The 57,671-nt window shown below is 52.3% G+C and carries 54 protein-coding genes and 1 pseudogene (2 of these 55 cut by a window edge); 23 read left to right on the top strand and 32 right to left on the bottom strand.

Annotation, left to right across the window (positions count from 1 at the left end; translation table 11 throughout):
- Positions 1–54, top strand: the 3' portion of a protein-coding gene (locus OGV89_RS13115; RefSeq protein WP_286558780.1) for a PIN domain-containing protein. 561 nt of this gene lie to the left of the window's left edge; the window shows 54 of its 615 coding nt (coding positions 562–615); its start codon lies off the left edge, out of view; its stop codon occupies positions 52–54.
- Positions 55–108: 54 nt separating this feature from the next.
- Here the strand turns inward: OGV89_RS13115 and OGV89_RS13120 are convergent.
- The 9 genes and pseudogenes from OGV89_RS13120 to OGV89_RS13160 form a co-directional block, all read right to left on the bottom strand.
- Positions 109–336, bottom strand: a pseudogene (locus OGV89_RS13120) (tail assembly protein); the annotation flags it as partial.
- Positions 337–381: 45 nt separating this feature from the next.
- A complete protein-coding gene (locus OGV89_RS13125; protein ID WP_286558782.1) occupies positions 382–2,043 on the bottom strand; it encodes a terminase large subunit in 1,662 nt (553 codons plus the stop codon).
- Positions 2,027–2,383: a phage terminase small subunit P27 family gene (locus tag OGV89_RS13130; RefSeq protein ID WP_286558785.1), complete on the bottom strand. Its 357-nt coding sequence runs from the start codon at positions 2,381–2,383 to the stop codon at positions 2,027–2,029. Before OGV89_RS13130 ends, OGV89_RS13125 begins: the two co-directional genes overlap by 17 nt.
- Before the next feature lie 139 nt (positions 2,384–2,522).
- Complete coding sequence (locus tag OGV89_RS13135) at positions 2,523–2,966, bottom strand: HNH endonuclease signature motif containing protein (RefSeq protein ID WP_286558787.1); 444 nt, start codon at positions 2,964–2,966, stop codon at positions 2,523–2,525.
- Positions 2,967–3,257 (bottom strand): head-tail connector protein, encoded by a 291-nt coding sequence (locus OGV89_RS13140; protein ID WP_180888853.1) that lies wholly within the window; start codon positions 3,255–3,257, stop codon positions 2,967–2,969. It lies immediately after the preceding gene.
- On the bottom strand, positions 3,250–3,588 hold the full coding sequence (locus OGV89_RS13145) for a phage head closure protein (RefSeq protein ID WP_286558790.1): 339 nt from the start codon (positions 3,586–3,588) through the stop codon (positions 3,250–3,252). The genes OGV89_RS13140 and OGV89_RS13145 overlap by 8 nt, the downstream gene beginning before the upstream one ends.
- Positions 3,585–4,814 (bottom strand): phage portal protein, encoded by a 1,230-nt coding sequence (locus OGV89_RS13150; RefSeq protein WP_286558792.1) that lies wholly within the window; start codon positions 4,812–4,814, stop codon positions 3,585–3,587. The genes OGV89_RS13145 and OGV89_RS13150 overlap by 4 nt, the downstream gene beginning before the upstream one ends.
- Position 4,815: 1 nt before the next feature.
- Positions 4,816–5,376 (bottom strand): HK97 family phage prohead protease, encoded by a 561-nt coding sequence (locus OGV89_RS13155; protein WP_286558796.1) that lies wholly within the window; start codon positions 5,374–5,376, stop codon positions 4,816–4,818.
- Positions 5,377–5,420: 44 nt separating this feature from the next.
- Positions 5,421–6,575: a phage major capsid protein gene (locus tag OGV89_RS13160; RefSeq protein ID WP_286558798.1), complete on the bottom strand. Its 1,155-nt coding sequence runs from the start codon at positions 6,573–6,575 to the stop codon at positions 5,421–5,423.
- Between the two features lie 277 nt (positions 6,576–6,852).
- Between OGV89_RS13160 and OGV89_RS13165 the strand changes: the two genes are divergently transcribed.
- The gene (locus tag OGV89_RS13165; RefSeq protein ID WP_079779205.1) at positions 6,853–7,323 is read left to right on the top strand and encodes a hypothetical protein; all 471 of its coding nucleotides are present in this window, start codon (positions 6,853–6,855) and stop codon (positions 7,321–7,323) included.
- 28 nt (positions 7,324–7,351) lie between these two features.
- Here the strand turns inward: OGV89_RS13165 and OGV89_RS13170 are convergent, their stop codons facing one another.
- The 5 genes from OGV89_RS13170 to OGV89_RS13190 all read right to left on the bottom strand — a co-directional run bounded on the left by OGV89_RS13170 (position 7,352) and on the right by OGV89_RS13190 (position 10,506).
- On the bottom strand, positions 7,352–7,615 hold the full coding sequence (locus OGV89_RS13170) for a beta/alpha barrel domain-containing protein (protein ID WP_286558802.1): 264 nt from the start codon (positions 7,613–7,615) through the stop codon (positions 7,352–7,354).
- A gap of 280 nt (positions 7,616–7,895) precedes the next feature.
- The gene (locus tag OGV89_RS13175) at positions 7,896–9,695 is read right to left on the bottom strand and encodes a DNA primase family protein (protein ID WP_286558804.1); all 1,800 of its coding nucleotides are present in this window, start codon (positions 9,693–9,695) and stop codon (positions 7,896–7,898) included.
- On the bottom strand, positions 9,692–9,991 hold the full coding sequence (locus OGV89_RS13180; protein WP_286558806.1) for a DUF4222 domain-containing protein: 300 nt from the start codon (positions 9,989–9,991) through the stop codon (positions 9,692–9,694). The genes OGV89_RS13175 and OGV89_RS13180 overlap by 4 nt, the downstream gene beginning before the upstream one ends.
- A 4-nt stretch (positions 9,992–9,995) precedes the next feature.
- Entirely contained in the window at positions 9,996–10,196 is a 201-nt protein-coding gene (locus tag OGV89_RS13185; RefSeq protein ID WP_286558807.1) for a hypothetical protein, read from the bottom strand.
- Positions 10,189–10,506: a host cell division inhibitor Icd-like protein gene (locus tag OGV89_RS13190; protein WP_353655506.1), complete on the bottom strand. Its 318-nt coding sequence runs from the start codon at positions 10,504–10,506 to the stop codon at positions 10,189–10,191. The genes OGV89_RS13185 and OGV89_RS13190 overlap by 8 nt, the downstream gene beginning before the upstream one ends.
- A 64-nt stretch (positions 10,507–10,570) precedes the next feature.
- Here OGV89_RS13190 and OGV89_RS13195 point away from each other — a divergent pair, with 64 nt between their 5' ends.
- On the top strand, positions 10,571–10,753 hold the full coding sequence (locus tag OGV89_RS13195; RefSeq protein WP_096940676.1) for a YlcI/YnfO family protein: 183 nt from the start codon (positions 10,571–10,573) through the stop codon (positions 10,751–10,753).
- Between the two features lie 108 nt (positions 10,754–10,861).
- On the opposite strand, the gene OGV89_RS13200 is transcribed toward OGV89_RS13195, so the two are convergent.
- The 8 genes from OGV89_RS13200 to OGV89_RS13235 all read right to left on the bottom strand — a co-directional run bounded on the left by OGV89_RS13200 (position 10,862) and on the right by OGV89_RS13235 (position 18,638).
- Entirely contained in the window at positions 10,862–11,068 is a 207-nt protein-coding gene (locus OGV89_RS13200) for a helix-turn-helix domain-containing protein (protein ID WP_137380651.1), read from the bottom strand.
- 110 nt (positions 11,069–11,178) lie between these two features.
- Positions 11,179–11,820, bottom strand: coding sequence for a hypothetical protein (locus OGV89_RS13205; RefSeq protein WP_213758819.1), 642 nt, complete (start codon positions 11,818–11,820; stop codon positions 11,179–11,181).
- Entirely contained in the window at positions 11,813–13,240 is a 1,428-nt protein-coding gene (locus OGV89_RS13210; protein ID WP_286558812.1) for a site-specific integrase, read from the bottom strand. The genes OGV89_RS13205 and OGV89_RS13210 overlap by 8 nt, the downstream gene beginning before the upstream one ends.
- A gap of 445 nt (positions 13,241–13,685) precedes the next feature.
- Positions 13,686–14,009, bottom strand: coding sequence for a DUF1889 family protein (locus tag OGV89_RS13215; RefSeq protein ID WP_001573898.1), 324 nt, complete (start codon positions 14,007–14,009; stop codon positions 13,686–13,688).
- Positions 14,010–14,118: 109 nt separating this feature from the next.
- Positions 14,119–15,933 (bottom strand): diol dehydratase reactivase subunit alpha, encoded by a 1,815-nt coding sequence (locus tag OGV89_RS13220; protein ID WP_032937339.1) that lies wholly within the window; start codon positions 15,931–15,933, stop codon positions 14,119–14,121.
- Positions 15,934–15,943: 10 nt separating this feature from the next.
- Entirely contained in the window at positions 15,944–16,372 is a 429-nt protein-coding gene (locus tag OGV89_RS13225) for a diol dehydratase small subunit (RefSeq protein ID WP_003024721.1), read from the bottom strand.
- A 2-nt stretch (positions 16,373–16,374) separates the two neighbouring features.
- The gene (locus OGV89_RS13230) at positions 16,375–16,959 is read right to left on the bottom strand and encodes a propanediol/glycerol family dehydratase medium subunit (protein ID WP_286558814.1); all 585 of its coding nucleotides are present in this window, start codon (positions 16,957–16,959) and stop codon (positions 16,375–16,377) included.
- Positions 16,960–16,970: 11 nt separating this feature from the next.
- Positions 16,971–18,638: a propanediol/glycerol family dehydratase large subunit gene (locus tag OGV89_RS13235; RefSeq protein ID WP_003841447.1), complete on the bottom strand. Its 1,668-nt coding sequence runs from the start codon at positions 18,636–18,638 to the stop codon at positions 16,971–16,973.
- Positions 18,639–19,030: 392 nt separating this feature from the next.
- Here OGV89_RS13235 and OGV89_RS13240 point away from each other — a divergent pair, with 392 nt between their 5' ends.
- From OGV89_RS13240 to OGV89_RS13255, 4 genes are read left to right on the top strand one after another with little or no spacing between them, the layout of a single operon-like run.
- Positions 19,031–19,459, top strand: a complete 429-nt coding sequence (locus OGV89_RS13240; protein WP_003846242.1) for a GlcG/HbpS family heme-binding protein — start codon at positions 19,031–19,033, stop codon at positions 19,457–19,459.
- A 22-nt stretch (positions 19,460–19,481) separates the two neighbouring features.
- Positions 19,482–20,645: a 1,3-propanediol dehydrogenase gene (gene dhaT / locus OGV89_RS13245; RefSeq protein ID WP_003024734.1), complete on the top strand. Its 1,164-nt coding sequence runs from the start codon at positions 19,482–19,484 to the stop codon at positions 20,643–20,645.
- Positions 20,646–20,661: 16 nt separating this feature from the next.
- The gene (locus OGV89_RS13250; protein WP_032937335.1) at positions 20,662–21,015 is read left to right on the top strand and encodes a glycerol dehydratase reactivase beta/small subunit family protein; all 354 of its coding nucleotides are present in this window, start codon (positions 20,662–20,664) and stop codon (positions 21,013–21,015) included.
- The gene (locus OGV89_RS13255) at positions 21,016–21,546 is read left to right on the top strand and encodes a cob(I)yrinic acid a,c-diamide adenosyltransferase (protein WP_086550506.1); all 531 of its coding nucleotides are present in this window, start codon (positions 21,016–21,018) and stop codon (positions 21,544–21,546) included.
- Here the strand turns inward: OGV89_RS13255 and dhaR are convergent.
- Both dhaR and OGV89_RS13265 read right to left on the bottom strand, forming a co-directional pair.
- On the bottom strand, positions 21,524–23,449 hold the full coding sequence (gene dhaR / locus OGV89_RS13260; protein WP_193863309.1) for a dihydroxyacetone kinase operon transcriptional regulator DhaR: 1,926 nt from the start codon (positions 23,447–23,449) through the stop codon (positions 21,524–21,526). The genes OGV89_RS13255 and dhaR overlap by 23 nt on opposite strands.
- Positions 23,450–23,540: 91 nt before the next feature.
- Positions 23,541–24,638 (bottom strand): glycerol dehydrogenase, encoded by a 1,098-nt coding sequence (locus tag OGV89_RS13265; protein ID WP_003024745.1) that lies wholly within the window; start codon positions 24,636–24,638, stop codon positions 23,541–23,543.
- A 561-nt stretch (positions 24,639–25,199) separates the two neighbouring features.
- On the opposite strand from OGV89_RS13265, the gene OGV89_RS13270 reads away from it, so the two are divergent.
- Entirely contained in the window at positions 25,200–26,858 is a 1,659-nt protein-coding gene (locus OGV89_RS13270) for a glycerone kinase (protein ID WP_286558816.1), read from the top strand.
- Positions 26,859–26,948: 90 nt separating this feature from the next.
- On the opposite strand, the gene cfa is transcribed toward OGV89_RS13270, so the two are convergent.
- Complete coding sequence (gene cfa / locus OGV89_RS13275) at positions 26,949–28,103, bottom strand: cyclopropane fatty acyl phospholipid synthase (protein ID WP_003846231.1); 1,155 nt, start codon at positions 28,101–28,103, stop codon at positions 26,949–26,951.
- Between the two features lie 67 nt (positions 28,104–28,170).
- Here cfa and OGV89_RS13280 point away from each other — a divergent pair, with 67 nt between their 5' ends.
- Positions 28,171–29,019, top strand: a complete 849-nt coding sequence (locus tag OGV89_RS13280) for a helix-turn-helix domain-containing protein (RefSeq protein WP_286558818.1) — start codon at positions 28,171–28,173, stop codon at positions 29,017–29,019.
- Here the strand turns inward: OGV89_RS13280 and OGV89_RS13285 are convergent.
- On the bottom strand, positions 29,016–29,798 hold the full coding sequence (locus OGV89_RS13285) for a siderophore-interacting protein (RefSeq protein WP_016151014.1): 783 nt from the start codon (positions 29,796–29,798) through the stop codon (positions 29,016–29,018). The two genes, OGV89_RS13280 and OGV89_RS13285, sit on opposite strands and share 4 nt — an antisense overlap.
- Before the next feature lie 236 nt (positions 29,799–30,034).
- Between OGV89_RS13285 and OGV89_RS13290 the strand changes: the two genes are divergently transcribed.
- Complete coding sequence (locus OGV89_RS13290; protein ID WP_161958345.1) at positions 30,035–30,712, top strand: PadR family transcriptional regulator; 678 nt, start codon at positions 30,035–30,037, stop codon at positions 30,710–30,712.
- A 53-nt stretch (positions 30,713–30,765) separates the two neighbouring features.
- On the opposite strand, the gene OGV89_RS13295 is transcribed toward OGV89_RS13290, so the two are convergent.
- Entirely contained in the window at positions 30,766–32,286 is a 1,521-nt protein-coding gene (locus OGV89_RS13295; protein ID WP_003841468.1) for a methyl-accepting chemotaxis protein, read from the bottom strand.
- A 430-nt stretch (positions 32,287–32,716) separates the two neighbouring features.
- Here OGV89_RS13295 and ygjG point away from each other — a divergent pair, with 430 nt between their 5' ends.
- Positions 32,717–34,096 (top strand): putrescine aminotransferase, encoded by a 1,380-nt coding sequence (gene ygjG, locus OGV89_RS13300; RefSeq protein ID WP_168150126.1) that lies wholly within the window; start codon positions 32,717–32,719, stop codon positions 34,094–34,096.
- A gap of 73 nt (positions 34,097–34,169) precedes the next feature.
- Here ygjG and OGV89_RS13305 read toward each other — a convergent pair whose 3' ends face one another.
- Positions 34,170–34,502: a tRNA-binding protein gene (locus OGV89_RS13305; RefSeq protein ID WP_003024768.1), complete on the bottom strand. Its 333-nt coding sequence runs from the start codon at positions 34,500–34,502 to the stop codon at positions 34,170–34,172.
- 209 nt (positions 34,503–34,711) lie between these two features.
- On the opposite strand from OGV89_RS13305, the gene ebgR reads away from it, so the two are divergent.
- The 7 genes from ebgR (at position 34,712) to OGV89_RS13340 (ending at position 46,824) form a co-directional block, all read left to right on the top strand.
- Positions 34,712–35,695, top strand: a complete 984-nt coding sequence (gene ebgR, locus OGV89_RS13310) for a transcriptional regulator EbgR (RefSeq protein WP_003024771.1) — start codon at positions 34,712–34,714, stop codon at positions 35,693–35,695.
- A gap of 207 nt (positions 35,696–35,902) precedes the next feature.
- Positions 35,903–38,995, top strand: coding sequence for a beta-galactosidase subunit alpha (ebgA, locus tag OGV89_RS13315; protein WP_286558821.1), 3,093 nt, complete (start codon positions 35,903–35,905; stop codon positions 38,993–38,995).
- A complete protein-coding gene (locus tag OGV89_RS13320; protein WP_003024776.1) occupies positions 38,992–39,441 on the top strand; it encodes a beta-galactosidase subunit beta in 450 nt (149 codons plus the stop codon). Before ebgA ends, OGV89_RS13320 begins: the two co-directional genes overlap by 4 nt.
- 66 nt (positions 39,442–39,507) lie before the next feature.
- Positions 39,508–40,941: an amino acid permease gene (locus OGV89_RS13325; protein WP_003846220.1), complete on the top strand. Its 1,434-nt coding sequence runs from the start codon at positions 39,508–39,510 to the stop codon at positions 40,939–40,941.
- Between the two features lie 207 nt (positions 40,942–41,148).
- Positions 41,149–42,210 (top strand): protein YgjJ, encoded by a 1,062-nt coding sequence (gene ygjJ / locus OGV89_RS13330; RefSeq protein WP_048232835.1) that lies wholly within the window; start codon positions 41,149–41,151, stop codon positions 42,208–42,210.
- A 15-nt stretch (positions 42,211–42,225) separates the two neighbouring features.
- A complete protein-coding gene (ygjK, locus tag OGV89_RS13335) occupies positions 42,226–44,577 on the top strand; it encodes an alpha-glucosidase (RefSeq protein ID WP_286558823.1) in 2,352 nt (783 codons plus the stop codon).
- Between the two features lie 228 nt (positions 44,578–44,805).
- The gene (locus tag OGV89_RS13340; protein WP_286558825.1) at positions 44,806–46,824 is read left to right on the top strand and encodes an oxidoreductase; all 2,019 of its coding nucleotides are present in this window, start codon (positions 44,806–44,808) and stop codon (positions 46,822–46,824) included.
- 128 nt (positions 46,825–46,952) lie between these two features.
- Here the strand turns inward: OGV89_RS13340 and rlmG are convergent, their stop codons facing one another.
- Positions 46,953–48,089: a 23S rRNA (guanine(1835)-N(2))-methyltransferase RlmG gene (gene rlmG, locus OGV89_RS13345; RefSeq protein WP_003024789.1), complete on the bottom strand. Its 1,137-nt coding sequence runs from the start codon at positions 48,087–48,089 to the stop codon at positions 46,953–46,955.
- An 84-nt stretch (positions 48,090–48,173) separates the two neighbouring features.
- Between rlmG and OGV89_RS13350 the strand changes: the two genes are divergently transcribed.
- The 4 genes from OGV89_RS13350 to sstT all read left to right on the top strand — a co-directional run bounded on the left by OGV89_RS13350 (position 48,174) and on the right by sstT (position 52,473).
- Positions 48,174–48,674: a M48 metallopeptidase family protein gene (locus tag OGV89_RS13350; RefSeq protein WP_200002691.1), complete on the top strand. Its 501-nt coding sequence runs from the start codon at positions 48,174–48,176 to the stop codon at positions 48,672–48,674.
- A 72-nt stretch (positions 48,675–48,746) separates the two neighbouring features.
- A complete protein-coding gene (locus tag OGV89_RS13355) occupies positions 48,747–49,745 on the top strand; it encodes a Gfo/Idh/MocA family protein (protein WP_286558828.1) in 999 nt (332 codons plus the stop codon).
- 271 nt (positions 49,746–50,016) lie between these two features.
- Positions 50,017–50,985, top strand: coding sequence for a TerC family protein (locus OGV89_RS13360; protein ID WP_121540790.1), 969 nt, complete (start codon positions 50,017–50,019; stop codon positions 50,983–50,985).
- 243 nt (positions 50,986–51,228) lie between these two features.
- On the top strand, positions 51,229–52,473 hold the full coding sequence (gene sstT / locus OGV89_RS13365; RefSeq protein WP_003841490.1) for a serine/threonine transporter SstT: 1,245 nt from the start codon (positions 51,229–51,231) through the stop codon (positions 52,471–52,473).
- A gap of 16 nt (positions 52,474–52,489) precedes the next feature.
- Here sstT and OGV89_RS13370 read toward each other — a convergent pair whose 3' ends face one another.
- The 3 genes from OGV89_RS13370 to uxaC all read right to left on the bottom strand — a co-directional run bounded on the left by OGV89_RS13370 (position 52,490) and on the right by uxaC (position 56,167).
- Positions 52,490–53,044: a YgjV family protein gene (locus OGV89_RS13370; RefSeq protein WP_032937316.1), complete on the bottom strand. Its 555-nt coding sequence runs from the start codon at positions 53,042–53,044 to the stop codon at positions 52,490–52,492.
- A gap of 207 nt (positions 53,045–53,251) precedes the next feature.
- The gene (locus OGV89_RS13375; protein ID WP_032937315.1) at positions 53,252–54,739 is read right to left on the bottom strand and encodes a UxaA family hydrolase; all 1,488 of its coding nucleotides are present in this window, start codon (positions 54,737–54,739) and stop codon (positions 53,252–53,254) included.
- 15 nt (positions 54,740–54,754) lie between these two features.
- Positions 54,755–56,167: a glucuronate isomerase gene (gene uxaC, locus OGV89_RS13380; RefSeq protein WP_032937314.1), complete on the bottom strand. Its 1,413-nt coding sequence runs from the start codon at positions 56,165–56,167 to the stop codon at positions 54,755–54,757.
- Positions 56,168–56,638: 471 nt separating this feature from the next.
- Between uxaC and OGV89_RS13385 the strand changes: the two genes are divergently transcribed.
- Positions 56,639–57,671, top strand: the 5' portion of a protein-coding gene (locus tag OGV89_RS13385) for an MFS transporter (RefSeq protein ID WP_003024814.1). Its footprint extends 269 nt past the window's final position; the window shows 1,033 of its 1,302 coding nt (coding positions 1–1,033); its start codon is at positions 56,639–56,641; its stop codon lies off the right edge, out of view.

The following is a 57,671-nucleotide window of genomic DNA, read 5'->3' on the forward strand; positions in this document are numbered from 1 at the left end:
AACCGTAACTTATTACAACTTGCAACACAACAATCAAAAATCAAAATACGTTAACCCCCTCCCCTTTGGTCAACCATATAAATAGAGTTAGCAAAGGGGAGTTTTGTATTAATTTACTTCGTAACATTGTTTATCTTTCACATAAATTCCTGCAGATATAATTGCACCTCCGATACGGCGCTTACCACTAACCCGCGCGGCAGTATTAGTTATGCCACCAAACACGTATAAGGCTCTATTCTCAGCGCATTGATTGCTTACCAGCCCCGTAGGCTGGAGGAAATGCATTTGAACAACATATCTCAAGGCCATCGCGGCACCAAATTTATATAAAAATGATCTCATTATTTCATGGTTAGTTGTATTCATCATCTACTCCTCTCAGATACCGTTAAATTTCGCCAGTCGCTCTTTGTATCTATCACTCATATCAAAAGCAAAATCTTCATGCTCTGCCTGGAAGGTGCCAAATGCCATCAGCGCTGCGACCGCAGGATCTATCTTGTTGCCGGATTTCTTTTTGTTAGGCTTTATGTTGGCGTTAGCGTCGGACTCCATCACCACGTTACCCATCGCCCAGGTCAGAACCGGATCGCCACGATGGCGTAATACCTTACGGTTAACGAACACCTCAAAAGATTTAGCAACCGGGCTGAACCGCAGATAGGTTTGCTGGAAAGGCTCCACATCGAGCCCCGCCCCCTGTAGCTGGGTACGCAGATGCGTCGCGTTCCACGTATCGAAGCCCACCAGCCGGATATTGAAGGTTTCAGCGTCGCGCAGGATATCATCACGGATGCGGTCATAGTCGATACAGTCGCCGGGCGTGGTGCGTATCCAGCCCGCTTTCACCCACTGGCGGTAGATGGCGCGGTTTTTGTTAGCGACGTTAAGCAGCTGCGCTTCCGGCAGATAATGACGGGTAAGAAGTCGGATCTCCCTCTCGAACGGGAAAACGTAACTTACACTGGTGATATCGCTGGTTGAGGACAGATCAAACCCGGCGTAACACTCCATTCCGGCCAGGTCTTCTTCAGAATATTCAAGTGCGCAGGCATCCCATGCACCGACACCCATCCACGGCGTAGAGCCCTGACACCAGATATTGAAACGTTTGGTCAGCATTTCCACCCACTGCGACGGAATACCCCGCGCTTTCTGAACGGTGGATTCCAGTTTCGCCGCGTCAACGGATATATGCAGATTAGGGTTGGCCTTGATCCACATGTCCGGCAGCTCAACCTCGCTTTCGTCGTCCAGCTCATAGATCAGGGCAAACAGCGAATCGTTGCTCTCCTCCCCTGCCAGAATCTGGCAGCAGTAGTCATAATGCTGTTTACAGGCAGAGACAACGTTACTCCCGGCGGTAGTGATGGCGAACAAAATCGCCTCAGGACGTGCGCCCATGCCCAGCTCAAGCGCAGAATAAACACCGTTATCCGGGTGAAGGTGGTACTCATCAACAATCGCCAGGCTGGGATTAGTCCCCTCGATGGTGGCCGCTTTTGCCGCCAGCGGTCTTAACAGGCTGTTGCTCTTAGGGAAAATGATCTTGTGCGCCTGAATATTGACGCGCTTTTTCAGCGGTTTTGACAGCAGACACATCTGGCGGGCATCGTCGAACACGATACGGGCCTGATCCCGGCTCACCGCCGCCGTGTAAATATCCTGCTGGCCCTTCTCCATGACCAGGAACCAGTTAGCCAGCATGGCGGCCACAGTGGATTTGGCATTCTTGCGCGGCACTTCGATAAAGGCGCTGCTGTACTTCCGGCGACCTGTCTCCCTGACCTTAAAGCCCAGCAGATTAGCGAAGGCGAATTGCTGCCATGGTTCCAGCGCGACAGGCTGGCCGCGCAACGGGCCTTTGACGTGAGGGCAAAGTCGCGAGAAGGCAATAAACCGTTCTACTGTCGCCGTATCAAACTCATAACGGGGGTCATTCAGGTCTGAAAAGTACCGGTTTACGGCCTGTTTCAGTCGTTTACAGGCCGGGATCTCACCCGATTTTACAGAGTTTGCGTACTCATCCCAGACGGTCAAGCTCGTCCTCCTCTTCCGTTGCAACCGGATTACGGCGACGGCTTACCGGATCAAAACCCAACAGCGACGACATTTTAATGATAATTTTCTCAGCATCAGATTTGGCTTTCAGCGCCGGATTACTGGTTGTGGCCCCGCGGGATCCTTCAACTGAAAACCCGCGCAGGGCAATATCTGCAACGGCTTTCCGGTACATGGAATAATTGACGCAATACAGCTCAAGGTTGTTCCAGTCCGCAGGGGTTAAATCCCCGCGCTCAGCCATCTGCTTTGCTTTTGTCTTCCACTGCTGTCCCGCGATTTCATCAAGATAGGCGGGTGGTTTGGGTGGTCTTGCCATAACTTATTCTTTCCTTAACTTACTGCTGTCAAAAAAATTACCGCGCATAAAAATTTGAGGGAGCGGGTGGTTCCTCGCCGGGAGGGGGTTGTCTTTGAAACCTCCCCCACCCCGTTCACGCTGACTCATGAGTTCCTGTTCACTCATGAGTAACCTCATAGACCCAGTCATTGCGGCGCTGCGCTGCTTCTTCCTGTTCCCGGAACAACCCGGCTTTACGCTGCTGCTTAGTTAGCGGATCCGTAGTGGCTGTCTTGCGACCATGACAGGCAGCACATAACGGCTGGTGGTTACTGGCGGGCCAGAACAACACATCACCTTCGCCCTCAATAGGTATGATGTGATCGACGATAGTTGCCTGCTTATAGACGCCAGCATTATGGCAGTGCGCGCATAGTGGATTAGCCTTCAGAAAGAGGAGCCGGTATTCTCCCCATCGATTGGAGTAACCGCGTTCTGTGCGTGTGCCTCGTCGGCTATCACTCTGCCGTTGTGCATTCCGTTTGTGTTCATCACATTTGCCGGACTTTACCCGTTTATTACATCCGGGCTCTGTACAGCGTCGTAAGGGTTGCCATGGCATTTAATACACTCCTGGTTCCCGGTAGTAGTTCCACAATGACGAAGTGGTAAAGGGAAGCTCGGACGTTTTTTCCGCCGCTATCTCCCGGTGCTCATACCAGTGACCGACCAGTAGCAGACACCCGACCTTCAGCGCAGGATTAAACTCGAGCCCGTCATCAAAACGCCTGCCGATATGTTTCTGGCAAATCTCCAGCGCGGCGACGATATACCCGTTTATCAGGGCGTTCTCATCATCCCCGTCGATGCGGCAATGCAGTTTTACTTCTTCCAGAGTTATTAATTCAGCCATTGGCCACGCCTCCTTTACAAAGGAGCTCAAGACTGGTGCGGTTGTTATCCGGGAGGGCCGCCTCTATACCGTAAATGTCACCAGTGACTGCGGGTGACAGATATTTCACCCTGTGTCCCTGCTTAACATCACTGCGATAGCGTATCCATATTCTGACTGTGGCCTCAGAGGACAACGAGCCGGTAGCCAGAAGCTCCCGGCCAGAGATACCTTTTATCTCAGCCCAGACCTTGGCGTAGTCCACCCAGCGTTTTATCGGTTCTCCCAATGGCCCCTGACTTTGTTCATAGCGCTGCAGCGTTATACGATGTTTTAATCCTCCGGCTCTCATTCGCTACCCTCCTTACTTTTATTGTTATTTACTTCGATCTGCTGCTTCCATGCCTGGCTGAATTCGTCCCCACCTTCGCGTGGCGACATGCCCTCACGTTCGCGGGCTTCATTCGGATTCATAATTCCGTTTTTAATACCGCGTTCGTAAGTGGCGTAGCGTTCGGTTGGTGTGGCGCGGAGAAGGTCAGCAGAATCGAACTCAACCTGATAACGGGTACCGGATGCAGGACGGGCCACCAGCAATGTGGATTTGATTTGTTGTTCGAAATTAGCCAGCCAGGGACGCATGGTCATTGTGAGAAATGCGCGGCTCGCTTCGCTGAAGTTGCTGTAGGTACTGTTGCTGTATTCCTGAAGAAAGATCGGAGAAACATTAAACATACGGGCAATGTCTTCAATGGAAAAGCGCCGGGAAGCCAGCCATTCAGCATCCTGATTACTCATGCCCAATTTTTCGTAATCCATTCCTCCTTCAAGAATGGGCGTTTTCCCTGCATTACGTGCACCCTTGTACCGCTCCAGTGCATCCAGTGCTTTTTTACCGTTCACGCCGTCAAGCCAGTCTTTTGCTTTGACAATGCCCGCCGCCATCATGCCCTCTTTCATTATGTTAGCGCCGTGGCGCTGCTGGGCCAGTCCAAGGCCCAGCGCTTCCCGGCAGATGGTTATCGGTGAGCGCCCCAGAAAACCATCGTCCGTGGCATAACGCAGATGCAGAATCTCTTCCTGAAGATAAGTACGGGTGATTCCGCTAAAGGGTTCAGTAATAGTGTATTTGTAACGGTGTCCGGACAGACGCTCCGGTACTACGGTCCCCGGTGCATATGGATGCAATGATTCGGGCTGTCCGTCACGGCCCCAGCGGATCACCGCATAAGCGTTACCGTTCAGCAGACAGTGCCGCATCATCGTGCGTTTAAACTGGTACGGTGTCTGACAGTCGTTCGGCTGCTCATTCAGCAGATAATCAACCGGGTGATTACTCAGCCACTCCCGCGCCTCACGCCCTTTATCATTCGTTACCCGGTAGAGATAACAGGGCATGGTTGCCACTGCTTCACTGATGACCGATACGGCGTTCATGACAGCCGGCAGAGATTCCGCCGTCCCCGCAGATACATATTCGCCGGATCCGGTATTAGGAATGCCCGCCATCGCCAGCCATTCATCGATGGCCATGCTGCGTTGTTCTGCCTTACGGCTGAAAGGCCAGAGAGTCCACATATCAGATCTCCACCAGTTCGGCCCAGCGTCGGCGGTTATCGCCAGCGCGGCGTAACTCCGGATACTGGGAATAAAGCGAGCGGTGTGCAATTTCCACACCGGACTCCGGGTAAGCAGGCAGAGAAGTGATCGTAATTTCACGCAGTTCAGCAGCGGTGACGGTACGCAGATAAGGCGACTGGGTAATATCCCAGTTTTCTTTCAACGCCCGGAATCCAAACGACATGCCTTCTATATCGCCCCGTTCCACCAGCTCCAGCACATCATTACCTAACTGTGTATTGGGTGGCGTCAGTTCAAATCGCAGACCCGTATCATCTTCCATCAATATCAGCGTGCCGGATTTGGTACGCCCCAGCAGTTGCGTATAGTCATGTTCAAATAAACAGCGCACATCATTACCGGAGGTGAGATAGCCGGAAAATGCCCCTGGCGTAAACTGTTCGCGGAATTCGTCCCAGATGATTTCTGACAGGCTGTTCCAGCGCACCGCATACCCCACCAGTTTGCGCTCTTTGGCGATAAGTTCTGAGGTGCGAATTTCAAAATTAACGGTATCCATAACGGACTCCATAAAGACCAGAAAGGGGCCGAAGCCCCTGTGAATTATTTGGTGGAGGAAGCGGAGATTTCGAGCAGCTTGATGGCGCCGGAATCAACCACACCCCCGCCCAGGTATTTATCCGTATGAATTTTGATAAAGCCCGGTTCGGTGATGTTGTCCGGACGGGTGCGGGTGCCTGTCTCATGGTCAACGATGAAATAGCCACGTTTGAAGTCGCCAATACCGATCAGGTTGTCCGACATGGTTTCGAGATATTCAACAGGGAGGCCCAGCAGCGTATCCGGATCACCTGCCTGTAAACGGTCGCGCCAGATGTAATCCCCGTTACCGTTTTTCAGTTTCTGAACGGAGGCCGCCATATTGGAGTTCATCACCCATACAGCATTTTTTCGGTATTTCGCCCGGAGTTTAAATTTCAGATCAATCAGCAAATCGGCATTTAGTGCAGCACCTGTGACGGACTGAAGCGTACCGAACGGGCGGGTTTTGTCTCCGTCCTGGCTGCGCGGATAAGAGAGAAAGCCTTTCGCTTTTTTCACGCCATCGCCGGATGCCAGATCCGTTTCTTCGGTATCAACGAAAGCATCGCCAATTTCAGAGGACAGCCAGCCCATGATATCCACACCAGAAAAATCGATGATTTCCTGTGTAGTCTTCGGATAGGTGTAAACCGGGAATAGTCGGATACTGACTTCTTCCAGTTTCGGCGTAGTTGTCTCACCACGGGCTTTTCCTTCCTCGCTATGGTTCACCCCCGCTCCGCCCACAGAGACAAGCTGTTTAAACTCGTTACTGCCAATTTTTTTCACGGTGCAGATTTTGCGCATAACAGACTCATCGTTGAGTTGCTGCATAATCTGTTTGTTAAGTTCGGGAATAACGGTATAGCCGCCATCTTCCGGAATGCCGGTGGACAGGCTGCGGGCTTCCCCGGTCAGAATGTAGGTGCGTAGTTCGTCGTTGCTTACGCCGTTATCGTTCACCGGGTGGCCTGGCAGGCTGCGTTCTTCAGTGGCAATGGCTTCATAGCGGCTGATGTCAGTATCGAGTGTCTGAGCGCGGGTGCGGAGTTCATCAAACTGCGTGCCTTCCTCGTCAGTCAGGCTTCGTTTTTCGCTGTCGGCTTTTTCAAGCAGGTTACGCATCTGCGTTTTGATTTCGGTTTTTTGCTGGCGTAATTCGAGTAATTTCTTCATGGAGTGGTTTCCGTAACAATTAACGTTGAGACGTGAAACCAGCGCTTTAAGGGATGTCCACCTGGCGAGAAAACCGAGGATCTGCCGGAAGAACCGGGTGGACAGTGGCGGCTCACGTCTGAGTGCCACTCTTCAAGATATACATGAAATACATAAAGAAAACCCCCGTGAGATACAGAAGTAGGAATGGGTAAGGGTGAGTACAAATAATTTACAAAGCTAGCGTTTATCCCATATAGTTTTCATCGTTAACTTTTTCTTTGAAAAGGAGGTCTACATGTCTGATCGTAACATCATGCAAGCGTTGTTTAACCAGCAGCGCCTTCAAATCATGCATATCGGAAAACACCACAACGAATTCACTGATGCTTACTTATTCGCTTGGGAGTCAGGAGTCTATCCAGCAATGAGCGACACCGATGGGAGCGTGCCGCAAAAACCCCACGAGCCTTTTGCCGATTTTTTCATCACTCCGAAAGAGAAGACCCTTTTCCTAGCGAAGAGGCTTGATGATGCGTGGCTGAATAAAGAAGGATTGACCTTCTATGCATTAGAAGATGAACTTCAGGTCAGGTACAAGCCTGGCTGGGATCGTGGAGACCTGCTCAATATCTGTCGCTATCTATATCTTGATAATTGCTTCGATCATGACTTCTGGAAAACTCTTGTGAAGAATGGAGAATGTCCAAGCGAAGCACACAGCATTATGAGTGTTTTCAAGCGTACTGAAGATATTTACTTCATGTAACGTTATGGCCTGAGATTTCAGGCCATTTTTATTTCTTTTCACTTAACCATATGGATGGTTGAGGAGTTTTCTCTATAAATTCTTTTAGATGGTCGATCAGGACACCGAGTTGCTCCTTGTTTGTTGCCAAGATCTCACCTGACAGCGTACTACGAACAAAATCATGATGATCGATCCAGAAGAAAGCACCATCGGCGAGAGCCTGTTTATACTCTGCCGTCGACATTTCGCTTATGTCTCTGAGAGCATACAGCTCGTAGTGTTCTTTGATATCCTGAAAAGTAATTGGCATACCCCTCCCTTTAAAAAATAAAAAAATATGTGTTTAAGTGTTCACCCCTTCACCTTTTGAAATTTTTATAACAAATTCATATTGTTAAGTGGTGTACACTTTCCTTTTTAGTATTCACTAGTGTTCACCCTACCCTTCACCCATCAGGCTAAAAAACAATCAAAAGGTGAACAGGTGAATACTTGGTGAATACTTCATAAATAAGTGTTCACCCCTTAACACCATGTAATAGATAGATTTTTTTACAAGGTGAATACTGGTGAACACTTTATCTATAACTTTACACTTCCTCGGTATTATCGGCAGTACCTGAACACAATGGCATCCAGTCGTCTGAATCGTTGTGCAGCGTAACGTTTGACCTGATACCGCGCTTCGTCTTTCGCTTCTGGTAATCCTTACCATACTCAGCCATTGCGCCGGGCATATCCGTACCGAAACGCATCAATGATACTGGCTTGTTCAAACCATTGGCCCTCATGTACGCCAGATACGCGTGATACAGGTATTTACGCGGGCTGAATGGCACAATCTCAGCATTGCCGATAAACATACCGTCACATACTACCGACGCCATCAGGTAGCCGCAGAAATCCACCAGCGAATCACCTTCACGTTTAATAGCTAAAGCCTCTTCTGATTTCTGCTGTTCATACAATAGCCGCCTGGCTTCGTCCTGGTCTGCAAAGCGTGTAAGCAGATGACGAATAACTACCGCCAGTTCCCCTTCTATTTTCTCAGCCAGCATCGGATCACGTTCGTTCTCCGGTACAACTTCGGTGAAGTTGAATATCACTCGTCTACGCGATATCCCACCACTGCGATCACTAAAGGTCATAGCATTGTTATTAACAGCCATCACCACCGCCTGTATCCGTGTCGAGTACGGCGCTTTATGTTTCGGGTCGATGGAAACCTTATCACCACCTGTAATGGCCTTAATCCCGGCACCATCTCCAGCATAACGGGTCATATCCGGCATGATAATCAGCGAGTAACCAACCACCAGAGCGCGATCTCTTGCATCCTCTAGGGCCTTCATACTGGCCGACACCGTATTAGCCTTACCCGCCAGCATAGTGCAGATCTCCGCCATCACGCTTTTACCGCTACCACCCGGTCCCGTTACCTCCAGGAATAACTGCCAGTCGTACCTGTTCGCCAGCACCATAAACAACGCAGCCAACACACGATCTGTTTTACGGTCATTACTGGCCACAGAACGCCGGAGCCACTTCCAGAAATTAGGCGCGTGACTGGCCAAGGTTTCCCCTTCGGCTGGTGGACTGAAGGGTAATTCGCTTGAGATTAACAGCCAGTCAGTTTTACAGTGCTCGCGGAATTCTCCCGTCCGGGTATCAAATACCCCATTACTAAACCCAATCATATTTCTGGCTGTTACGCCCATCACCGGGAGGCTTAACTTCATGGTTTCCACTGCCGATTTGATGCCGTTCTGCGAATAGGCTACCTCAGCATCGATGTAAATCTGCGCCATTTCACGCTGCAATTCTTTATCCGGGAGAGGATTCCACACAATCCCGTTATAGTGGTGAACAGTGTCCGAATCGGCATGAATCGCCAGATCACCATCATAATGAGCCAGTAATACTTCACCTCGCTGGCTGGCCACCATCTGATTCAATGCTGGTGCGACTCCGCTATGGTCTGGTTCGCGTTTCGTGACCGGGAGATCGACAACAACACTTTCCGTACGGATCCTCTCCAGATAATCATGCCAGTCCTCTGGCTGGCGGTCGGGAATCCCCTTGTAAAGCTTGGCATCTTGCACTCCTGCCCGCGCCAGCTTCTCGCCAATGGCGTTTATCAGTCTCGGTTCAATAACTCCAGCAATATATACACGGGCGCTTCGGCGACCTTTATCAACAATTTGCAGGTTATCCAGTTCCGCCAGTTGCTTTGGCCCCAGCCAGACTGGGGGCGTTATATCTTCGGCAATTTGTTTACCCAGGCCCTCTTCCCATCCCTTTGCATGAGCGTAAGCATCAGCCCCGGCAAAAATGATCGCCTCTGTAAATTTTTCCTTTGGCAGAAATTTTAAGTTCGGAGCTCGTTTCATTTTCCCGCTCTCTTAGCAGCAATTAAAGCCCGCAAATACTGAATTTTTTCTGCTGTGTTATTCGACTTGCACCATTCGCTGAACGTCTGTTGTTTTACCGGGCTGAACTCCCCTTTAAACCGTTCGACCGGGAAAACACACTCTCCGGAATACCCCTCCCTGATATACGTAATCCGGTTATCAGTAACCATTTTCACCGTTACCCGTTCACCCCGATTATCCTTGAAAATGTCACCCGGAAGGATTTCAGGCCGAGTCTGACCACCAGCAGTTAAGCTGTTAACTTTCTTCTTCATGGTATTAGTCCTTTTTGACTGGCGTTACGCGATAACCGGCGCGTTCAAGAATGTGATCAAAGAGTGATGGCGTACCTATAATTTCATCCGGACGTAATACCGTATCTCCTTTAACTAAGCCGTTTTCAACGTAAAGCAAAATACGACCGGAAAAATCAGGGGAGACATGCAGTGAGACGTTCAGCATCGGGATTTGACTATCCATGAAACCCTCCCATCACATTCAATTCATAAGCACCGCTGGCGTACTGGTACAGAGAGCATTCAGAGCGAATCTTTGCGGCAAAAGTCAGATCCCAGCGGGAATACCATTCTCTGGCTTCTTTTTCCGTGTCGGCAGCGATGCGGATCACTACGGGTGTGCAGGTCTGGCCCTTCGGTATACCGAGGAATAGCCATGTAAATTTGGGGTGAATTTGGGTATGCTGCTTACCAGCCATAACTGTTACTCCTATTAACGGTTTGGTCAGAGGCCCGGTTAGTGTTCCACCACTTCCGGGCTTCGTTAATTTCATGGTTGCATAAATCAAAAACGGTACGTACCATGATGTTTTGAGTTTAACCCTGTGGTACGTACCGATGCAAGATAAAAATTTAAAGGCAGCTTTCGAGCGATCAGGCAGCACCAAAAAAAATATTCGCTTTGAAGATGAATTATTGGAACAAATCAACGATGCAGCTGGCCCGGGACAGTTCAGCTCATGGGTTAAAGAAGCCTGTCGAGAAAAACTTCGCAAATTAGGTATTGAGCCAAAAGCCTGATTTTGACCACCAGCGCTGGGCCTGGTACCTTGTATACGCTTCAATAAGACGTTGTAACTCTGGCGGCCCGGCATGGCCGCCTTTGTTTTATGTGCCATATCCAGCCCCTTAAACCGTCTGCGTTCTGCGGGTGGAATCCAGATAAGCATCCAGATCAGACTTGAAGTAAATGACCTTCCGACCGACCTTATGAAAGGGGATTTTTACCTTGCCAGTATGCGCCCAATTCGCCAGCGTCTGGGGATTTATACCCAGATGTGCAGCGGCTTCATTACGGGTGAGTCTTTTAGAAATATTGGTTTCAACTAAACGCATGAGTAGCTCCATGTATGACGAGTTAATACAGGGCTACTCTAAGGTTGAAATAAAAGATTGGGCAGGAGGGCAGAATTGCTGTGCAGGGGGTATAGCTGCTATGTCCCCACCTATAAAACCAAAGAAAATGACGTAGCTTTTGATTTCAACCGCGGTTTTATTTTTGCTGCCTTGATCCAACGATCTAGAGTGTCAGAGCTAACCTGCCCTTTGAAATGCTCATGTAACTTCTGACACATTCCGTTCTTACTGGCTGTAGGGTATTGATTCCATGTGGCCTTAGCGATCCTAATTGCCTCACTGTAATGTTTATTGCGTGGTTTCTTGGCAATTTCTTTTAGCTTTTCTCTATATCCACTCTCTTGGAAACCTCGTAAAACATTGGGATATATGCGCATTCTCAGCCTATCGGCATAGAGCCTATCAACCAGTGTCTGAGCAACCTCAAACTGAGACTGAGAATAAAGGAGAATAGCCGCATTCATTACCTGAGAATCTTCTCTGGAGCATTTGATACCATATCTTTCAGTAAATAGTACCAATTCTGATAGCTCACCTCTTAACGACAGTGCATTAAAGGCATAGGAATGCTCATCTGGAATTTCATATAAAACAGATTCTTCATAATCTTTTTTATTAAAAGTCAATGCGTTCGCTACTGCGTCTAAATCACCGTGTAAAGAAGAAATGTTCATAGCGCCAACTGAAACCCGGTGCAGAGCCTCTTCAATTTTTTGAGTTAAATTAATCATTAGTCACCTTATTGGTAACAGGATTCAACAGTTCAAACATTAACTTTCTTTTTTGCTCATCCGAGAGATGTTGCAGTGCAGATAATAATTGTGCATCGATGGCTTTCTTGCTTTCCACAAGCCCGGCATGTTCCAGGATGGCCCGTTCAATTCGGGTAGCTGGCTCGAGTAGTTCATCAGCACCAAAATGAAGATAGCCCTGAGTAACATCTGCACTACGCATCGTTCGGTGGTTCATCAGTCGTTTGAGGATATAACTACCAACGCCCACCAGCTCGGCGACAGTACCGAAAGTACGGCGGGCATCGTGCCATTTGAATGGGATTGGCTGGAGCAAATCAGGATTGGGGTCTGGGACGGTGGCGGCACTGATTCGATCAATTACATGGCGATATTCTTTAATGACTCCTTTAACTCCAGGAAACACTAAAGCCTCATTTCCGTTTTTCATTTTCAGTCGGCGCCGGAACAGATTCAGCAGAGTTTCAGTGATTGGCAGCTCGAGCGGATCGCCGTTCTTGGAGGTATCTATCCAGAAATAACGACCGCCAATATTCACCCGATTCCAGGTTAGTTCGAATATTTCAGATTTACGCAGCCCGGTGAAAATCGACATTTCTACAGCGTCACATATTGCGGCAGCTACATCATCTCGTCCTTCTTCGGCCTTATCACGAACTACAGCAACGGCATTTAACCAACGAGCAAAGTCATGGGTGCGGATGCGCTCTGTCTTTCTGATCGTGCCATGCCACTGACGCTTTGTACTCAGCACCAATGTTGGCGGGTCAGGTAACAGCGTTCTCCCTTCTTCATCACGATAATGATCATGTGCGAAACGATATACGGCGCGTAGAGCTCTGGCCCACAGGTCAGCCTGAGCTTTGCTACCGCTTCCTACCCCAGCCCGAAGCGTTTCTTTATCAGCGCCAAACCAGACTGAGCCATCAGTTACTGCTTTGTGACGATGCTCAACACGTTCACGCGAAATTGTAGAGAGTGGCTGTTTCATCCAGTCGCCGGAGTAATTTTGTAAGATCGCGCGATATTGCTTTTCGGTTGTGGGTTTAAGGCGGTGGCCACGGTTCTTAATATAGGCATCCAGCGCATCGGCAAGCGTGACAGATGCCTTCTCATTAACACGCTTTTCCACATTAGGATTTCTCCCGGTGGTCGCTACGTCGCCCAGCATTTCGAGTGCCTTTGCCCTGGCATTATCAATAGTAAGATCCGGAAAACGGCCCAGCGTGGCGCGGATGAATTTTCCATTTCTCTTACGTGAGATACAGAAGCTTTTCACACCACTGGTGCCAATACGGATGCGCAAGCCATTAACGATGGTATCGCCGTACTCAACCTGTCCACGTTCGGCAGGTAGGAGGTTTTCGAGCTTTGTTTTCGTAAATTTGAATGTTTCCACAAACACTCCACACCAAGCGATCGGGGTATCCTGCAAATCGCTTGTTTTGCTCTAGGATACCTATAGGATACCGCAAAGGAGTATTTTAGAGTATTTCTGGTTATTTATACAGTGGTTTTAAATTTATTAAGTTGCTGAAAATTATAGATAAGTATTTTCAGGTAAGAAGTTGCATTCTAACTCATAATCGCTTGGTCGCTGGTTCAAGTCCAGCAGGGGCCACCAAATTTCAAGGACTTGCGAGAAATCGCAGGTCCTTTTTGTTATTGGAAATATATGCAATTGTTGGCAAAGCCAATAATTGGATGGCTCTGAATGCGTAGCGGGGGATGGCGAGGGAATAAGGATATATCATGCGATACGCCAGCCCATATCGCTGGCATTCCATTTGGACGCCGCCATCCCGAGATGGAAACGTCCGTTAGAGTTTGATTCGATAGTCAGCTCACACTAGCTCTTTGAGCTGCTCCTGCATATAGGTTGAAAAATACTCTGGGTTCTTGATAAGGATGCGGTTACCGGAGGCAACTTTTTCTGCCCATCCGGCCACTTTTTTCGTGAACTCGGGATTCCATCCCTCCTGCTCACCCCGTGCCATCACAACTTCCGGACTCGCTGGCACACCTAAGTCATGCAAATACTTTAAGATTCCCTTAGCGGTGCTTTCATCCATTGAATGGGGTACTGACGCCGAAGTGTTCATACCACCAATAAAATCCAATGCTTTCTCAATTGCTGTTGGCATGCTCTTATCCTTAAAATTAACCACGTGAGAGACACATTTATACTATGTACCCAACTCCGCCGGGATATCAAAGAGAACATCGCCTTTATTTGACTTACCCCGCAGCTAAACGCTTGCGCGGCTGTTTTCTGCGCTATTTTTTTGCATCTCCGGCTAAAACTAGTCCAGTTGCCACCGCATTACGCGGCCCTTCGGTACCTCGAATATTGCCCTGCCCGGCGACAACGCCGTAATGCGCCAGCGCATCGGTGATCATCTGCGGGATTTCGAAATCCAGCGAAGAACCGCCTACCAGCACAACAAAAGTCATATCGCGAATAGATCCACCGGGTGACACCTGGCGTAACGCGCGCAGGCAGTTGGTCACAAAAACCTTCTCTTTGGCCTGTCGGCGCACCAGACGTATTTTTTCCAACGAGGTCTGGTTATCTACCGGGATCAACTCGCCCTCTTTCAAATACACAACTTTGGCAAACACCGCCGGGCTGAGCGGTTCGCGGAAAAACTCTACCGCGCCGTTCTCATGGCGAATGCTGAACAGGCTCTCCACTTTTGCCAGCGGGTATTTTTTAATTTCCTCCGCCAGAAATGCATCGCTTAAGCCCAGCTCTGTTTGAATCAACAGGCTGACCATATTCCCCGCCCCGGCCAGATGTACCGCTTTCACTATGCCATCGCTATTGATGACGGCTGCATCGGTAGATCCTGCGCCTAAATCGAGGATCGCCAGCGGTGCGGCGCATCCGGGCGTTGTTAGCGCCCCCGCTACGGCCATGTTGGCCTCCACGCCACCAACTTCAACCGGCGTGTTTAACCGGGCACTCAGCTCACTGGCGATGGCCTGCATCTGTAAGCGATCGGCTTTCACCATCGCCGCAATGCCCACGGCGTTCTCCATTGAACACTCTCCGGCGATGCCGCCCTGCACCTTACGCGGAATAAATGTATCGACCGCCAACAGATCCTGAATATGCACCGTGTTCATGTCATGACCGGTCAGCGAGGCCATCACCTTTCGCACCCGCTCCAGCATGCCGCCTGCGTGCGTACCAGCTTCCCCGGCAATATCGCGCACGGGCGCGCAAGCGCTCATCGCCTGCATAATGGCCTGCGCGCCTTGCGCTACGTCGGCTTCACCGCCACGCTTTTCACCACGGATAAAGATCTTACCCGCCGGGATCACTCTTGATTGCACATCGCCCTGCGGGGTTTTCAGTACCACGGCGGAACGGTTGCCAATCAGCGCTCTGGCGATGGGGACGATAGTTTGCGTTTCCTCGGGCGTCAGGGCAAAGAAGGTCGCAATGCCGTAAGGGTTCGACAGCACCCGTACCACCTGTCCCGGGGCCGCCACTTCCACCGCCGCCAGCACACCTTCCGGCACCTTCTCCAGCAGGGTGACTTCATCAACCACCGGCATTGGCCGACGCAGGCGATTATTCACCAGCACCCCATCATCTTTTTTCAGGATAGCCGCCACCACATTGACGCCGCGATCCAGCGCTTCATTGATAAACCAAACCGCCTCAAGGAAATCCATCTCCTCACCTACCAACGGGATCCAGCCCTGGGCAAATCGATCCTCGCTCAACGCCGCCAACTTCTCCACGGCGATGGTGGTTCCCATACCCACGCCAACGCCACCGGGCGTTTGCGGGTTATGACCAATCATCGTCGATTCGGTAATGATGGTTTCAGTGATGGTTTCCATCGCCACATCGCCAATCACCGGTGCGGCCTCGTTGATACAAATTTTTGCTACGTCCTGCAGCGACCACGGCGTGTTATTCAGCGCCTGCTGCAGGGACGCGACTACCCCAGCGATATTATCCCGCGTGCCTTTCATACCGGTCGTGGCGACAATCCCGCTGCCGATAAACCGGCCATCCTGCGCCAACGCCACTTCGGTGGTGGCGTTGCCGATATCGATCCCTGCAATTAACGGCATGCTGCCTCCGTCACTGGCTGCCTTTACGCAGCTTATTTCTCTGCTGGTATACCTCTGCCGATTCGCGGACAAACCCGGCGTTCACCGTGGCATGCCATGTGTGTTCCAGTTCATCGGCAATGGCCTGCAACTCGGCGAACGAAGAACGAAACGGCCGCAGCGCGTTGTAGATCTCCAGAATGCGGGCATCCGGAATCGCAATCAGCTCAGCCGCACGACGAAAATTGCGCGCCACGGCATGACGCTGCATCTGCTCGGCAATCTGCGCCTGGTACTCCAGCGTTTGCTGAGAAATACGCACATCCTGCGGTCCTACGCGGCCCGCCAGCACATTCTCAAGAGTAATGTCGGTTAGCGGCTTGCCGGTAGGCGTCTGGATTTTCTCCGGGCAGCGGGTCGCTAATGGGTAATCCTGCGCAGTCATGATGTTGTCGTTCATGGTCATTCCCTTACCAGTGCAATGTGCAACGTGACAGGCGCAGCATCCTGCATCACGTGTTTGGTTTCTTTGATATGAAACAGCGCGGCCTTGGCCATAAATTTAGGGCGCACCATCTGGTCATTGACCACTGGCACCGGCGAAGGCGACTCTTTGCGTGCATATCGCGCGGCGTTTTTACCAATCTGACGATAGGTTTCCAGCGTCAGCAGCGGAGCTTGAGAAAACAGCTCGAGGTTGCTTAACGGCAGCAGATCGCGCTGATGAATCACCGTGGTTCCTTTCGACTGGATGCCAATCCCGATGCCTGAGCCGCTGAGGTTTGCCGCATCCCATGCCATAAAAGAAACATCCGAGGTGCGCAGGATCCTTACTACCCGCGCATGTAATCCCTCTTCTTCGATGCCAGCAACCAGCTCTTTCAGAATCGCGTTGTGAGGCATATCAATCAGGGTTTTATGCTGGTGCTTGCCAAAGGCCGGGCCGACGCCAATCACCACTTCATCCACGCGTTCATCCGCGTTAGCCGCCTCGCCTTCGCTCACTTGTAAGGTGAAAACCGGCTTACGTTCAGTTGTGCATTCCACAGTGTTCCGCCTTATTCGATCGAGCCGGGCTGAACCACGCCCGCAATATTTTTAATTTCCGCCCAGCGTTCGGCACTGATGCGATAGCCGGTACCAGGTCCCTGATAATCATTGATGTCGTTGACGGCGCTGACGACGTCGAACTGGCGATCCAGAATGGCCGACGTTTGCAGGTAATCACCAGTAACACGCTGTCTCAGCATATTGAGGATATTGCTGGCGATATCTTCAAAACCGCTGCAACTCAACGCGCCGACGATATCCAGCCCGGTGATATTACGCTTCATCATCTCTTCCACGGCCGCCAGATCCTCCACTACATTGCGCGCAGGCATATCTTTGCTGCCGTGAGCATAAGTAGCGGCTTCCACTTCTTCATCGCTAATCAGCGGCAGGCCCAGTTCGCGGAACACCGCCTGAATGGCGCGTGCAGCCTTATTGCGTATAGCGATGGTTTCTTCTTCAGTCACCGGACGCAGACCGCCGTCAACCATCAGATCGCGTTGCAGGATGTTGTAATCATCGAAGTCTTCAGCGTCGAAGTTCGACCCGGCAAACATGTTGTCGTAGTTGGGTACCGCGCTGTAACCAGAGAAAATAAAGTCGGTACCCGGCAGCATCTGCATCAGGGTGCGGGCAGTACGGCGAATATCGGAGTGAGAAAAGGTCTGGTCATTGGCGGAGGCCACTTCAAGGTCGAGCATTGAGGCAATCAGGTTTTCTGCCAGCACCGCGCGGATCCCCGAAGGCACAGCGCCGGTCATGCCGATACAGCTGACCGCACCGTTTTGCAGCCCCTGTACGCCCGCGCCTTTAGTGATAAAAATGCAGCGCGACTCCAGATAAAGCATCGATTTACTTTCGGAATAGCCCATCAGCGCTTCCGAGCCAGTGCCGGAGGTGTAGCGCATCTTCAGGCCACGCGACGCATAAGCCGAGGCGAGAAACGCTTTGGACCACGGCGTGTCATCACCGTCGGTAAACACCGATTCTGTGCCATACACCGACACCGTTTCGGCATAACTGGTTAGCCCACGCATGCCCAGCTCCAGCTCCGTGGCCTCTTCAACAGAACATTGCGTCAGCACACCGGGACGACCGCATTGGGAACCCACCAGCAGCGCCAGGGCGTTAAACGGCGCGTAGCGGGCGATCCCGACCGTCGTTTCTTGCTCGGAAAAGCCGCGGATCCCCGCTTCAGCAGCGTCGGCGGCAATCTGTACCGGGTTATCTTTCAGGTTGGTCACGTGGCACTGGTTGGAGGGCGTGCGTCTGGCACGCATTTTTTGCAGCGCCATCATCATCTCCACCACGTTCATTTGCGCCATCACTTCCACCGCTTTCGCCGGGGTGATGGCAGTAGTAATGGCAATAATCTCTTCCCGACTGACGTGGATATCCACCAGCATTCTGGCGATCTCCAGCGCGTCGAGCTGCATGGCGTGCTCGGCCTCAGCCACGTTAATGGCGTAGTCGGCAATGAAACGGTCGATCATGTCGAACTCGGCGCGGCTCTTACCGTCCAGCTCAACAATACGACCATTTTCCACCTTCACCGACGACGCTGGATCGTAGGGGCTTTCCATGGCGATCAGCCCCTCTTCAGGCCATTCGCCAATCAGCCCATCCTGATTTACAGGCCGCTTCGCAAGTACTTCGAATCGTTTTGATCTTCTCATGATTTATTGACTCAAAAGATAAAAAATAGGGACGCCGGGCCGCACTGCCGGGGACACAACACCCGTCATTCGCCTTTCATCAGCAATGGTCGAACTCTAAATGAGCAGAACAATAAAAAAATAAAATTAATTTCGTTCCAATTTGGCACCTAATAAAAACGCATCGTTTCATATTGAAACGCAATTCAGGAATATCCATCGTGAATTGTGACGAGGTTAAATGATCATTATCAATAAACGTAAAACCAGGAAGGTGAATTTAATATCTTTGAAATTTTCGCTCTATTGACTTAATAACGTGCGGCGAGAAAATAAGGTAAAGCCAATGATAAAAATAGCTGTTGCGCGATATGTTTCGTGACCTCAGCCCTACAACATTTTCAGGAGAAACTGTGAATAAGAGCCAACAAATTGCCACCATTACGCTGGCGGCTGCAAAAAAAATGGCGCAGGCCGTTGAGGCTAAAGCGCTTGAGATCAGCGTTCCGGTGGTCTTTTCCGTGGTGGATCGCGGTGGGAATACGCTGCTAATGCAACGCATGGACGATGCGTTTGTCACCAGCTGTGATATCTCTCTTAATAAAGCGTATACCGCCTGCTGCCTGCGCCAGGGTACCCATGAAATTACCGATGCGGTACAACCTGGTGCTTCGCTATATGGTTTGCAGCTTACCAACCAACAGCGCATTGTTATTTTCGGCGGCGGTTTACCCGTTATATTAAACGGTGAATTAATTGGTGCCGTTGGCGTTAGCGGCGGCACCGTTGAACAAGACAGATTATTAGCAGAAACCGCACTGAATTGTTTCTCTGAATTATAATTTAAATCTAAGAAGGTATATTATGAGCTATCGTATGTTTGATTACCTGGTGCCAAATGTGAACTTCTTTGGCCCCAATGCTATTTCCGTTGTCGGCGAACGCTGCAAACTGTTAGGCGGTAAAAAAGCGCTGCTGGTTACTGATAAAGGTCTGCGGGCCATTAAAGACGGCGCGGTAGATAAAACCCTCGCCCATTTACGTGAAGCGGGCATTGACGTGGTGGTTTTTGATGGCGTTGAACCTAACCCCAAAGACACCAACGTGCGTGACGGTCTGGAAGTCTTTCGCAAAGAGCATTGCGATATCATCGTTACCGTCGGTGGCGGTAGCCCGCATGACTGCGGTAAAGGCATCGGTATCGCAGCAACTCACGAAGGCGATCTCTACAGCTATGCCGGGATTGAAACCCTGACCAACCCGCTGCCGCCGATCGTTGCGGTAAATACCACTGCCGGTACCGCCAGCGAAGTCACCCGCCACTGCGTGCTGACCAATACAAAAACCAAAGTGAAGTTTGTGATTGTCAGTTGGCGCAACCTGCCGTCGGTCTCCATTAACGATCCGCTGCTGATGCTCGGCAAACCCGCCCCGCTGACCGCCGCGACGGGTATGGACGCCCTGACCCACGCCGTAGAAGCCTATATTTCCAAAGATGCCAACCCGGTCACCGACGCTGCCGCTATTCAGGCTATTCGCCTGATCGCACGCAACTTGCGTCAGGCCGTAGCGCTGGGCAGCAACCTGAAAGCTCGCGAGAATATGGCCTACGCCTCCCTGCTGGCAGGTATGGCTTTCAACAACGCCAACCTCGGCTACGTTCACGCGATGGCGCATCAACTTGGCGGTCTGTACGACATGCCGCACGGCGTGGCGAATGCCGTACTGCTGCCGCACGTGGCGCGCTATAACCTGATCGCTAACCCGGAAAAATTTGCCGACATTGCAGAGTTTATGGGAGAAAACACTGACGGACTTTCCACCATGGATGCCGCAGAACTGGCCATTCACGCCATTGCTCGTCTCTCTGCTGACATCGGCATTCCGCAGCATCTGCGCGATCTGGGTGTCAAAGAAGCCGATTTCCCGTACATGGCGGAAATGGCGCTGAAGGACGGCAACGCCTTCTCTAACCCGCGCAAAGGGAACGAGAAAGAAATTGCCGAGATCTTCCGTCAGGCATTCTGATAGTACAGGGGGCGCAATGTCACTTTCATCACCGGGCGTACATCTGTTTTATCACTCGCGCTGGCAGGATACTCGCGTGCTTGATGAGCTGTGCTGGGGACTGGAAGAGCAAGGCGTCCCTTGTCGGGCAATCTGTTGCAACGAGCATGACTGCGCACTGGCATTGAGCAAACTTGCGGCCAAAAGCTCAACGCTACGTGTCGGTCTGGGTCTTAACGCCACGGGTGATATTGCTTTAACCCACGCCCAGTTGCCCGAGGATCAGGCGCTGATCCGTGGTCATATCCGCGCCGGTGCAGCCCGGCTCCGCGTCCTCGGTGCTAATGCTGGTCAACTGGTCAAAGTGCTTCCCTTCAGCGAGATAAAATAAATGTACCGCATCTACACCCGAACCGGCGATAAAGGCACGACCGCACTGTTTGGCGGCAGCCGTATCGACAAAGACGACATCCGCGTTGAGGCCTATGGCACGGTGGATGAACTGATTTCCCAACTTGGCGTCTGCTATGCCAGCACGCGTCAGGCCGGGCTACGCCAGGATCTGCACGCCATACAGAAAATGCTGTTTGTTCTGGGTGCGGAACTCGCCAGCGATGAGAAAGGACTCGCTCGCTTACAACAGCGTATTGGTGAAGAGGATACTCAGGCGCTGGAGCAGCTTATTGACCGCAATATGACGCAAAGCGGCCCGCTCAAAGAGTTTGTTATTCCGGGGAAAAATCTCGCATCGGCACAGCTACACGTAGCGCGAACCCTGGCGCGCCGACTGGAGCGGGTCCTCATCGCGATGAGCAGATCGCTAACGTTACGCGATGAACCCAGGCGTTATATCAACCGACTGTCAGACGCGCTGTTCTCGATGGCGAGAATTGAAGAAACTAGTCCAGATGCTTGCGCTTAAACTGGCTGGCATCAATGTCGTACTGCTTCATCTTGCGCCACAAGGTAGTGCGACCGATATTCAACAGTTGCGACATCTCCTGCACGCGCCCGCTGGTGACGCGGGCAGCATGGATAATCGCCTCTTTTTCGATAGCGGTAAACGTCAGACTAGCAGGCAGCAGTGAAGACGCCGTCTCCAGACCAGGACGTTCGGCAAACAAATAATCCGGTAGATTGCTCAGCCGAATATGGCCGTTATCACTGCTGATGGCGATGTTTTCGATAATGCTGTTCAGCTCAAAGTCATTGCCCGGCCACGAATAGGCCACCAGTTGCGCCAGCGCGTCGTCGTCGATCTTCAAACTGTATGAAAAGCGTTTTTTCAGGCTATTCAGCCGCGTATAAATCAGCGAGGGAATACTACTGCGCCGCGCCCGCAGCGGTGGGATCACTATCTCAAAAGAGTGCAGCGCATAATACAGCTGACGGCTAAAGCGGTTTTGCTCCACCAGATTGGCGAGATCAACAGTGGTGGTGGCGATCACTTTGACATCCACCGGAATCAGCCGACGGGCATCCAGGCGGGTTAATACCCCCTGTTTGATCACCTGTAACAGCGCGGATTGCAGCTCCGGTGCCAGATATTCAATTTTTTCCAGAAACAGCGTGCCGCCGTTCGCCAGTTCAAGACGGCTCAACCGGCCATTTTCATCGTCGGTGGGCGCACTGCCCATAAAATCCTGCCCCAGTACGCTGTTGGCATACAGCTGACAGTTCACGGCGATATACGGCCCGCTGGCGCGCTCGCTTTCATTGTGGATGGCCTGACTCAGCAGCTCTTTACCAACACCCTCTTCCCCGCACAGCAGGATCGGGAAACTCCCCCTCGCTGCCTGGCGTCCAAAATGGATCAAGCGGCGGGTTTCCGGATCGTCAGTCGACATCTGCTCAAAGGTGTGGCTCACCTTGCCGAGCTGGCTGGTCATCAGCTGGCGCATTTGTTCCACCGGATGCAGTAGCAGAATAAAGCTGTTGCCCTGCTCCTCAACAATCGGCTTCAGGGTAATGACGGCATCAACAAACTGATGCTGGCTTTCAAAGGTAACTTCGACGTGATTCAGACCGCGGGCATGTTTGATCGCCCGGCGCAGCAGCATGGGGAGATTGAGCAGATCGTGAATGTTTTTCCCCTGACTGGCCTGCGCATCGAGATGCAAAAGCAGCGCCGCTCGCGCATTGATGAACTGCAATACGCCCTGTTCGTTCCAGGCCATCACACCATCATCCATACTCTCCAGCAGCCCGTACATCTGGTTCAGATGGCGGTTGGATTCAGCCAGCAGGCTGTCGGTCAGCAAAGAGTTGCCGACTTCTCTGGCAATCGCCAGCGTCAGGGATAAATCAGAAACGCACTCATGCTCCACCAGACAACACAGCGAAATGGAGCCGAACAGTCGACCATGGTTATCGAAGACCGGCGTCGAGCAGAACGACCACGGATGCAGCGCCTGTTTAAAATGCTGCTCGCCAGAGGTTTTTGTCGGCTGGCCCGGCATCGTCGCCAGCGACAGGGCACAACTGCCAATGATGCTTTCTGCACAGTAGCTGCCGTCACGAAACCCAAGCTCCGCCAGCTGTTCTACCGTCTGCGGATCGCCGCAACGGCTGAGAATACAGGCTGATTCATCCAGAATCAGCAGCGCGCACGGGCGGCCGTCCATAAACTCCCAGGCATCTTCCAGCGCAGCCTGAGCAATCGTCAGCAACGCCGTCTTGCGACGACAAATCGACTCAAAGGTCAGTCCCTGCGCCTGATGCGGCGCCTGCCAGGTTTCCCGCTGCATAAACTTGCTGCAACGATGCCATGACTGGGCAATGACTGAAGAGACTTCCTTCCCGATGCTATGCGTGTGCGCCGTCATATCCCTTTCCGCTGTTTAACCATAGACAACCCCTCCGGCAGAAACTGTCAGAGGGGGAGAAGATGCCGGATAACAACCTACCGACGACTGATTAACGCGCCAACCACTGCTGTCCCAGCAGATCTGCCGTCAAGATAGCGGCATGTACGCTTTCAGGCGTTACCGGGAACGGCATATTGTGGATGGTTTCACCTTCTGCGCAGGTCGCTTTCGCCACGGCCATGATCTTGCCGTCAACGTCTTCTTTCACGCCCATTTCCGCTAACGTTACCGGCAGGCCTACTTTCTGACAGAAATTCAGCACGGTTTCGATCTCTTCCATCGGGCTGTTTTGCAGCACCAGTTGCGCCAGCGTACCAAAGGCGACTTTTTCACCGTGGTACAAATGGTGGCACTCTTCCAGAATCGTAAAGCCGTTGTGGATCGCATGCGCCCCTGCAAGACCGCTGCTTTCAAAGCCGATGCCGCTGAGGTAAGTGTTAGCTTCGACAATACGCTCCAGCGCATCGGTCACCACGCCAGCCTGCGCAGCAAAGCGTGCCTTCTCGCCTTCCGCCAGCAGGGTATCATAGCACAAGCGCGCCAGGCTCAGCGCCGCCACGGTGGACTGTCCGCCCGCCATGCTGGTCGCTCTGGCGTCATAACAGGCTTTCGCTTCAAACCAGGTCGAGAGCGCATCGCCCATCCCGGCCACCAGCAGACGTACCGGCGCTTTGGCAATGATCGCAGTGTCCATCACCACCATATCCGGGTTTTTCGGGTAGATCAGATACTCTTCAAACTCACCGGCTTCGGTATAGATAACGGACAGCGCGCTGGTTGGCGCATCGGTAGACGCGATAGTCGGGATCACCACCACCGGCAGCTTCTGGTAGTAACCAATCGCTTTGGCGGTATCCAGCGTTTTCCCGCCGCCAATCCCAACCACGCCGCGACAACCGTGCTGTTTCAGAATGGCAATCAGTCGATTAATTTCAACATGGCTACATTCACCGTTAAAGCGTTCCGCATGGCAGCTAATGTCGTGGCTGTGCAGGCCGTTGAGTACTTTCTCTCCCGCCAGCTTCATCACGAAGTCATCCGCAATCACAAAAAAGCTGTCCGCCAGATTTTTAGCGTATTGACCAAACAAGGTGGAAGCGTCAGGACCCTGGAGATATTTGGCTGGAGATTGAATAACTTTTAGCATTCCTTTCATCCTCAAATAAGTACATGTTTTTACATGGTGAGCCCTGGCGTTAACCTGTTTGGCCTGATGCAGACGGCGAAAACGGGAGGTACCTGAGCGATGCAATAACTGTATGGCGAGGCGTGCACAAAAAAATCTTTCGTCTTTTTGTTCTGATATGAAACAGATAAAAACGGAGTACGTTCCATATTGGAACGCTTATCCACAAAAATGATAAGGTTTGCGATCCCGATCCGCTCATTTGCCACCAAATCTCCGGCACAGAAGAATCTCACTTTCTTTTTTACCTACTCACTTGCCAAAAAACCGGCAAAAAAAAGCTGACAGTGCCGTATCAGCTGCATTCATCGCGAGAGAAAAAAGTCGAGCGATCTCGCATTGTGATCGTTCCTCGTTCTTTTCGGTTTCATTACGGAACAAAAAACAATGCCAACGTTCCGTAATGAAACTCATTTTAACGTTGTTTTTTTCCGCGCTGACTTCGCCAGAATCTCTCTATCGCCTCCGTACCATGACCATGCTTCCGGGGGTTTGTCTTACACTCAACCTCAAGGAGCCGTTATGTCTCAATTCTTTTTTAATCAACGCACCCATCTCGTGAGCGACGTCATCGACGGTACGATTATCGCCAGCCCGTGGAATAACCTGGCGCGTCTGGAAAGCGATCCGGCCATTCGCATCGTGGTCCGTCGTGACCTCAACAAAAATAACGTGGCGGTAATTTCCGGCGGTGGTTCAGGGCACGAACCCGCGCACGTTGGGTTTATCGGTAAAGGTATGCTAACCGCTGCGGTTTGCGGCGACGTTTTCGCTTCCCCGAGCGTGGATGCGGTACTGACCGCCATCCAGGCGGTAACCGGTGAGGCGGGCTGTTTATTGATCGTGAAAAATTACACCGGTGACCGTCTTAATTTCGGTCTCGCCGCCGAGAAAGCCCGTCGCCTTGGTTACAACATTGAAATGCTGATTGTTGGCGACGACATCTCCCTGCCTGATAACAAACACCCACGCGGCATTGCTGGAACCATCCTGGTGCATAAAATCGCAGGCTATTTTGCCGAACGCGGCTACAACCTCGCCACCGTCCTGCGTGAAGCGCAGTACGCGGCCAATAACACCTTCAGCCTGGGCGTTGCGCTTTCCAGCTGTCATCTGCCGCAAGAAGCCGACGCCGCCCCGCGTCATCATCCGGGCCACGCGGAACTGGGCATGGGCATTCACGGCGAACCAGGCGCATCGGTTATCGACACCCAGAACAGTGCGCAGGTGGTGAACCTGATGGTGGATAAACTGATGGCAGCCCTGCCTGAAACCGGCCGTCTGGCGGTGATGATTAACAATCTTGGCGGCGTTTCCGTTGCCGAAATGGCCATCATTACCCGCGAACTGGCCAGCAGCCCGCTGCACCCACGTATCGACTGGCTGATTGGCCCGGCCTCACTGGTCACCGCGCTGGATATGAAAGGCTTTTCACTAACTGCTATCGTGCTGGAAGAGAGCATCGAAAAAGCGTTACTCACCGAGGTGGAAACCAGCAACTGGCCGACGCCGGTCCCGCCGCGTGAAATCAGTTGTGTACCTTCATCTCAGCGTAGCGCACGCGTGGAATTCCAGCCTTCGGCGAACGCCCTGGTGGCCGGGATTGTGGAACTAGTCACCACAACCCTTTCCGATCTGGAGACTCATCTTAATGCGCTGGACGCCAAAGTCGGCGATGGCGATACCGGTTCGACCTTTTCCGCTGGCGCGCGTGAAATTGCCAGTCTGTTGCATCGCCAGCAATTGCCGCTGGATAACCTTGCCACGCTGTTCGCGCTGATTGGCGAACGTCTGACCGTGGTGATGGGCGGTTCCAGCGGTGTACTGATGTCTATTTTCTTTACCGCCGCAGGGCAGAAACTGGAACAGGGAGCTAGCGTTGCCGAATCCCTGAATACGGGACTGGCGCAGATGAAGTTCTACGGCGGCGCAGATGAAGGCGATCGCACCATGATAGATGCGCTGCAACCGGCCCTGGCTTCGCTACTCACGCAGCCGCAAAATCTGCAGGCCGCATTCGACGCCGCGCAAGCGGGAGCCGAACGAACCTGTTTGTCTAGCAAAGCCAATGCCGGTCGCGCATCGTATCTCAGCAGCGAAAGCCTGCTCGGAAATATGGACCCCGGCGCGCACGCCGTAGCGATGGTGTTTAAAGCGCTGGCAGAGAGTGAACTGGGATAAGCCATAAGTGCCTGATGCGCTGCGCTTATCAGGCCTACGAGTGCAAAGCTTTGTAGGCCGGATAAGGCAACACAGCCATCCGGCGGATCGTTAACGATAAACGCGGATCCCACCCTCTACGCCGCGGCTAAACAGCACCTGCCAAAGCTCAATATCTCTGGCGCGGAAAGCCCCTGCGCACGCGCATAAATAGTAATTAAACATTCTTCTGAAGGTGGCTGAATAACGTGATGACAGCTCCGGCCATGCCTGATTAAAGCGCTCATGCCAGGCCATCAGCGTTTTATCGTAATCGCTGCCGAAGTTATGCCAGTCTTCCATCACAAACCGTGATTCGCTGGCCTCGGCAATATGGGAAATCGCCGGTAAGCAGCCATTTGGGAAAATGTATTTATTGATCCACGGATCGACGCTCATCCCTTTTTTATTGCTACCAATGGTATGCAGCAGGAACAGTCCGTCTGGTTTTAAACAACGGTCGGCGATACTGAAATAGGTGTCGTAGTTTTTCGGCCCGACATGTTCAAACATCCCCACGGAGACAATGCGATCGTAGTGTTTATTAAGATCGCGATAATCCTGCAGCAGAATGTTAACGTCCAACCCTTCACAGCGCTGCTGCGCCATTTTCTGCTGCTCTTTGGAAATGGTAACGCCTTCTACTGCCACGCCATAATGACGCGCCGCATATTCCGCCAACCCGCCCCAGCCACAACCGATATCGAGTAAACGCATACCCGGTTTAAGCTGCAGCTTCTCGCAGATCATTTTTAATTTGGCATTTTGCGCATCGTTTAATGTGGTTGCATCTTTCCAGTAACCGCAGGAATATTGCATATGCGGATCAAGCATCAGCGCAAAGAGATCGTTACCAATATCATAATGCTCTTTACCGACGATCCATGCACGGCTACGTGACTGCAAATTAAACAGGCGCGCGCTGGCAATGCGTAAAATATCTTTCAGATTACCTGGCATCTGCTGGTCGAGTTTTGCTTTCAGGATTTTGCAGAACAGAATATCGAGCCGTTCGCAGTCCCACCAGCCTTCCATATAGCTTTCGCCAAGCCCTAATGAGCCTTGCTGCAATACTCGTTTAAAGAAACCGGTATGATGAAGTTGAATGTCCCAGGCGCGTGAGCCATTAATTCTGATATCCGCTTGTGAAAGCAGCTCTTTTCCCATTCGGGTCCAGTTATCATTTGTTTCATTGACGATGACAGCATCTGAACAAAGCGAGTTCATGGTATTTACCAAAAGTGGGCTAAAAATTATTACGCAAGATTATTATGGAAAAAAGAGTGTATGTATTATGATCCGCGGACAAGATCTATCGAGCAGCGGACACATCATCGGGAGCATTGACGATTCATTTATGGAAACTCTGGCGCAAAAACAGTGGAACTCCTTCCCGGATAACTCCATGACCGAACTGCCGCAGGATGTATTCTTTCGCTCTTATGTCCTGGAAGCCAACCACCATGTACCGCAGCATTCACACTCTTTTATGCAATTTCATTTCGCCCGCAAAGGCAGCATGCGCATTGATGTTGCCGGTAAGTGCTGGATAATCCCGGCGCATTATGGCATCTGGATCCCCAATAATACTGAGCATGCTGTTTGGGCATTGGATGATGTGTATTTAGAAAATCTGGATATTAAACCGGGCTTTCTTGAAGAGAGCATCAGTGAATGCAAAGTTGTGGCTATCAGTGATTTCGCCAGAGAGTTTATTCATTACGCCACGAATTCAATTTCAGGTCATTATGATAGCCAGTCAAAAGAGGGCAAACTGGTTAGTGTACTGGTCGATATTATTCTGCAACTCCCGGAAGTCGCCTTTGTATTACCCTGGCCGCAGGATCGCGAATTAACCAAAGTATGCCGAACCATACAAGAATCCCCCGCCCTGGAGCATTCAGTTGAATACTGGGCGCATCATCTGGGTATGTCTGCCCGTACCTTTTCACGCCATTTCAAAAAAGAAACCGGATTGCCTTTCAGCGTCTGGAAGCAAAAAATGCGTATTCTGGAATCCGTATTAATGCTGAAAAAAAATAAAAGCGTGACCGCCGTGGCGCTCGACGTAGGATATTCAAGCACCGCGGCATTTAGCTATGCCTTCCGCCAGGCGTTTGGCGTTCCGCCATCTAATTATTAATCTGCCGCTTTACGCTGATGCCAGTAGGCTGCCGCACGCACCCGTTGAGGGTCAAACGCCTCGGTTTCAAAGCGAGCACTCAGGTTTTTTACCACCTTGCCTTCGCCAGTGATCCAGACGTAATAATCATCTGCGGGCACGGTTAGCCGCGATAAGCGTTCATTCACCGCCTGCGCGTCATGGCCGATAAACCACTCAATAGTAAACCCGTCGAGATGGGCAAGATAATCCTGGTACGCTGCATCCTGCACGCTGACCAGCGCCGTGACGTTTGGACGTACCGCTAAACGGCTGAGCGACTCCAGTCGTCGGCGTAGCGCGGGCATTCCCGACTCATCGCACACATAAACCTGATACGCATAATCCTCTGGCACCACCAAAGAACCGCGCGGCCCGCCGATTGTCAGCTTGTCGCCCTCGCGGGCATTCATCGCCCACGTACTCGCCACGCCGCCATCATGAATATAGAAATCCAGCGCCAGCTCATGGCGCGCTTCGTCATACAACGGCGTGTAGTCACGGGAAAGCGGACGCACGCCGTCAGCCCAGACAATGCCTTCATCGGTGACGACAGGCGGCACAAAGTGGCTGCCCGGTTCAGGGAAAAAGACCTTGGTATGGTCGTCAAAGCCGTGTGAGCTAAAACCGTCCAGAGCGTCACCGCCCAGTACAATGCGCTGAAAGCCCGCGCTAATACGCTCTACGCGCAGGACGGTAAGTTCTCGAAAACGCAGTTCATTACGAACGCGCTGCGGGTAGCGTGAGGTGTTTTTTGTCATGTTTTCGCCTTCGTGAAAATAATAAGATATATCTAAATTCATTTTTAAATGATAATGATTGCTAATCAAGAAGATTGCAAGGACTTTTTTGATATAGTTACCGTCTGATTAAACAGCTATCAAAAACCAATAAAAACACTAGATAATCATGGCCTTAAACAACATCTAATTTGTAGACTTGCAAAATGACAATATTTAGATATAAATTAGATATATCTAAATAACATCAGGAGACGATGATGCAAAACCATCATGAAGGTTGCTGCAAAAATACAGAGCACCAACGCGAAGGCTGCTGCAAGGGTGAAGGACATCACCACGAAGGCCGCCACAACGAGCACCATGCAGGTTGCTGCAAAGGTGAAGAACATCGCCATGAAGGCTGTAACAAAGATCACCACCACGAGCACGGCTGCGGGCACCGCCACGGTCGCGGCGGCGGTGGTCGTCGCCAACGCTTCTTCGGTCACGGAGAATTACGCCTGGTCATTCTGGATATCTTGACCCGCGACGCCAGCCACGGCTATGAGCTGATAAAAGCGATTGAAACCCTGACTCAGGGTAACTATACCCCGAGCCCGGGCGTTATCTATCCGACGTTGGATTTCTTGCAGGATCAGGCACTGATCACCGTCAGCGACGAGGAAGGTGGGCGTAAACAGATTGCGATCACGACTCAGGGCCAGCAATGGCTGGATGAAAACCGTGAGCATCTGGAACATATCCACGAACGGATCAAAGCCCGCTGCGTGGGTTTTGAATTACGCAAAAATCCACAGATGAAACGCGCGCTGGAAAACTTCAAAGCCGTGTTGGATCTACGCGTTAATCATGGTGATACCAGCGATGCGCAGATCAAAAAAATCATCGGTATTATCGATCGCGCTGCGCTGGATATTACTCAGCTGGATTAATCTGCACAGCAGGCGGAACCCGTTTGCCCGACGTTCCGCCTGTATTATTAGTATTAATGCAGCACCGTGACCGCATCTTCCAGACGACCCGCGCGATGTTTCACCATTGCGGAAATCTGCGCACTCTCTTCAACCAGTTCGGCGTTTTTCTGCGTAATGTTGCTCAGCTCATTCACCGCGCGGGTCAGGCTGGAAAGACCATCTGACTGTTCCAGCGTTGAGTGGCTGATTTGGGCGATCAGCTGAGTGACGTTTTGCACCTGCGCCACAATATCGTCCATCGTGCGTCCTGCGGCGTGAACCTGGTCGGATCCGGACTGCACTTTGTCGGCGCTGGCATCAATCAGCTTACGGATATCATTGGCAGCACTGGCGCTGCGGCTGGCAAGATGACGCACTTCTCCCGCCACCACGGCGAACCCTTTCCCCTGCTCGCCCGCCCGCGCGGCTTCAACAGCGGCGTTCAAAGCCAGAATGTTGGTCTGGAAGGCAATATCGTTAATCAGCGTGGTAATGGTGCCGATCCGCTGGGTGCTGTTGGCGATATCGTCCATGGTTTTGATGACGGTATCCATCGCCTCACCGCCGTGCGTTGCCGCGCTGCTGGCGGCAATAGAGAGCTTATCAGCCGCCGCGGCTGTCTCTGAGTTTTGTTTTACCGATGCCGCCATCTGATTCATGGTGGTCACCGTTTCCTGCACGTTCTCAACGGTCTGCTGCGTATGCTTATTTAAATCATCGCTACCTTTTGCCAGCGTTTCGCTGTCGCTGCGCACGCAACTCACCTGGCTGGAGACGTCATGAATAAGCCAGCGACACATTAATCCCAGTTGGCCCACTGCTCGCAGCATCAGTCCCAGTTCATCGCTGCGGTTAAGATGCGACACGCTGTTCCGCTCACCGGTCGCCACTTTCAGCGCCTGACGGGTGACATTCTCAATAGGACGCACAATCTGCCATTCGAAAATAGCCGTTCCTAAAAGCATCACCAATGCACTCATCAACAGTAACGGCCATTCGGCCCCCATTTGCTGCAATGCGACCGCTAGCAGGACAAACATGAATGCCATCACGCTGCGTACCCGCCAGCGAATCGGCATCGCCGGCAGTTTACCCAGCCAGCCTTTGCGTACCACCAACCCCTTATGGATACGCCGGTTGCAACGTCCTTCGTTCAGCGCTTTATATAAAGGCTCTACCGCTGCAATTTCCTCGTCAGTTGCCCGGGTACGAATCGACATATACCCGGTCACGCGTCCTTCCCGCACCATCGGCACCGCATTGGCCCTCACCCAGTAGTGATCGCCATTCTTACGCCGGTTTTTCACAATCCCGCTCCATGGCTCGCCCTGCTTCAGGGTGTACCACATATCCGCAAACGCCGCTTTTGGCATGTCCGGATGACGAACCAGATTGTGCGGCTTTTCGAGCAACTCATTCAGTTGATAGCCGCTGACCTGAACGAAGGTGTCGTTCGCATGGGTGATATAGCTTTGCAAATCGGTGGTCGACATGAGGGTGATATCATCATCCAGCGGTGTATTTTGCTGACTAACGTAGGGATGAGAAGACATGATTGCGTCCTGTGCAGGTTATCTGGTTGTTAACTCTTTCGGCTTATGTTATTTCGGCGATAATTTTTTTATCTTTAGTTGTTAAATTTGATTTAGATCGCAATTTGCGATTAAACCTCAAAAACTGTACGCATTCTAATCCATTGATTTAAAATACTTTCATCCAGTAACTATTCAATATCACTTCTACCAGCGCACTGTCACAGTGCAAATATTGCCCATTTTTAGAGCAAATTTGCGTTTATTCGATCTGTTTTCAGGCTCCTGACTTGGGCAAAATGCCAGCAAATGTTAAATAATGGCATTAAATGTTGCGTAAATAAGATGTTTCCTGGTGTTTATCCCGATTTTTGCTAAGCGCGCCGGAATGGCGCAATCCCTGCAATACTTAAATCAGTATCATGTGATACGCGAGCTCCGGGAGCATATTTTGAACAGGTTACCTTCCAGCGCATCGGCCCTGGCCTGCAGCGCACACGCACTGAATCTCATCGAAAAGCGCACGCTTGATCATGAGGAAATGAAATCGTTAAACCGAGAGGTGATTGAGTACTTCAAGGAGCATGTCAATCCGGGGTTCTTAGAGTATCGAAAATCTGTAACTGCAGGCGGGGATTACGGAGCCGTAGAGTGGCAAGCGGGAAGCCTGAATACGCTTGTCGACACCCAGGGGCAGGAGTTCGTCGATTGCCTGGGTGGTTTTGGAATTTTCAACGTGGGGCACCGTAATCCAGTCGTGGTTTCCGCCGTACAGAATCAACTCGCGAAACAACCTCTGCACAGCCAGGAGTTACTTGACCCTCTGCGGGCCATGCTGGCAAAAACTCTCGCCGCACTGGCGCCCGGTAAACTGAAATACAGTTTCTTCTGTAACAGCGGGACCGAGTCGGTTGAAGCCGCTCTGAAGCTGGCGAAAGCGTATCAATCACCGCGCGGTAAATTTACGTTTATTGCCACCAGCGGCGCATTCCACGGTAAATCACTGGGCGCGCTGTCCGCCACGGCTAAATCTACCTTCCGCAAACCCTTTATGCCGCTGCTGCCGGGCTTCCGTCATGTGCCGTTTGGCGATGTTAACGCGATGCGCACCATGCTCAGCGAGTGTAAAAAGACCGGTGACGATGTCGCAGCCGTGATCCTCGAACCCATCCAGGGTGAAGGGGGGGTGATCCTGCCGCCACAAGGCTATTTAACCGCTGTTCGTAAACTTTGCGATGAGTTCGGCGCACTGATGATCCTTGACGAAGTGCAGACCGGGATGGGGCGTACCGGCAAGATGTTCGCCTGTGAGCACGAAAATGTGCAGCCCGACATTATGTGTCTTGCCAAAGCGTTAGGCGGCGGCGTGATGCCCATTGGCGCAACCATTGCCACCGAAGAGGTGTTCTCCGTCCTGTTCGACAATCCTTTCCTGCATACCACCACGTTTGGCGGCAACCCGCTCGCTTGTGCGGCTGCGCTGGCCACCATTAACGTCCTGCTGGAGCAAAATTTACCGGCTCAGGCGGAGCAGAAAGGCGACATGTTGCTGGATGGTTTCCGTCAGCTTGCGCGGGAATACCCGGACCTGGTACATGATGTACGCGGCAAAGGCATGCTGATGGCGATTGAGTTTGTCGATAATGAAATCGGCTACAACTTTGCCAGTGAGATGTTCCGCCAGCGGGTGCTGGTCGCTGGGACGCTGAACAATGCCAAGACGATCCGCATCGAACCGCCGCTAACGTTAACGATCGAGCAATGCGATCTGGTGTTGCGATCAACACGCAAAGCCCTGGCAGCATTACGGGTGAGCGTGGAGCAGATGTAACAGATGTCTGTCCGGCCTGCGTGAGCAAACGTAGGCCGGATAAGGCGTAGCCGCCATCCGGCATCAGCACAATTTAAACAATCCGCACGCCTGCAGGCATCACCCGTTCTGGCGTTAACAGCACGCTTTCGCTGCCATCGTCCGTCTCAGCGCACAGCAGCATACACTCTGATGTTTCACCGCGCATTTTGGCCTTTTGCAGATTACACAGCACCACCACCGTTTTCCCCATCAGCTCCTCTTCGCTGTAATAAGGCACCAGGCTGGTCACGGTTTGCAGCGTACGCTCTCCCACATCAACCTGTACGATATACAGCTTATCGGCATTGTCATGGCGCTTAACCTGTGCGATTTTTCCAACACGTATTTCCATGCGGGCAAAATCAGCAAATGCGACAGTATCCATTGTTTTCTCCTTTAGTAAAATTTTACTAAATACTAGCAAACTATTTTCCGGGCATTGTTCTCAAAAGCGGGGAAATGACGTATCCATCACACTCTGCAAGCCCAGTTTTACCCCGAGCATGTCAATTAAACGTGCTTTTTTTACTGAAAACAGATGAATAGATAAGCACTTCATTTACAATGCGCAGGTAACTCAGGGAAAAGGCAAACATGGCAACACTTAAAGACATCGCAATCGAAGCTGGCGTGTCCCTGGCGACAGTGTCCCGGGTTTTAAACGATGACCCCACGCTGAATGTAAAAGAAGAGACCAAGCATCGCATTCTGGAGATCGCGGAAAAGCTGGAGTACAAAACCAGCAGCGCCCGTAAGAACCAGACCAGCGCACTCGGCCCCCAGCATATTCTGGCGCTCTACAGCTATCAGCAGGATTTGGAAATCAACGATCCTTACTATCTCGCGATCCGCCATGGGATTGAAACCCAGTGCGAGAAGCTGGGGATTGAACTGACCAACTGCTATGAGCACAGTGGGTTGCCGGAGAGCAAAAACATTACCGGCATTCTTATTGTCGGCAAACCTTCTCCTGCGCTGCGCGAGGCGGCAACAGCGCTTACCGACAACATCTGCTTTATCGATTTTCATGAACCCGGCAGCGAATATGACGCTGTCGATATCGATCTGGCCCGCATCAGTAAAGAGAGCATCGACTACTTCATCGCCCAGGGCGTGACCCGCATTGGCTTCATCGGCGGCGAAGATCAGCCTGGCAAGGCTGATATCCGCGAAGCCGCGTTTGTCGAATACGGTCGCCTGCAGCAGGTCGTTTCAGAACAGGATATTTATCGCGGCGGCTTCTCCAGTTCATCAGGCTATGAACTGGCCAAAAAAATGCTGGCGAAAGCCGACTATCCCAGCGCCCTGTTTGTGGCTTCTGACTCGATTGCTATTGGCGTTCTGCGCGCCATTCACGAGCGTGGACTGAACATTCCGCAGGATATTTCGCTGATTAGCGTTAATGATATCCCGACGGCGCGCTTCACCTTTCCTCCGCTTTCCACCGTACGCATCCATTCAGAAATGATGGGCAGTCAGGGCGTCAACCTGCTGTTTGAGAAAGCCCGCGACGGACGTGCACTTCCCCTGCTGGTTTTTGTTCCCAGCAAGCTGAAACTGCGCGGCACCACCCGCTAAAATCCCCCGTTAATCCGTCCGGTTTCTGCTGAAGCCGGGCGCGCATTGTCATGCATTTTTTTCTGCGCCCGAATTATTTTCGTGATCCAGTTAAAGTAAATCACCTCACCCGCTATATTTTAGTAAAACTTTTACTAAAATCACCATCAATTACACTTACTCACCATTAAAATGAATGGTTCCGATTTTTCTCCACCGGGAGGCCTTATGAATCGCTGGGAAAACATTCAGCTCACCCACGAAAATCGACTGGCGCCACGCGCATATTTTTTCTCTTACGACTCCGTTGCGCAGGCTCGCTCGTTTGCCCGCGAAACCAGCAGCCTCTTTCAGTTGCTGAGCGGTCAGTGGAATTTCCAGTTCTTTGAGCATCCGCTGCAGGTGCCGGAAGCCTTTACGTCGCAGTTTATGCGCGACTGGGACAACATCACCGTCCCCGGTATGTGGCAGATGGAAGGGCACGGCAAGCTGCAGTATACCGACGAAGGTTTTCCTTTCCCGATTGATGTCCCCTATGTGCCGACCAATAACCCCACCGGAGCCTACCAGCGTATTTTCTCTCTCAGCGAAGGCTGGCAGGGCAAACAGACGCTGATTAAATTTGATGGCGTAGAAACCTACTTCGAAGTTTACGTGAATGGTCAGTACGTTGGCTTCAGCAAAGGCAGTCGCCTGACGGCCGAGTTTGATATCAGCGCGGTGGTGAAAACCGGTGACAACCTGCTGTGCGTTCGCGTCATGCAATGGGCTGATTCCACCTACGTTGAAGACCAGGATATGTGGTGGTCGGCGGGAATTTTCCGCGACGTCTATCTGGTCGGCAAACAGGCGACTCATATCCAGGATTTTACCGTTCGTACCGATTTCGATGATGACTATCGCGATGCCACCCTCTTCTGCGACATCGTGCTGGAAAACATCGCCTCCACGCCAACGATGGCATCGCTCGAATACACTTTGTTTGACGGTGAGCAGACGCTGCATAGCGGCGTGATTAACGCTCTGACGGTGGATAAACTCACCCGCACCGCGTTCAATTTCAAGGTCAGCGCACCACAGCAGTGGTCGGCGGAATCGCCGTATCTCTATCATCTGGTAATGACCCTGAGAGATGCCAGCGGCAACATCCTTGAGGTTGTGCCGCAGCGCGTCGGATTCCGCGATATCAACGTTCGCAACGGTCTGTTTTACATCAATAACCGCTATGTCATGCTGCATGGCGTCAACCGTCATGATAACGATCATCTCAAGGGTCGCGCGGTCGGTATGGATCGTGTGGAAAAAGATCTGCTGTTAATGAAGCAGCACAACATCAACTCCGTACGCACCGCCCATTACCCGAACGATCCACGTTTCTATGAATTGTGCGATATCTATGGTTTGTTCGTCATGGCCGAAACCGACGTTGAATCTCACGGCTTCGCTAATATCGGCGATATCAGCCGGATCACCGACGATCCGCTGTGGGAAAATGTCTACGTTGAGCGCATCGTACGCCACATCCACGCGCAGAAAAATCACCCGTCGATCGTCATCTGGTCGCTCGGCAATGAATCCGGCTACGGCTGTAATATTCGCGCCATGTACCACGCGGCAAAAGCGCTGGATGACACGCGTCTGATCCACTACGAAGAAGATCGTGACGCCGAAGTGGTGGATATCATTTCCACCATGTACACCCGCGTACCGTTGATGAATGAGTTTGGTGAATACCCACATCCTAAACCGCGCATCATCTGCGAATATGCTCACGCAATGGGCAACGGCCCCGGCGGGCTAACGGAATATCAGAACGTCTTCTATCAGCATGATTGCATTCAGGGACACTATGTCTGGGAGTGGTGCGATCACGGGATTCAGGCCAAAGATGAAGACGGTAACGTCTGGTACAACTATGGCGGTGACTACGGCGACTACCCGAACAACTACAACTTCTGCCTTGATGGCCTGATTTATTCCGATCAAACCCCAGGCCCGGGTCTGCAAGAGTACAAGCAGGTAATTGCACCAGTGAAAGTGCGCGCGCAGGATCTGGCTCGCGGCGAGCTGCGGGTAGAAAACAAACTGTGGTTCACCACGCTTGACGACTACACCTTGCATATTGAGGTTCGCGCCGAAGGAGATACGCTCTCTGCTCAGCAGATAAAACTGCGCGACGTTCCTCCCAACAGCGATACGCTGCTGCAATGCACGCTGCCGGAGCTGGATGCGCGCGAGGCGTTCCTCAACGTCACCGTGACGAAAGATTCCCGCACGTTATACAGCGAAGCCGGGCATCACATCGCGACTTATCAGTTCCCGCTGAAGGCCAGAACGGCGACTGCCGTACCGTTCAGTCTGCAAAACGCCACCCCTTTGACGCTGGAAGAGAACCGCCAGAGCTGCACCGTTCGCGGTTATAACTTCCATCTGACGTTCTCAAAGCTGACCGGTAAACCCATTAGCTGGAACGTCAATGGTGAAGAGCTGATTACCCGCGAGCCGAAGATTAATTTCTTCAAACCAACCATAGATAACCACAAGCAAGAGTTCGAAGGCCTCTGGCAGCCAAATCATATACAGATAATGCAGGAGCATCTGCGCGACTTTACCTTTGAGCAAACCGAAGATGCGCTGCTCATCACCAGCCAAACGATTATCGCCCCGCCGGTATTTGATTTCGGTATGCGCTGCACCTATCGCTGGCGGATTGCCGCAGACGGTCAGTTGAATGTGGAGCTTTCCGGCCAGCCTTACGGCGAGTACCGGGACATTATTCCGTGTATCGGCTTCACGATGGGCATCAGCGGTGATTTGGGACAGGTGGCCTGGTACGGACGTGGTCCTGGTGAAAACTATGCCGATAGTCAGCAGGCCAACATCATCGACATTTGGCGCAGCAGCGTGGATGAGATGTTCGAGAATTATCCGTTCCCGCAAAACAACGGCAATCGTCAGGACGTACGTTGGGCAACGCTAACCAATCGTCACGGTAACGGTCTGCTAGTGATTCCGCAGCGCCCTGTCAACCTGAGCGCCTGGCGCTATACGCCAGAAAATATCTTTGCCGCACAGCACTGTAATGAGCTGCAGCACAGCGATGACATCACCCTCAATCTGGACCATCAGCTACTGGGCTTAGGTTCTAACTCGTGGGGAAGCGAGGTACTTGATTCCTGGCGCGTCTGGTTTACGTCATTCAGCTACGGCTTCACGTTGTTGCCGGTTTCCGGCAGTGAGTCTGGCGCTCAAACCACCGCCAACCGTGCCTTTGGCACCGGGTTCTTTTCCACGAATATGCACAGCGAGAATACAAAATGAGGATCATCGACAACTTAGAGCAGTTCCAGCAACGCTATGCTTCGGGTCGGAAATGGCAACGCTGCGTCGAGGCCATTGAAAATATTGACAATATTCAGCCAGGCGTCGCTCACTCTATCGGTGATTCTCTGAGCTACCGTGTAGAGACAGACTCTGCAACCGATGCGCTGTTTACCGGCCATCGTCGTTATTTTGAGATCCATTACTACCTGCAAGGACAGCAAAAAATAGAGTATGCCGCCAAAGAGGATCTCCAGGTGGTTGAATATTATCGCGATGAAACCGACCGCGAATATTTGAAAGGCTGCGGAAAAACCGTAGAAGTGCACGAAGGACAAATGGTTATTTGTGACAACCATGAAGCCTATCGTTTTATCTGTAATAGCGTAGTGAAGAAAGTCGTACTCAAAGTCACCATCGAAGATGGTTATTTTCATAATAAATAAAAAAAACAGGCGGCGCCGACGTTGCGCCGCCAGTACCCTATAATAATCAGGAATCGGAGATGTGCTATGTCTGATACCAAACGTAATACCATCGGCAAGTTCGGCTTACTTTCACTCACCTTTGCCGCGGTTTATAGTTTTAATAACGTTATCAACAATAATATTGAGCTTGGTCTGGCATCCGCACCGATGTTTTTCCTCGCGACAATTTTCTACTTTATTCCATTCTGCTTAATCATCGCCGAATTTGTTTCGCTGAATAAAAACTCCGAAGCCGGTGTCTACGCATGGGTGAAAAGCTCGCTGGGCGGGCGCTGGGCCTTTATTACCGCCTACACCTACTGGTTCGTTAACCTGTTCTTTTTTACCTCGTTACTCCCGCGCGTTATCGCCTATGCCTCGTACGCATTTTTAGGCTACGAATACATTCTGACGCCCTTCGCCACAACCGTGTTAAGTATGGTGCTGTTTGCCTTCTCGACCTGGGTTTCGACCAACGGCGCAAAAATGCTGGGGCCGATTACCTCCGTCACCTCCACGTTAATGCTGCTGCTGACGCTGTCCTACATTTTACTGGCGGGTACTGCGTTGGTGGGCGGCGTGCAGCCTGCTGACCCCATCACCGTTGATGCAATGATCCCGAATTTTAACTGGGCATTCCTCGGTATCACCACCTGGATATTCATGGCGGCAGGCGGCGCGGAGTCCGTGGCGGTATATGTCAACGACGTCAAGGGCGGGTCAAAATCGTTCGTGAAGGTCATTATCATTGCCGGGATTTTTATCGGCGTGCTTTATTCCATCTCCTCGGTGCTAATCAACGTCTTCGTCAGCAGCAAAGAGCTGAAGTTTACCGGTGGATCGGTGCAGGTATTCCACGGTCTGGCGGCATACTTTGGCCTGCCGGAACTGATCGTTAACCGCTTTGTCGGCCTGGTCTCCTTTACCGCGATGTTCGGCTCTCTGCTGATGTGGACCGCAACGCCGGTGAAGATCTTCTTCTCTGAAATTCCGGCGGGTATTTTCGGTAAAAAAACCGTCGAACTGAATGAAAACGGCGTACCGGCCCGCGCAGCGTGGATCCAGTTTCTGATCGTTATCCCGCTGATGATTATCCCAACGCTCGGTTCCAATACCGTGCAAGACTTAATGAACACCATCATCAACATGACCGCCGCCGCATCGATGCTGCCGCCGCTGTTTATTATGCTGGCCTACCTGAATCTGCGCGCAAAACTGGACCACTTACCGCGCGACTTCCGTATGGGTTCGCAAAAAACCGGCATTATTGTGGTATCAATGCTGATCGTCCTGTTCACTATCGGATTTATTGCCTCTACCTTCCCGAGCGGCGGAAATATCATAACCATTATTTTCTATAACGTCGGTGGGATTGTTATTTTCCTCGGTTTTGCCTGGTGGAAATACAGTAAATACATCAAAGGGCTAACTAAAGAAGAAAAAGCTATTGAGGCTGCTCCCGCTTCAAATATCAATTAATGACTAAAACATAATAACAATAAACAATATTCTCCAAGGCTATAACCAAAATAATTCGAGTTGCATGAAGGCGGCAAGTGAGTGAATTCCTAGGAGCATAGATAACTATGTGACTGGGGTGAACGAACGTAGCTAACGCACATGCAGCTTGAAGTATGAAGGGTATATAACAATAAAAATTATATTTTATTTGCTTAGGATCGAAGCATGAATAACATTAGCCATTATTGCAGGGCAATTATTGCCCTGCCCTTTTTCTGCGTCTCTTCTGTGGGTGCAGAAGAAGTTCGCCCTGCTGAACACGACGATACGAAAACACCTGCCATAACCTCCCCCTCTTTTCGTTTTTATGGCGAATTGGGCATGGGTGGATATATGGATTTAGAAGGAAAAGATAAGCATAAATACAGCGACGGTACTTACATTGAAGGTGGCCTGGAGATAAAACACGGTTCATGGTTTGGTCTGATCTACGGCGAGGGCTGGACCGTCCAGGCCGACCATCAAGGCAATGCCTGGGTTCCTGACCATAGCTGGGGCGGATTCGAAGGCGGGATCAACCGCTTTTACGGTGGTTACCGTACCGATGCTGGAACAGAGGTGATGCTCAGCCTGCGCCAGGACTCCTCGCTGGATGACCTGCAATGGTGGGGGGATTTCACGCCAGACCTGGGCTACGTTATTCCGAATACCCGAGACATCATGACCGCCATTAAGGTGCAAAACCTGACCGGCCCTTTGCGCTATAGCGTGACCGCTACACCCGCCGGACATCACGATGAAAGCAAAGCCTGGTTGCACTTTGGTAAATACGATCGCTACGACGATAAATATACCTATCCGGCCATGATGAACGGTTACATCCAGTACGATCTGACTGAAGGCGTAACCTGGATGAACGGTCTGGAGATAACGGACGGTACCGGACAGCTGTTCCTGACCGGCATCCTCTCGCCCAACTTCGCCGCCCGCGCGTGGCACCACACGGGTCGCGCCGACGGGCTGGATGTATCCGGCACCGAGACCGGCTATATGGTCAGCGCGATGTATGAAGCGCTAAAAGGCGTTTACCTCTCCACCGCATATAGCTACGCCAAACACCGACCGGATCGCGCCGAGGAAGAAACCACGTCCTTTATGCAGTTCGGTATCTGGTATGAATACGGCGGCGGACGTTTCGCTACCGCCTTCGACAGCCGGTTCTATATGCAGAATGCATCTGGTGACCCGAGCGACCAAATCTTCCTGATGCAATATTTCTATTGGTAACAAGGACCGGAACTCATGAATATCAAACCCCTTCTTACGCCGCTGGCCTGCCTCCTGCTGATGAACGTCTCTGCGCATGCCGCCAGCGTTAATGACTTCAAAAACATCATTAATCGCACCGGTGCGCCGGACTACATGCATGACTACGATCACGACGACCACCAGCGTTTTAATCCCTTTTTCGACCTCGGCTCATGGCACGGGCATCTGTTGCCAGATGGCCCCGCAACAATGGGCGGCTTTCCTGGCGTCGCACTGCTGACCGAAGAGTACATCAACTTTATGGCCAATAATTTTGACCGACTGACGGTGTATCAGCACGGTAAAAAGGTCGATTTTACCCTCGAGGCTTACAGCATTCCCGGGGCGCTGGTACAGAAATTGTCATCAAAAGATGTACAGGTAGAGATGACGCTACGCTTCGCCAGTCCGCGCACTTCGCTGCTGGAAACCAAAATCACCAGCAACTCGCCGCTGGATCTGGCGTGGGACGGCGAACTGCTGGAAAAACTGGAGGCAAAAGAGGGAAAAGCCCTGTCGGATAAAACCATTGATGGCGAGTTCCCTGGCTATCAGCGCAAAATCACCGCCACGCACGACGGCCTGAAAGTCACCTTCGGCAAGGTGCGTTCAACCTGGGATCTGCTCACCTCCGGCGAGTCGGAGTATCAGGTGCATAAATCTGTCGCCATGAAAACCACGGTTAATGGTCATCGCTTCACGGGGAAGACCCATATCAACGGTTCGACGACGATTTACACCACCTGGTCTCATCTGCTTACCGCCGAAGATGTGGCAAAAGAGCAGCCGCAGATCCGCGATATTCTGGCGCGTCCTTCTTCTTACATGCTCGCCTCGCAGCAGCGCTGGGACGACTATCTCAAGAAAGGCTTAAACAACCCGGACGCCACGCCAGAACAAACCCGAGTGGCGGTGAAGGCGATCGAAACGCTGAACGGTAACTGGCGCTCGCCAGGCGGTGCGGTAAAACACAATACCGTGACACCGTCGGTTACCGGCCGTTGGTTCTCCGGCAACCAGACCTGGCCTTGGGATACCTGGAAGCAGGCCTTCGCCATGGCGCACTTTAACCCGGAGATCGCCAAAGAGAACATTCGCGCCGTCTTTTCATGGCAGATTAAACCCGGCGATCCCGTTCGCCCGCAGGACGCCGGATTCATTCCCGACCTGATTGCCTGGAACCTTAGCCCCGAGCGCGGCGGCGACGGCGGCAACTGGAACGAGCGTAACACCAAGCCAAGCCTGGCTGCCTGGTCGGTAATGGAAATCTACAACGTCACCAAGGATAAGGCCTGGCTCGAAGAGATGTATCCAAAGCTGGTTGCATATCACGACTGGTGGCTGCGAAACCGCGATCATAACGGCAACGGCGTACCGGAATACGGCGCGACCCGCGATAAAGCCCACAATACCGACAGCGGTGAAATGCTGTTTACGGTGAAAAATGGCGACAAGGAAGAAACCCTATCCGGACTGAAAAACTACGCCAACATCACCAGTAAAGGCCAGTATGACAGCCTCGAGATCCCAGCACAGGTTGCTGCTTCCTGGGAATCCGGGCGTGACGATGCGGCAGTCTTTGGTTTTATCGACAAAGAGCAACTGGATAAATACGTCGCTAACGGTGGGAAACGCAGCGACTGGGTGGTGAAATTTGCCGAAAACCGCAGTAACGACGGTAAGTTGCTGGGTTACTCGCTGCTGCAGGAATCGGTCGATCAGGCCAGCTATATGTACAGCGACAACCATTATCTGGCGCAGATGGCGACCCTGCTCGGTAAACACAAAGAAGCGCAGCGCTACCGCCAGTTGGCGCAAAAACTGGCGGATTACATCAATACCTGCATGTTCGACCCAGACACCCGATTCTTCTATGACGTGAGGATCGAAGATACCCCGTTGACCAACGGCTGTGCGGGTAAACCAATCGTCGAACGTGGCAAAGGGCCGGAAGGCTGGTCGCCGCTGTTTAACGGGGCGGCAACGCAGCCCCATGCGGATGCGGTGGTTAAGGTGATGCTCGATCCCAACGAGTTCAACACATTTGTCCCACTTGGTACTGCAGCGCTGACCAACCCCGCCTTCGGCGCGGACATCTACTGGCGCGGGCGCGTCTGGGTGGATCAGTTCTGGTTTGGGCTAAAAGGGATGGAGCGTTATGGCTATCGCGATGAAGCGTTAAAACTGGCGGATACCTTCTTCAGCCACGCCAAAGGCCTTACAGCAGATGGTCCGATTCAGGAAAACTATAACCCATTGACCGGTGCACAGCAGGGCGCGCCAAACTTTTCCTGGAGCGCGGCACATCTCTATATGCTGTACAACGATTTTCTTAAAAAACAGTAATCTGTGACATACCGCCGGATGGCGCTTCGTTTATCCGGTCTACAAAGACACATTTTCACAGGCCGGATTAGGTGCTTGCACCGATATCCGGCATATTCATTCTCTGGCCCCACTCCTTTTTTGAATCCCATCACAATCACGGCATTCCCCTTTTCCCTTTTACGCGGCGACGGCTAAATTAGAACTCATCCGACCACATAACAATAATTTTACATACTGGACACCTTTATGAGCTATCCGTCGCTGTTCGCCCCGCTCGATTTAGGCTTCACCACGCTTAAAAACCGCGTGCTGATGGGTTCAATGCATACCGGGCTGGAGGAGTATCCCGACGGTGCAGAACGGCTGGCCGCGTTCTACGCCGAGCGCGCTCGTCACGGCGTAGCGTTAATTGTGAGCGGAGGCATTGCGCCTGCGCTTTCCGGCGTGGGGATGGAAGGCGGCGCGATGCTCAACGACAGCAGCCAGCTTGCACACCATCGCGTCATTACCGATGCCGTGCATGACGAAGGCGGTAAAATCGCCCTGCAAATCCTGCACACCGGGCGTTACAGCTACCAGCCGCATCTGGTGGCCCCATCTGCTATTCAGGCCCCCATTAACCGCTTTACGCCACATGAGCTGACGCACGATGAAGTGCTGCAGTTGATTGAAGATTTTGCCCATTGCGCCCAACTGGCGCGGGAAGCGGGCTACGATGGCGTAGAAGTGATGGGGTCGGAAGGGTATCTCATCAACGAATTCCTGACTCTGCGTACCAACCAGCGCGATGACCAATGGGGCGGTGAGTATGCCAACCGCATGCGTTTTGCCGTTGAGGTGGTGCGAGCGGTACGTCAGCGTGCCGGTAATGACTTTATTATTATCTTCCGCCTGTCGATGCTCGATCTGGTAGAAAACGGCGGAACCTTCGACGAAACCGTCCAGCTGGCGCAGGCTATAGAAGCCGCCGGGGCCACCATCATTAACACCGGTATTGGCTGGCATGAGGCGCGTATTCCCACTATCGCTACCCCGGTACCGCGCGGCGCGTTTAGTTGGGTGACGCGTAAGCTGAAAGGGCATGTGACAATCCCACTGGTCACCACCAACCGCATTAACGATCCCCAGGTCGCCGATGACATTCTGGCCCGTGGCGATGCCGATATGGTGTCGATGGCCCGTCCGTTCCTCGCCGATGCCGAACTGCTGTCAAAAGCGCAAACCGGACGAGCGGATGAGATCAACACCTGTATCGGCTGTAACCAGGCCTGTCTGGATCAGATCTTTGTCGGCAAAGTCACCTCTTGCCTGGTCAATCCGCGCGCCTGCCATGAAACTAAAATGCCGATCGTTGCGGCAGCTGTGCCAAAGAATCTGGCGGTTGTCGGTGCGGGTCCTGCGGGCCTCGCCTTCGCCATTAATGCCGCCGCACGCGGACATCACGTCACGCTGTTTGACGCACATGGCGAAATTGGCGGGCAGTTTAATATCGCCAAACAGATCCCCGGCAAAGAAGAATTCTATGAAACCCTGCGCTACTACCGCCGGATGATCGACGTGACTGGCGTGACCCTGAAGCTGAATCATTTTGTCAGCGCACACGATCTGCACACTTTCGACGAAGTGATCCTTGCTAGCGGGATCGAGCCACGTATGCCGCCGATCGAGGGGATCGAACATCCAAAAGTGCTGAGCTATCTCGACGTTCTGCGCGATAAAACGCCAGTGGGCAAACGCGTAGCGATCGTTGGCTGTGGCGGGATTGGTTTTGATACAGCCATGTATCTGAGTCAACCCGGTGAAGCCACCAGCCAGAACATTGCGGAGTTCTGCGTGGAATGGGGGATCGACACCAGCCTGCAACAGCCTGGCGGCTTACGCCCGGAAGGTCCGCACTTATCCCGCAGCCCGCGCCAGATAGTGATGTTGCAGCGCAAAGCCAGCAAACCGGGGCAAGGTTTAGGTAAAACGACGGGCTGGATCCATCGCGCCACCCTGCTCTCACGCGGCGTGAAAATGATCCCGGCAGTCAGCTACCAGAAGATTGATGATGATGGGTTACACGTCGTGTTGAACGGCGAACCGGTGATCTTTAACGTGGATAACGTGGTGATTTGCGCCGGACAAGAGCCACGCCGTGAACTGGTCGAGCCGCTGCACGCGGCAGGTAAAACGGTGCATCTGATCGGCGGCTGCGATGTGGCGATGGAACTGGATGCCCGACGCGCTATTGCGCAGGGAACCCGCTTAGCGCTGGAGATTTAACACGTTGTATCCCGTAGATCGGATAAGGCAACTGCGCACATCTTTGCCTGATGACGCTACGCTTATCAGGCCTACGATGCAGCTCGTGTAGGCCGGATAAGGCGTTAGCCGCTATCCGGCACAAGGGCTTAACGACGGCGACCGGTTTTGACCGCTTTTAGCACCACGAATTTATTATTGGTGGCGATGGTTACGCAGTTGCCGAAAATCTTCTTCAACTTGTGGAAGTAGTCGAGGTGACGGTTAGCCACAATGTACAGCTCACCGTTGATTTTCAGGCAGCGGCGGGCGTGGTGGAACATCTCCCAGGCGATATTATCGGTCAGCGCATGCTTCTGGTGGAACGGAGGGTTGCAGAACACCGCGTTGAAGCGGAACGGTTCTACGCCGGAGAGCGCGTTATTAATCATAAATTCGCTGCGATCCAGCGCGTCCGGCAGGTTAGTTTCCACGTTCAGACGGCTGGAAGCGACCGCCATCGGTGATTCATCAACAAACACCACGCTGGCTTCTGGGTTCTTCGCCAGCAGCGTCATGCCCAGCACGCCGTTACCGCAGCCGAGATCGACAATCTCGCCTTCCAGGTTTTCCGGCAGATGCTCCATAAAGAAACGTGCGCCGATGTCCAGCCCGGTACGGGAGAAGACGTTGGCATGGTTGTGGATGGTCCAGTCGGTGCCTTCCAGCTTCCAGCTCAGGGTCTGGGCGGTATCGGCCAGCGCCGGTTTGGTAAAGGTGCCGTTGATCAGGCGCGCCTTTTTCCATGCCAGCGTGGTGGTGGTTGGTCCCAGCACTTTCTCAAACAGCTCCAGCGTAGAGGTGTGGATATCACGCGCTTTTGCACCGGCGATGATACGCGTCTGCGGCGTGACCACTTCACGCAGGGCGCGCAGTTGCTGCTCCAGCAGCGCCATGGTTTTTGGCAGCTTAATCAGCACCACGCCCGGCGCCTGCGGATAGTCAGCGGTACTGTCGAGGAACTTGACGCTCGACTCGGCAATATCGTTGTGACGCAGGTTCTCACGTGTGGCAAGCTCGCTGAGATAGGAGTCGCCAATGCTGTACGGCGTATGTTCCGCCAGCGCACAGCCCAGCGCACCGAAGGTATCATTCAGGATCAGCACCGGGCCGCTAATCTCGGTATCGTCCAGCTGTTGCAGCAGATATTCATCTGCTGCTTCCCACGCCAGCAGCGGGTTAACGTCATCCGTTTCCGGGAAACGTTTAAGTGACAGCGAACGGAAACCGTTGTCTATGTGGCTCATCGGCCCTCCTGAATGGTAAAATTTCGGCGTATCCCTGAAAAGGGTGCGTGAGTATACACTTTTTATACTTTATATGGGGCACTAATGAGTCAGTTGACCTATCTGCAAGGATATCCGGAGAATTTACTTTCTCAGGTGAGAACGCTGATTGCTGAGCAACGCCTGGGTGCAGTGCTGGAGAAGCGCTATCCGGGTACGCATGTCTTCGCGACCGACAAAGCGCTCTGGCAATATACTCAGGATCTGAAAAATCAGTTTCTGCGTAACGCCCCGCCGCTGAATAAAGTCATGTATGACAGCAAGATCCACGTTCTGAAGAATGCGCTGGGACTGCATACCGCCGTTTCTCGCGTGCAGGGCGGAAAGCTCAAAGCTAAAGCGGAGATCCGCGTGGCGACCGTTTTTCGCAATGCCCCCGAACCCTTTTTGCGTATGATTGTCGTTCATGAACTGGCGCATCTGAAAGAAAAAGAACACGACAAAGCGTTTTACCAGCTGTGCTGTCATATGGAGCCTCAGTATCACCAACTGGAGTTCGATACCCGCCTGTGGTTAACGCAACAATCGTTAAAGCAAACTGCGTAGTCGCGCACTGGCTTTGTCTTCAGGGCATGCTAAATTGACGAAAGAATCCCTTTTCGCAGCCTGAAGGCCTTTATGATACGTTTCGCAGTAATTGGCACAAACTGGATCACCCGCCAGTTTGTCGATGCCGCCCATGAAACCGGCAAGTATAAGTTAACCGCAGTCTATTCTCGTAGCCTTGAGCAGGCACAGACCTTCGCCAACGATTACCCCGTCGAGCATCTGTTTACTTCGCTGGAAGCGATGGCGCAAAGCGAGGCGATCGACGCCGTCTACATCGCCAGTCCAAACTCCCTGCACTTCCCGCAGACCGAGCTGTTTTTGCGGCACAAAAAGCATGTTATTTGCGAAAAGCCACTGGCCTCCAACCTGGCGCAAGCCGAAGCCGCTATCGCCTGCGCGCGTGAAAACCGGGTCGTGCTGTTTGAAGCGTTTAAAACCGCCAGCCTGCCTAACTTCCTGCTGTTACAGCAATCGCTCCCAAAAGTTGGAAAAATCAGGAAGGCATTTATCAATTACTGCCAGTACTCCTCGCGTTACCAGCGCTATCTGGATGGTGAGAATCCGAACACGTTTAATCCGGCGTTCTCCAATGGCTCGATTATGGATATCGGTTTTTACTGCCTGGCCTCGGCGGTTGCGCTGTGGGGCGAACCACAGAGCGTTCAGGCCAGCGCCAGCCTGCTGGAAAGCGGCGTGGATGCCCACGGTGTGGTGGTGCTGAATTACGGTGATTTCAGCGTTACGCTCCAGCACTCAAAAGTAAGCGACTCGGTATTAGCCAGTGAAATTCAGGGTGAGTCGGGATCGCTGGTCATCGAGCATATTTCCGAATGCCAAAAGGTGTGCTTCGTTCCACGCGGGGGGAAAACGCAGGATCTGACGACGCCTCAACACATCAATACTATGCTGTATGAGGCAGAGGCTTTTGCCCATTTGGTTGAATCCGGCGAAGTGGATCACCCGGCACTGGCCGTCAGCCGTATCACCGCTAAACTGCAAACGGAGATTCGCCGCCAGACCGGCGTGGTTTTCCCGGCAGACGAAACGGTAACCTCGCTGACTGCGTAAAAGTGTGTAAATGGAATGTTGCAGGCCATTGACTGAATGCATGGCCTGTAATATTTTGTAACCCGCAAAGGGGAGTAACTTCGTTGTCGGTTGATCGTCATTACGATGTGTGAAAAACCACATCCGGTCACCGGGCGATAACAAAGGAATACGCCATCGTATTCCTTTGTTGTTGTAAGTGAGACCTTGCCGAATGGCAAGGTCTATGCATAAAAAGCAGCGGCTAACGTCATTCGGCGTTGGCCGTTTTTTTTATGCATGGGGAAATACAATGAATACTGTCGGCACACCGTTGTTATGGGGTGGCTTCGCTGTCGTAGTGGTAATTATGCTGGCCATCGACCTGCTGTTGCAGGGTCGTCGTGGCGCACATACGATGTCGATGAAACAGGCTGCGGCCTGGTCAATCGTCTGGGTAACGCTGTCGCTACTGTTTAACGCCGCCTTCTGGTGGTACCTGGCGGACACCCAGGGCCGCGCCGTTGCCGACCCACAGGCACTGGCGTTCCTGACCGGCTATCTGATCGAAAAATCGCTGGCAGTAGATAACGTCTTTGTCTGGTTGATGCTCTTCAGCTACTTCTCAGTGCCGCCTGCGTTGCAGCGCCGGGTATTGGTGTATGGCGTGCTGGGAGCAATTGTTCTGCGTACGATCATGATCTTCGCCGGCAGCTGGCTTATCACCCAGTTTGAGTGGTTGCTGTACGTGTTCGGCGCGTTCCTGCTGTTTACCGGCGTGAAGATGGCTCTGGCGAAAGAAGATGCCTCCGGTATCGGCGACAGACCGTTAGTACGCTGGCTGCGCGGCCATTTACGCATGACCGATACCATCGAAGATGAAAAATTCTTCGTGCGTAAAAACGGTCTGCTGTTTGTCACGCCGCTGATGTTGGTGTTGATTCTGGTTGAGCTGAGCGACGTGATTTTCGCCGTCGACAGTATTCCGGCTATCTTTGCCGTTACCACCGACCCGTTCATCGTGCTGACCTCGAACCTGTTTGCTATTTTGGGGCTGCGTGCAATGTACTTCCTGCTGGCGGGCGTGGCGGAGCGTTTCTCGATGCTGAAGTACGGCTTGTCGGTTATTCTGGTGTTTATCGGTATTAAGATGCTGATCGTCGATTTCTACCATATCCCGATCGCTATCTCGTTAGGCGTGGTATTTGGCATTCTGTTTGTGACGCTGATTGTTAACGCATGGGTCAACCACCAGCACGATAAAAAGCAGCAAATACAGTAAGTTTCATCTGCTAGCTGAAAAGCCCGACAGCACACTGCGTGCGTCGGGCTTTTTGTTTATCATGTCAAAACAATGTTAATTCAAAGTTATAAAATATGATCTCAGCGGGGAATCCAGGATATTTCTCTTCCCGAAGCTTTATCTTTCCTTATACTCAACCACGCAAACACTTTGTTACATCCAGAAAGATGCGTCGTAAGAGCGCACGATGGATGAGCAACAACACAATGAAAGGATCACGACATGACTACGCAACGTTCATCGGGGCTACTCTCGCGTTTGGCGCAAGGGAGCCTGGTTAAACAAATTTTGATCGGTTTGGTACTGGGGATTTTACTGGCACTGGTGTCAAAACCTGCGGCAGAAGCCGTTGGTTTACTGGGTACGCTGTTCGTCGGCGCATTAAAAGCCGTCGCGCCAATTCTGGTTCTGATGCTGGTCATGGCCTCTATCGCCAACCACCAACACGGGCAAAAAACCAATATCCGCCCCATTCTGTTCCTTTACCTGCTCGGAACATTTTCAGCGGCATTAGCCGCCGTTGTCTTCAGCTTCGCCTTCCCGTCGACACTGCACCTTTCCAGCAGCGCTGGCGATATCGTGCCGCCGTCCGGCATCGTTGAAGTAATGCGTAGCCTGCTGATGAGCATGGTTTCTAACCCAGTTGATGCCCTGCTTAACGCTAACTATATTGGTATTCTGGTCTGGGCCGTCGGTCTGGGTTTTGCACTGCGCCACGGTAATGAAACGACCAAAAATCTGGTCAATGATATGTCCAACGCCGTCACCTTTATGGTAAAGCTGGTGATTCGTTTCGCGCCAATCGGTATCTTTGGTCTGGTCTCATCCACGCTGGCAACCACCGGTTTTGCAACGCTTTGGGGCTACGCCCAACTGCTGACCGTACTGGTAGGCTGTATGCTGCTGGTGGCGTTTGTGGTCAACCCACTGCTGGTCTTCTGGAAAATTCGCCGTAACCCGTATCCGCTGGTGCTGGCCTGTCTGCGCGAAAGCGGCGTGTACGCTTTCTTTACCCGCAGCTCCGCCGCCAACATTCCGGTGAATATGGCGCTATGTGAGAAGCTGAATCTGGATCGTGATACCTACTCGGTATCTATCCCGCTGGGCGCCACCATCAATATGGCGGGTGCGGCGATCACCATTACCGTGCTGACGCTGGCGGCGGTGAATACGCTGGGTATTCCGGTCGATTTACCGACGGCGCTGTTACTGAGCGTGGTGGCTTCGCTTTGCGCCTGTGGCGCATCTGGCGTGGCGGGTGGATCTCTGCTGCTGATCCCACTGGCGTGTAATATGTTCGGTATCCCGAATGATATCGCCATGCAGGTAGTTGCCGTCGGCTTTATCATCGGCGTATTGCAGGATTCCTGTGAAACGGCGCTGAACTCTTCTACAGATGTCTTGTTTACCGCGGCCGCCTGCCAGGCTGAAGACGAGCGTCTGGCAAATAACGCTCTGCGCGGCTAATCCCTGCGCCCCTCCGTCATTGGGCGGAGGGGCCCTTTTCTTGTACGCTTTTTTCAATTTTGAACGGATCAATTCCGCGTTTTTGCATCCGCCGGAAGCGAATAATGTTCAGGCCATTCATCACCAGAAAACTCCCTTCGATCATCGTCCCGCCAATCGATCCCAGCCAGAAATTATGGATAACCCAACAGGCGGTTGCGCACCACATTACGCAACGCACGGTTAACCCTTGGCAGCGAAACAGCGCCCAGGTGCTGGCCAGCGTGCCAATTATCGGTAACAGCTCCATCGCATGCTGTAATTTCGCCAGACCGAGAACCAGGGTGAGGATAATAAAAACGGTCATTACCCACAGTTTGCGGGTATGCATTGAGACAAGTGTGCGGATGGTGTTGAGTTCTGCGCTCATTCCCGCGGGCCAGGCGCCCATCAGAAAAAAATGCACGCCAATGGTGGCGCTATAGACAGCAAGTTGCAGCCGGAAGCGGCGCTCATCGCGATTGAAAAAGGTGGTAATGCCGATCAGAAAGGCGATGACACCTACGCCCTGGGCCAGCCAATACGCGGTCATGAATGATCCTTGTCAGGTAATGCAAAAACAAACGGCGCTCCATATTATGAAACGCCGTTTTTAGATTCCACCATAAACAAACTTACCCAAAAGATTTTGTGCTACAGCAAGGTGGCAAGTTCGCACATCCCCGAGAGCTTACATGAGTAAGTGACCGGGGTGGGCGAACGCAGCCAACACAGCTGTGGTGCAAAAGATGAAGGGTAATTACAACGTTACGCCGCTTTTAAAGATAGCCAGTTCCCGGAAATCGTTGCGCTCGTTGCAGGTTTGCTTACCGTTGGCGAACTCAACGATCGTATCGACAAACTCGCTCAGCAGTTGAGGCATCGCTTTACCGTGGATCAACTGTCCAGCGTCAAAATCGATCCAGTGCTTTTTCTTCGCTGCCAGCTCGCTGTTGGTGGAAATTTTCACCGTCGGTACAAAACCACCGTACGGCGTACCGCGACCGGTACTGAACAGCACCATATGACAGCCCGCCCCCGCCAGGGCACTGGTCGCCACCGCATCGTTACCAGGTGCGCTCAGCAGGTTCAGGCCGTGGGTTTTCAGACGCTCGCCGTAGCGCAGCACGTCAACCACCTGGCTGGAGCCCGCTTTTTGCGTACAGCCCAGCGATTTATCTTCCAGCGTGGTGATACCGCCCGCTTTGTTGCCCGGCGATGGGTTCTCGTAGATCGGTTGGTCGTGGGCAATGAAGTACTGCTTGAAGTCATTAACCATGGTGACCAGCTTGCCGAACGTTTCTTCATCGCGGCAGTGGTCCATCAGCAGCTGCTCGGCGCCGAACATTTCCGGCACTTCGGTCAGCACTGTAGTTCCGCCGTTAGCAATCACGTAGTCGGAGAAACGGCCCAGCATCGGGTTGGCGGTAATACCGGAGAGGCCGTCAGAGCCGCCGCATTCCAGACCAAACTTCAGCTCGCCCAGCTTACCCGGTTCACGCTTATCGTTACGCATCACGTTGTACAGCTGGTGAAGATGTTCAATCCCCGCTTCCACTTCGTCTTCCTGATGTTGGCAGACCATGAAGTGAACGCGCTCAGGATCGTACTCGCCTAAGGTTTCGCGGAAGGCATCCACCTGATTGTTTTCACAGCCCAGACCAACCACCAGCACCGCACCCGCATTCGGGTGACGCACCATGTTTTGCAGCATGGTGCGGGTATTAATGTGGTCGTCGCCGAGCTGTGAACAGCCGTAGGTGTGGCTGAAGAGATGCACGCCGTCGATTCCTTCGGCGTCGTTAGTCTCTTTCAGAAAACGGTTCTGCATCTGGCGCGCCATCGCGTTAACGCAGCCTACCGTTGGCAGGATCCACAGTTCGTTACGCACCCCAACGTCACCGTTCGCGCGGCGATAAATCTGCACATCGCGATCGGCAGGCTGCGCGACTTCGGCCTGGAAATCAGGTTGGTAGCGATACGTATCCAGGTCGCTCAGATTGGTACGCGTGTTGTGAGCATGAATATGCTCACCCGCCGCAACGTCCACCAGCGTATGGCCAATTGGCAAACCGTATTTAATGACGTTTTCGCCTTTCGCAATATCGCATAAGGCGAATTTATGGCCACGAGAGACCGCCTGGCGCAGGATTACCGCCTGCCCATCAACGGTGACTTCATTTCCTTCAGCCAAATCAGCAAGCGCAACCGCGACGTTATCCAGCGCATGGATCTTGATGTATTGCATACCTTCACCCAGGCCTTAGTTCAGTTCAATGGCGAAATAATCGCGCGCATTGTTGAAGCAAATATTTCTGACCATTTCACCCAGCAGTTGGATATCTGCCGGTGCTTCACCAGCAGCAACCCAGCGGCCAATCATCTGGCACAGAATACGACGGAAGTATTCGTGACGGGTGTAAGACAGGAAGCTACGGCTATCGGTCAGCATGCCGACGAAACGGCTCAGCAAACCGAGCTGGGCCAGCTGCGTCATCTGACGTTCCATCCCGTCTTTCTGATCGTTGAACCACCAGCCGGAACCGAACTGCATTTTGCCCGGCATACCTTCGCCCTGGAAGTTACCGATCATAGTCCCAAGCACTTCGTTATCGCGCGGGTTCAGACAGTACAGAATGGTTTTCGGCAGCAGGTTTTGTTCATTCTGCTTGCTCAGCAGTTTGGACAGCTCTTCCGCCATCGGACGGTCGTTGATGGAGTCGAAGCCGACGTCCGCGCCGAGCAGTTTGAACTGACGCAGGTTGTTATTACGCAGCGCGCCGATGTGGTACTGCTGTACCCATTCGCGACGGGCGTATTCAGCGCCGAGGAACACCAGAACGGCGGTTTTGAACTGCGCCACTTCATGTTCACTCAGGGTTTCACCCGCCAGGCGACGCGCCAGAATGCTATCCAGCTCAGATTCGTTAGATTCGGCAAACAGCACCACGTCCAGCGCGTGGTCAGAGACTTTACAGCCGTGAGCTGCGAAGTGATCAAGACGTTTGGTCAGTGCAGCTTGCAGGTCGCTGAAGCGGCGGATATCCGTGTCAGACACTTCACCGAGCTTCGCCATGTAGTCATTAAAGGTCGCCAGCTCAATGTTAAAGGCTTTATCCGGACGCCAGCTCGGCAGCACTTTCACATCAAAGCTTCCGTCTTTAGCAACGGCCGCATGGTGCTCCAGAGAGTCGATCGGATCATCGGTAGTGCCGACCATTTTCACATTCATCTGCTGCATGATTCCGCGCGCAGAGAATTCATCCTGCGCCAGCAGCTCGTTGCACTGGTTCCAGATTTCGTCAGCCGTTGCCGGAGACAGCAGCTTACCTGTAATACCAAACGGACGACGTAATTCGAGGTGGGTCCAGTGGTACAGCGGGTTACCGATAGTGTGCGGAACCGTGGCGGCCCATGCGTCAAACTTCTCGCGATCGGACGCATCGCCGGTACACAAGCGCTCAGCGACGCCATTGGTACGCATCGCACGCCATTTGTAGTGATCACCCTTCAGCCAGATGTCATACAGGTTATTAAAACGGTAGTTTTCAGCGATTTGTTGCGGTGGTAAATGGCAGTGGTAATCGAAGATCGGCTGGTCTTTGGCGTAATCATGGTACAGACGGCGGGCAAATTCGGTGTCCAGCAGGAAATCTTCAGTCATAAACGGGGTCATTATCGTCTTCCTCTCAACGAGTGCGTCAGATTGCTTATGTTTTGATGTTGACAAAGTTATCACACCAATTTCTATACGCTGAAGATATTTTCGTGAGTTAGATCAACAAATGGTGACAAAAAAATTACTCTCAAAGAGGTAAATCACGCGTCAAGCCGCGCCAGTTCTGGCTTTGCTGAATCGAAATAATGACCACACGAAGATTCACGCTTTTGTGATGGCACTCACCTTTTAAAGCTGTATGACAAGTTATCTTTTGGCCGTCGCGATACATAAGCCGACGGAATGCAAATTACCGATGGATATCCATCGGATTGACCGGTACGGAAACCGAATTAGCACAATTATTGACATGGCAAAGTTCGGGGAGTACCGGCTTTTTTTCGGTCCCCCCTCGTAAAAGAACATCCTCCGCCCTGAACTGGAAGATGACCGCTCGTTCGCGGACATAACAAAACGATGAGGTTTTACATGCGTAAAATTAAAGGGTTACGTTGGTACATGATTGCACTGGTGACACTTGGCACCGTGCTGGGTTACCTGACACGTAACACTGTGGCGGCAGCTGCGCCAACTCTGATGGAAGAGTTACACATCTCCACTCAACAGTATTCCTATATCATCGCAGCGTATTCTGCTGCTTACACCGTAATGCAACCCGTTGCCGGCTACGTGCTCGATGTGCTCGGCACAAAAGTGGGTTATGCGATGTTCGCCGTTCTGTGGGCCGTCTTCTGTGGCGCGACCGCACTGGCTGGCAGTTGGGGTGGACTGGCACTGGCGCGTGGCGCGGTAGGTGCCGCTGAAGCCGCAATGATCCCTGCGGGTCTGAAAGCCAGTTCTGAATGGTTCCCGGCAAAAGAGCGTTCAATTGCCGTAGGTTACTTTAACGTCGGCTCTTCTATCGGCGCGATGATTGCTCCACCGCTGGTGGTCTGGGCCATCGTCATGCACAGCTGGCAGATGGCATTCATTATTTCCGGTGCGCTGAGCTTCATCTGGGCGATGTGCTGGCTTGTATTCTACAAACACCCGCGCGACCAGAAAAAACTGTCTGATGAGGAACGTGATTACATTCTGAATGGTCAGGAATCACAGCATAAAAACGCGACCTCGAAAAAAATGTCGCTCGGTCAGATCTTGCGTAACCGCCAGTTCTGGGGCATCGCGCTGCCGCGTTTTCTGGCAGAACCGGCATGGGGGACCTTCAACGCCTGGATCCCGCTGTTCATGTTTAAAGTCTACGGCTTTAACCTGAAAGAAATTGCGATGTTTGCCTGGATGCCGATGCTGTTTGCTGACCTGGGCTGTATCGTTGGGGGTTACTTACCGCCGCTGTTCCAGCGCTGGTTCGGCGTTAACCTGATCGTTTCGCGTAAAATGGTCGTCACCATGGGTGCATTGCTGATGATTGGCCCAGGGATGATCGGTCTGTTCACCAGCCCATACATTGCTATCGCCCTGCTGTGCGTCGGTGGCTTTGCTCACCAGGCGCTGTCCGGTG

Source organism: Citrobacter sp. Cf125, assembly GCF_030333935.1.
Lineage (GTDB): Bacteria > Pseudomonadota > Gammaproteobacteria > Enterobacterales > Enterobacteriaceae > Citrobacter > Citrobacter freundii.

Excerpts from the sequence above, each read along its gene's own strand:
- OGV89_RS13370 (WP_032937316.1), bottom strand. The coding sequence starts at position 53,044 with ATGACCGCGTATTGGCTGGCCCAGGGCGTAGGTGTCATCGCCTTTCTG.
- OGV89_RS13360 (WP_121540790.1), top strand. The coding sequence starts at position 50,017 with ATGAATACTGTCGGCACACCGTTGTTATGGGGTGGCTTCGCTGTCGTA.
- OGV89_RS13190 (WP_353655506.1), bottom strand. The coding sequence starts at position 10,506 with ATGAAATTAACGAAGCCCGGAAGTGGTGGAACACTAACCGGGCCTCTG.
- OGV89_RS13270 (WP_286558816.1), top strand. The coding sequence starts at position 25,200 with ATGTCTCAATTCTTTTTTAATCAACGCACCCATCTCGTGAGCGACGTC.
- OGV89_RS13250 (WP_032937335.1), top strand. The coding sequence starts at position 20,662 with ATGTCACTTTCATCACCGGGCGTACATCTGTTTTATCACTCGCGCTGG.
- dhaT (WP_003024734.1), top strand. The coding sequence starts at position 19,482 with ATGAGCTATCGTATGTTTGATTACCTGGTGCCAAATGTGAACTTCTTT.
- OGV89_RS13340 (WP_286558825.1), top strand. The coding sequence starts at position 44,806 with ATGAGCTATCCGTCGCTGTTCGCCCCGCTCGATTTAGGCTTCACCACG.
- OGV89_RS13375 (WP_032937315.1), bottom strand. The coding sequence starts at position 54,739 with ATGCAATACATCAAGATCCATGCGCTGGATAACGTCGCGGTTGCGCTT.
- OGV89_RS13185 (WP_286558807.1), bottom strand. The coding sequence starts at position 10,196 with ATGGATAGTCAAATCCCGATGCTGAACGTCTCACTGCATGTCTCCCCT.
- sstT (WP_003841490.1), top strand. The coding sequence starts at position 51,229 with ATGACTACGCAACGTTCATCGGGGCTACTCTCGCGTTTGGCGCAAGGG.
- OGV89_RS13195 (WP_096940676.1), top strand. The coding sequence starts at position 10,571 with ATGCAAGATAAAAATTTAAAGGCAGCTTTCGAGCGATCAGGCAGCACC.
- dhaR (WP_193863309.1), bottom strand. The coding sequence starts at position 23,449 with ATGACGGCGCACACGCATAGCATCGGGAAGGAAGTCTCTTCAGTCATT.
- uxaC (WP_032937314.1), bottom strand. The coding sequence starts at position 56,167 with ATGACCCCGTTTATGACTGAAGATTTCCTGCTGGACACCGAATTTGCC.
- OGV89_RS13180 (WP_286558806.1), bottom strand. The coding sequence starts at position 9,991 with ATGAAGAAGAAAGTTAACAGCTTAACTGCTGGTGGTCAGACTCGGCCT.
- OGV89_RS13175 (WP_286558804.1), bottom strand. The coding sequence starts at position 9,695 with ATGAAACGAGCTCCGAACTTAAAATTTCTGCCAAAGGAAAAATTTACA.
- ebgR (WP_003024771.1), top strand. The coding sequence starts at position 34,712 with ATGGCAACACTTAAAGACATCGCAATCGAAGCTGGCGTGTCCCTGGCG.
- OGV89_RS13255 (WP_086550506.1), top strand. The coding sequence starts at position 21,016 with ATGTACCGCATCTACACCCGAACCGGCGATAAAGGCACGACCGCACTG.
- OGV89_RS13280 (WP_286558818.1), top strand. The coding sequence starts at position 28,171 with ATGATCCGCGGACAAGATCTATCGAGCAGCGGACACATCATCGGGAGC.
- OGV89_RS13355 (WP_286558828.1), top strand. The coding sequence starts at position 48,747 with ATGATACGTTTCGCAGTAATTGGCACAAACTGGATCACCCGCCAGTTT.
- OGV89_RS13200 (WP_137380651.1), bottom strand. The coding sequence starts at position 11,068 with ATGCGTTTAGTTGAAACCAATATTTCTAAAAGACTCACCCGTAATGAA.
- ygjK (WP_286558823.1), top strand. The coding sequence starts at position 42,226 with ATGAATATCAAACCCCTTCTTACGCCGCTGGCCTGCCTCCTGCTGATG.
- OGV89_RS13150 (WP_286558792.1), bottom strand. The coding sequence starts at position 4,814 with ATGTGGACTCTCTGGCCTTTCAGCCGTAAGGCAGAACAACGCAGCATG.
- OGV89_RS13165 (WP_079779205.1), top strand. The coding sequence starts at position 6,853 with ATGTCTGATCGTAACATCATGCAAGCGTTGTTTAACCAGCAGCGCCTT.
- OGV89_RS13155 (WP_286558796.1), bottom strand. The coding sequence starts at position 5,376 with ATGGATACCGTTAATTTTGAAATTCGCACCTCAGAACTTATCGCCAAA.
- OGV89_RS13160 (WP_286558798.1), bottom strand. The coding sequence starts at position 6,575 with ATGAAGAAATTACTCGAATTACGCCAGCAAAAAACCGAAATCAAAACG.
- OGV89_RS13325 (WP_003846220.1), top strand. The coding sequence starts at position 39,508 with ATGTCTGATACCAAACGTAATACCATCGGCAAGTTCGGCTTACTTTCA.
- OGV89_RS13285 (WP_016151014.1), bottom strand. The coding sequence starts at position 29,798 with ATGACAAAAAACACCTCACGCTACCCGCAGCGCGTTCGTAATGAACTG.
- OGV89_RS13295 (WP_003841468.1), bottom strand. The coding sequence starts at position 32,286 with ATGTCTTCTCATCCCTACGTTAGTCAGCAAAATACACCGCTGGATGAT.
- ygjJ (WP_048232835.1), top strand. The coding sequence starts at position 41,149 with ATGAATAACATTAGCCATTATTGCAGGGCAATTATTGCCCTGCCCTTT.
- OGV89_RS13135 (WP_286558787.1), bottom strand. The coding sequence starts at position 2,966 with ATGCCATGGCAACCCTTACGACGCTGTACAGAGCCCGGATGTAATAAA.
- OGV89_RS13170 (WP_286558802.1), bottom strand. The coding sequence starts at position 7,615 with ATGCCAATTACTTTTCAGGATATCAAAGAACACTACGAGCTGTATGCT.
- OGV89_RS13320 (WP_003024776.1), top strand. The coding sequence starts at position 38,992 with ATGAGGATCATCGACAACTTAGAGCAGTTCCAGCAACGCTATGCTTCG.
- OGV89_RS13130 (WP_286558785.1), bottom strand. The coding sequence starts at position 2,383 with ATGGCAAGACCACCCAAACCACCCGCCTATCTTGATGAAATCGCGGGA.
- OGV89_RS13145 (WP_286558790.1), bottom strand. The coding sequence starts at position 3,588 with ATGAGAGCCGGAGGATTAAAACATCGTATAACGCTGCAGCGCTATGAA.
- ebgA (WP_286558821.1), top strand. The coding sequence starts at position 35,903 with ATGAATCGCTGGGAAAACATTCAGCTCACCCACGAAAATCGACTGGCG.
- OGV89_RS13350 (WP_200002691.1), top strand. The coding sequence starts at position 48,174 with ATGAGTCAGTTGACCTATCTGCAAGGATATCCGGAGAATTTACTTTCT.
- OGV89_RS13225 (WP_003024721.1), bottom strand. The coding sequence starts at position 16,372 with ATGAACGACAACATCATGACTGCGCAGGATTACCCATTAGCGACCCGC.
- OGV89_RS13205 (WP_213758819.1), bottom strand. The coding sequence starts at position 11,820 with ATGATTAATTTAACTCAAAAAATTGAAGAGGCTCTGCACCGGGTTTCA.
- cfa (WP_003846231.1), bottom strand. The coding sequence starts at position 28,103 with ATGAACTCGCTTTGTTCAGATGCTGTCATCGTCAATGAAACAAATGAT.
- OGV89_RS13235 (WP_003841447.1), bottom strand. The coding sequence starts at position 18,638 with ATGAGAAGATCAAAACGATTCGAAGTACTTGCGAAGCGGCCTGTAAAT.
- OGV89_RS13220 (WP_032937339.1), bottom strand. The coding sequence starts at position 15,933 with ATGCCGTTAATTGCAGGGATCGATATCGGCAACGCCACCACCGAAGTG.
- rlmG (WP_003024789.1), bottom strand. The coding sequence starts at position 48,089 with ATGAGCCACATAGACAACGGTTTCCGTTCGCTGTCACTTAAACGTTTC.
- OGV89_RS13265 (WP_003024745.1), bottom strand. The coding sequence starts at position 24,638 with ATGCTAAAAGTTATTCAATCTCCAGCCAAATATCTCCAGGGTCCTGAC.
- OGV89_RS13290 (WP_161958345.1), top strand. The coding sequence starts at position 30,035 with ATGATGCAAAACCATCATGAAGGTTGCTGCAAAAATACAGAGCACCAA.
- OGV89_RS13305 (WP_003024768.1), bottom strand. The coding sequence starts at position 34,502 with ATGGATACTGTCGCATTTGCTGATTTTGCCCGCATGGAAATACGTGTT.
- OGV89_RS13140 (WP_180888853.1), bottom strand. The coding sequence starts at position 3,257 with ATGGCTGAATTAATAACTCTGGAAGAAGTAAAACTGCATTGCCGCATC.